Origin of the sequence: Micromonospora sp. NPDC049523 (assembly GCF_040676775.1) — a bacterium.
Taxonomy (GTDB): domain Bacteria; phylum Actinomycetota; class Actinomycetes; order Mycobacteriales; family Micromonosporaceae; genus Micromonospora_G.
In genome coordinates, this window is record NZ_JBFAPP010000029.1 from 57,672 (window position 1) to 99,062 (window position 41,391).

At 71.4% G+C, this 41,391-nt stretch carries 36 protein-coding genes (1 of these 36 cut by a window edge); 18 read left to right on the top strand and 18 right to left on the bottom strand.

Annotated elements, in window-relative coordinates; all coding sequences use genetic code 11:
• The 5 genes from AB0J90_RS31605 to AB0J90_RS31625 all read left to right on the top strand — a co-directional run.
• Nucleotides 1-68, top strand: the final stretch of a protein-coding gene (locus AB0J90_RS31605; protein WP_363602163.1) for an aminopeptidase P family protein. The gene continues 1,432 nt to the left of window position 1, outside the view; only the last 68 of its 1,500 coding nucleotides appear in the window; its start codon lies off the left edge, out of view; its stop codon occupies nucleotides 66-68.
• A 91-nt stretch (nucleotides 69-159) separates the two neighbouring features.
• Nucleotides 160-1,887 carry a RyR domain-containing protein gene (locus tag AB0J90_RS31610; protein WP_363602165.1) on the top strand — a complete coding sequence of 576 codons (1,728 nt, stop codon included), beginning with the start codon at nucleotides 160-162 and terminating at the stop codon, nucleotides 1,885-1,887.
• 20 nt (nucleotides 1,888-1,907) lie between these two features.
• On the top strand, nucleotides 1,908-2,390 hold the full coding sequence (locus tag AB0J90_RS31615) for a hypothetical protein (RefSeq protein WP_363602167.1): 483 nt from the start codon (nucleotides 1,908-1,910) through the stop codon (nucleotides 2,388-2,390).
• Nucleotides 2,391-2,473: 83 nt separating this feature from the next.
• A complete protein-coding gene (locus AB0J90_RS31620) occupies nucleotides 2,474-2,851 on the top strand; it encodes a PadR family transcriptional regulator (protein ID WP_363602169.1) in 378 nt (125 codons plus the stop codon).
• A gap of 3 nt (nucleotides 2,852-2,854) precedes the next feature.
• Nucleotides 2,855-3,517 (top strand): hypothetical protein, encoded by a 663-nt coding sequence (locus tag AB0J90_RS31625; RefSeq protein WP_363602171.1) that lies wholly within the window; start codon nucleotides 2,855-2,857, stop codon nucleotides 3,515-3,517.
• An 18-nt stretch (nucleotides 3,518-3,535) separates the two neighbouring features.
• On the opposite strand, the gene AB0J90_RS31630 is transcribed toward AB0J90_RS31625, so the two are convergent.
• Nucleotides 3,536-4,246 (bottom strand): hypothetical protein, encoded by a 711-nt coding sequence (locus AB0J90_RS31630; protein ID WP_363602173.1) that lies wholly within the window; start codon nucleotides 4,244-4,246, stop codon nucleotides 3,536-3,538.
• 17 nt (nucleotides 4,247-4,263) lie between these two features.
• Between AB0J90_RS31630 and AB0J90_RS31635 the strand changes: the two genes are divergently transcribed.
• Both AB0J90_RS31635 and AB0J90_RS31640 read left to right on the top strand, forming a co-directional pair.
• Nucleotides 4,264-4,434, top strand: coding sequence for a hypothetical protein (locus AB0J90_RS31635; protein ID WP_363602176.1), 171 nt, complete (start codon nucleotides 4,264-4,266; stop codon nucleotides 4,432-4,434).
• A 412-nt stretch (nucleotides 4,435-4,846) separates the two neighbouring features.
• On the top strand, nucleotides 4,847-5,626 hold the full coding sequence (locus tag AB0J90_RS31640; RefSeq protein WP_363602178.1) for a C39 family peptidase: 780 nt from the start codon (nucleotides 4,847-4,849) through the stop codon (nucleotides 5,624-5,626).
• A 115-nt stretch (nucleotides 5,627-5,741) separates the two neighbouring features.
• On the opposite strand, the gene AB0J90_RS31645 is transcribed toward AB0J90_RS31640, so the two are convergent.
• Nucleotides 5,742-9,500 (bottom strand): S8 family serine peptidase, encoded by a 3,759-nt coding sequence (locus AB0J90_RS31645; protein ID WP_363602180.1) that lies wholly within the window; start codon nucleotides 9,498-9,500, stop codon nucleotides 5,742-5,744.
• 150 nt (nucleotides 9,501-9,650) lie between these two features.
• A complete protein-coding gene (locus tag AB0J90_RS31650; RefSeq protein ID WP_363602182.1) occupies nucleotides 9,651-10,190 on the bottom strand; it encodes a hypothetical protein in 540 nt (179 codons plus the stop codon).
• 248 nt (nucleotides 10,191-10,438) lie between these two features.
• Here AB0J90_RS31650 and AB0J90_RS31655 point away from each other — a divergent pair, with 248 nt between their 5' ends.
• Nucleotides 10,439-13,243 carry an aconitate hydratase gene (locus tag AB0J90_RS31655; RefSeq protein ID WP_363602184.1) on the top strand — a complete coding sequence of 935 codons (2,805 nt, stop codon included), beginning with the start codon at nucleotides 10,439-10,441 and terminating at the stop codon, nucleotides 13,241-13,243.
• 108 nt (nucleotides 13,244-13,351) lie between these two features.
• Here AB0J90_RS31655 and AB0J90_RS31660 read toward each other — a convergent pair whose 3' ends face one another.
• The 4 genes from AB0J90_RS31660 to AB0J90_RS31675 form a co-directional block, all read right to left on the bottom strand.
• Nucleotides 13,352-14,218 (bottom strand): S1 family peptidase, encoded by an 867-nt coding sequence (locus AB0J90_RS31660; RefSeq protein ID WP_363602187.1) that lies wholly within the window; start codon nucleotides 14,216-14,218, stop codon nucleotides 13,352-13,354.
• A 90-nt stretch (nucleotides 14,219-14,308) separates the two neighbouring features.
• Complete coding sequence (locus AB0J90_RS31665; RefSeq protein ID WP_363602189.1) at nucleotides 14,309-15,526, bottom strand: cytochrome P450; 1,218 nt, start codon at nucleotides 15,524-15,526, stop codon at nucleotides 14,309-14,311.
• Between the two features lie 124 nt (nucleotides 15,527-15,650).
• Nucleotides 15,651-17,297 (bottom strand): pectate lyase, encoded by a 1,647-nt coding sequence (locus AB0J90_RS31670; protein ID WP_363602191.1) that lies wholly within the window; start codon nucleotides 17,295-17,297, stop codon nucleotides 15,651-15,653.
• A 4-nt stretch (nucleotides 17,298-17,301) separates the two neighbouring features.
• The gene (locus AB0J90_RS31675) at nucleotides 17,302-18,984 is read right to left on the bottom strand and encodes a pectate lyase (RefSeq protein WP_363602194.1); all 1,683 of its coding nucleotides are present in this window, start codon (nucleotides 18,982-18,984) and stop codon (nucleotides 17,302-17,304) included.
• A gap of 362 nt (nucleotides 18,985-19,346) precedes the next feature.
• Between AB0J90_RS31675 and AB0J90_RS31680 the strand changes: the two genes are divergently transcribed.
• Nucleotides 19,347-19,673: a hypothetical protein gene (locus tag AB0J90_RS31680; RefSeq protein ID WP_363602198.1), complete on the top strand. Its 327-nt coding sequence runs from the start codon at nucleotides 19,347-19,349 to the stop codon at nucleotides 19,671-19,673.
• A gap of 99 nt (nucleotides 19,674-19,772) precedes the next feature.
• Here AB0J90_RS31680 and AB0J90_RS31685 read toward each other — a convergent pair whose 3' ends face one another.
• Entirely contained in the window at nucleotides 19,773-22,007 is a 2,235-nt protein-coding gene (locus tag AB0J90_RS31685; protein WP_363602200.1) for a transglycosylase domain-containing protein, read from the bottom strand.
• Between the two features lie 181 nt (nucleotides 22,008-22,188).
• Here AB0J90_RS31685 and AB0J90_RS31690 point away from each other — a divergent pair, with 181 nt between their 5' ends.
• Nucleotides 22,189-22,434, top strand: a complete 246-nt coding sequence (locus AB0J90_RS31690; protein ID WP_326556984.1) for a DUF2630 family protein — start codon at nucleotides 22,189-22,191, stop codon at nucleotides 22,432-22,434.
• Between the two features lie 94 nt (nucleotides 22,435-22,528).
• Here the strand turns inward: AB0J90_RS31690 and AB0J90_RS31695 are convergent, their stop codons facing one another.
• From AB0J90_RS31695 to AB0J90_RS31705, 3 genes are all read right to left on the bottom strand, one after another.
• The gene (locus AB0J90_RS31695) at nucleotides 22,529-23,467 is read right to left on the bottom strand and encodes an RIO1 family regulatory kinase/ATPase (protein ID WP_363602202.1); all 939 of its coding nucleotides are present in this window, start codon (nucleotides 23,465-23,467) and stop codon (nucleotides 22,529-22,531) included.
• Between the two features lie 212 nt (nucleotides 23,468-23,679).
• Nucleotides 23,680-24,324, bottom strand: a complete 645-nt coding sequence (locus tag AB0J90_RS31700; protein WP_326556982.1) for an HAD-IA family hydrolase — start codon at nucleotides 24,322-24,324, stop codon at nucleotides 23,680-23,682.
• A gap of 78 nt (nucleotides 24,325-24,402) precedes the next feature.
• Nucleotides 24,403-25,263 carry a carbon-nitrogen hydrolase family protein gene (locus AB0J90_RS31705; protein ID WP_363602207.1) on the bottom strand — a complete coding sequence of 287 codons (861 nt, stop codon included), beginning with the start codon at nucleotides 25,261-25,263 and terminating at the stop codon, nucleotides 24,403-24,405.
• A gap of 82 nt (nucleotides 25,264-25,345) precedes the next feature.
• Here AB0J90_RS31705 and AB0J90_RS31710 point away from each other — a divergent pair, with 82 nt between their 5' ends.
• Genes AB0J90_RS31710 through mug form a run of 7 tightly spaced genes read left to right on the top strand, consistent with a single transcriptional unit; the run spans nucleotide 25,346 to nucleotide 30,566 of the window.
• Nucleotides 25,346-25,939, top strand: coding sequence for a helix-turn-helix domain-containing protein (locus tag AB0J90_RS31710; protein WP_363602210.1), 594 nt, complete (start codon nucleotides 25,346-25,348; stop codon nucleotides 25,937-25,939).
• Between the two features lie 40 nt (nucleotides 25,940-25,979).
• A complete protein-coding gene (locus AB0J90_RS31715) occupies nucleotides 25,980-26,861 on the top strand; it encodes a TIGR04222 domain-containing membrane protein (RefSeq protein ID WP_363602212.1) in 882 nt (293 codons plus the stop codon).
• A gap of 42 nt (nucleotides 26,862-26,903) precedes the next feature.
• A complete protein-coding gene (locus tag AB0J90_RS31720) occupies nucleotides 26,904-27,824 on the top strand; it encodes a TIGR04222 domain-containing membrane protein (RefSeq protein WP_363602214.1) in 921 nt (306 codons plus the stop codon).
• On the top strand, nucleotides 27,812-28,642 hold the full coding sequence (locus tag AB0J90_RS31725) for a DUF692 domain-containing protein (protein WP_363602216.1): 831 nt from the start codon (nucleotides 27,812-27,814) through the stop codon (nucleotides 28,640-28,642). Before AB0J90_RS31720 ends, AB0J90_RS31725 begins: the two co-directional genes overlap by 13 nt.
• A complete protein-coding gene (locus AB0J90_RS31730; RefSeq protein ID WP_363602221.1) occupies nucleotides 28,639-29,106 on the top strand; it encodes a hypothetical protein in 468 nt (155 codons plus the stop codon). Before AB0J90_RS31725 ends, AB0J90_RS31730 begins: the two co-directional genes overlap by 4 nt.
• Before the next feature lie 33 nt (nucleotides 29,107-29,139).
• Nucleotides 29,140-29,901 carry an SDR family oxidoreductase gene (locus tag AB0J90_RS31735; protein ID WP_363602223.1) on the top strand — a complete coding sequence of 254 codons (762 nt, stop codon included), beginning with the start codon at nucleotides 29,140-29,142 and terminating at the stop codon, nucleotides 29,899-29,901.
• 23 nt (nucleotides 29,902-29,924) lie between these two features.
• A complete protein-coding gene (mug, locus tag AB0J90_RS31740; RefSeq protein ID WP_363602226.1) occupies nucleotides 29,925-30,566 on the top strand; it encodes a G/U mismatch-specific DNA glycosylase in 642 nt (213 codons plus the stop codon).
• On the opposite strand, the gene AB0J90_RS31745 is transcribed toward mug, so the two are convergent.
• The 7 genes from AB0J90_RS31745 to AB0J90_RS31775 all read right to left on the bottom strand — a co-directional run bounded on the left by AB0J90_RS31745 (nucleotide 30,500) and on the right by AB0J90_RS31775 (nucleotide 37,875).
• A complete protein-coding gene (locus AB0J90_RS31745) occupies nucleotides 30,500-32,461 on the bottom strand; it encodes an ABC transporter ATP-binding protein (protein ID WP_363602249.1) in 1,962 nt (653 codons plus the stop codon). The two genes, mug and AB0J90_RS31745, sit on opposite strands and share 67 nt — an antisense overlap.
• A gap of 127 nt (nucleotides 32,462-32,588) precedes the next feature.
• The gene (locus AB0J90_RS31750; RefSeq protein ID WP_363602228.1) at nucleotides 32,589-33,353 is read right to left on the bottom strand and encodes an enoyl-CoA hydratase/isomerase family protein; all 765 of its coding nucleotides are present in this window, start codon (nucleotides 33,351-33,353) and stop codon (nucleotides 32,589-32,591) included.
• A gap of 45 nt (nucleotides 33,354-33,398) precedes the next feature.
• Nucleotides 33,399-33,626 carry a helix-turn-helix domain-containing protein gene (locus tag AB0J90_RS31755; RefSeq protein ID WP_007462679.1) on the bottom strand — a complete coding sequence of 76 codons (228 nt, stop codon included), beginning with the start codon at nucleotides 33,624-33,626 and terminating at the stop codon, nucleotides 33,399-33,401.
• Nucleotides 33,627-34,137: 511 nt separating this feature from the next.
• Complete coding sequence (locus AB0J90_RS31760; RefSeq protein WP_363602230.1) at nucleotides 34,138-35,742, bottom strand: ABC-F family ATP-binding cassette domain-containing protein; 1,605 nt, start codon at nucleotides 35,740-35,742, stop codon at nucleotides 34,138-34,140.
• A gap of 186 nt (nucleotides 35,743-35,928) precedes the next feature.
• Complete coding sequence (locus tag AB0J90_RS31765; protein WP_363602232.1) at nucleotides 35,929-36,399, bottom strand: hypothetical protein; 471 nt, start codon at nucleotides 36,397-36,399, stop codon at nucleotides 35,929-35,931.
• Between the two features lie 69 nt (nucleotides 36,400-36,468).
• Nucleotides 36,469-37,134: an acVLRF1 family peptidyl-tRNA hydrolase gene (locus AB0J90_RS31770; protein ID WP_363602234.1), complete on the bottom strand. Its 666-nt coding sequence runs from the start codon at nucleotides 37,132-37,134 to the stop codon at nucleotides 36,469-36,471.
• A gap of 102 nt (nucleotides 37,135-37,236) precedes the next feature.
• The gene (locus AB0J90_RS31775; RefSeq protein WP_363602236.1) at nucleotides 37,237-37,875 is read right to left on the bottom strand and encodes a LysE family transporter; all 639 of its coding nucleotides are present in this window, start codon (nucleotides 37,873-37,875) and stop codon (nucleotides 37,237-37,239) included.
• A 133-nt stretch (nucleotides 37,876-38,008) separates the two neighbouring features.
• Between AB0J90_RS31775 and AB0J90_RS31780 the strand changes: the two genes are divergently transcribed.
• On the top strand, nucleotides 38,009-41,320 hold the full coding sequence (locus AB0J90_RS31780; protein WP_363602238.1) for a S8 family serine peptidase: 3,312 nt from the start codon (nucleotides 38,009-38,011) through the stop codon (nucleotides 41,318-41,320).
• The last annotated feature ends 71 nt before the right edge of the window (nucleotides 41,321-41,391 follow it).

Sequence of the window (41,391 nt, forward strand, 5' to 3'; positions counted from 1 at the left end):
GACGGGCCGACGAGGTGGAGACCTGGCTGGCCGCGCAGCGCGAGGCGGGTCACCGGCTGCCCGGCTGACGGGTTCCCGCCGCTTGATGATCTTCCGTGGGGTCGAGCCGCAACGGTACGATGACGCTGCGTTCATGCCCGATCCCCCACGGGAGGCGTCGTGCCCGGCAGGAGCCTCGGCGAACCCCCGCGCGCCCCGACCATGGACGTGCTGCGGGTGCTCTTCGCCCTGATCGGGGTGGCCTCCTTCGTCTGCGGCTACCTGGGTCTGCAGGAGCACTTCCTCAACCTCAAGCCGCCCGCACCCGCGCATCCGTCCGACCTGCTCTACTACGACCTGCAACTGTTCGTACTCGGCTCACCGCCGCTGGACGACGGCGGGCCGTTCCCACCGCTGCTGAACATCGCCCGGTTCAGTGCCCCGGCCGTCACCGTCTACGCCTTCATCGAGGCCGGCCGGCTGGTCTTCCAGACCGAACTGCGGCGGCTGCGGGTCCGCCAGGCCCGCAACCACGTGATCGTCTGCGGTGACGGCCTGATCGCCAACACCCTCGCCCGGCGGCTGCGGGCCGGCGGCGACCGGGTGGTGTCGGTCCCCTCGGGTGCGGTGGCCACCGAACCCGACACCCGCCGGGTGGCCAGGGCGGCACGGGACCCCGACGTGCTGGGGGCGGCCGGGGTCGGACGGGCCCGCGCCCTGTACGCCTGCACCGACGACAGCGCGGCGAACACCGCGATCGCGCTCGCCGCCGCCCGGCACGGCCGGTACGGCCGACGCAGCCCGCTCTCCGTCTACGCCGAGGTCGCCGACCCGGAACTCTGCCTCGCCCTACAGGCCCGGCATCTCGGGTTGGCGGGCCAGCCCGGCGCCCGGGTGGACTTCTTCCACATCGACGACCTGGCCGCCCGCAAGCTGCTCAGCCAGGAGCCGCCGGTGCCGGTCGACGGTGAACCGCCACGGGTGGTGGTGGTCGGCGCGACCAACTTCGGCCGCGCCGTACTGGTGGAACTGGCCCGGCGGTGGCGGCTGCGCGACCCGCGCGACGACCGGCCGGTGCCGGTCGCGCTGGTCGACGAGGAGGCTGGGCGGGCCCGCGACGAACTCACCGAGCGCTTCCCGTTCCTGTCCCGGGCCTGCCGGATCACCGCGTACGACGGGGGGCTGACCGAACTCCTCGCCGACGGAGGGCTCCCGATGCCACCCGACCGGGTGTTCATCTGCTACGACGACGAGCAGCGGGCGCTCAAGACGGCGCTGACCGCCGAGCAGTTGTGGCACGGCGCACCAGGGTCGGTGGTGGTGCGGCTGGACCGGCTGGCCAGTCTCCGGGAGGCGTTCGGCGGTTCGGGCGAGCGGCTGCTCGACGACCTGTCCGGCACCCTGCGCCTGTACGGCGTGGTCCGGGCCGCCTGCGACCCGGAGCTGATCGGGGACGATCTCGCCCGGGTGATCCACGAGAGCTACGTCGCCGCCCGGCTCCGGCGCGGTGAGCGGCCCGAGAACGCCCCGACGCTGGTGGCGTGGGAGTCGTTGACGGAGACGCTGCGGATCGCCAACCGGGCCCAGGCGGAGGACTTCGGTAGCAAGCTGCGCGAGTTGGGGTGTGTCCTGTCCCCCCGGGTGGGGCCGGGCGAGGAGTACACCCTGACCGAGCCGGACATCACCCGGCTGGCGGTGCTGGAGCATCGGCGCTGGGTGGCGGAGCGTATCGCCGCAGGCTGGCGGTACGGTGAGCCGCGCGACGACGACCGACGGCTGCATCCGGCGCTGGTCGCCTGGGAAAAGCTCAGTACGGAGATGCGCGAACGTAATCACGACGTAATCGCGGCGATGCCCACCATCCTGGCCGACGCCGGGTTCCGGATCGTCCGGCTGCGGCAGGCGTGACGATGAACGGACGGTGTGCCATGCCGCGGATCGGGGTCACCGGTCATGTCATCCTCGCCAACGGCACCGCCGAACTGGTCGCCGCGTGTCTCGCCGAGCATCTGCGGCCGTACGCCGGGCCGGGGCTGCACGGGATCACCTGTCTGGCCAACGGCGCCGACCAACTGTTCGCGCGGGAGATCCTGGCGCTGGACGGGACCTACGAGGCGGTGATCCCGGCCGCCGACTACCGGCAGTGCGCGGTCGAGCGGGAGAACCGGGCCAGCTTCGACGAGCTGCTGGAACGGGCCGTACGGGTGGACTACATGCCGTACGACCGGTCGGACCGGCAGGCGTACATGGCCGCGAGCGTGGAGCTGCTGAACCGGTGTGAGCTGCTGTTCGCGGTCTGGGACGGGCGACCCTCGGTCCACATCGGTGACACCGCCGACGTGGTACGCGCCGCCCGGGAGCGTGGGCTGCCGGTGACGGTGCTCTGGCCCGACGGCGCCCGGCGCGGCTGACCGTCCTGCCCCTGGACAGATCCAGAGCGGCGATTCCGGCGAACTATTGGACGACACCTAATAGCGGCGCTATTATGTCTCGCATGGTAGTAGACGGGCAGGACACCGGCCAGGACAACGAGCGGCAGACCCAACTGCTCCGCGGCTCCCTGGACATGTGCCTGCTCGCCCTGCTCGCCAAGGAGCCGGCCCACGGCTACGAACTGGTTCGTCGGGTCGAGGCCGCCGGCTTCGACGCGGTGGGCTACGGCACGATCTACCCGCTGCTGACCCGGATGCGCCGCCTCGGCCTGGTCGCGGACGAGTTGCAGGCCAGCCCGAGCGGGCCACCGCGCAAGGTGTACGCGCTCACCGACGCGGGTCGGGACAGGCTGCGTACCTGGAGTCGTCAGTGGACGGACTTCGTCGGCATCGTCAACGCGACACTCACCGATTCCACTCCGTCCGGCCCGAGGAGCTGACCCGTGGACCCCATCGACACCGCACTCGAGATCGCCGACAACGAATGGCGCCTCCTCGGCATCCAGCACCGCGACCGCGCCGCGCTCGTCGCCGACCTCCGGCTCGACCTGGAAGCGGCAGCGGCGGACGGCGTTACCCCCGAGCAATTGCTCGGGGGTAACATCCGCGGTTTCGCCCGGCGGCTCGCCGACGAGTCGGGCGTCGCCCGCGTCCCGCGCGAGTACCCGCGCCTGCTGCTCACCATGCTGACCGGCGCCGTGCTGGGTGCGACGCTCGGCTACCTCGTCATGTCCTCGGTCTACTCGACCTTCGTGTCCCTGTTCGACCTGCCGCCCGGCTTCGACGTGCCGATCGTCCTCGCGGTGCTGGTCTACTACGGCGGACCGGCCGCGATCGTGGTCGGCGGCGCCCTGGTCGCCGTCCGCGTCCACCTGCGTGACGTACCCCGAATCGGACGCACGATCGCGTTGATGGGCCTGCTGTTGCCGGTGGCCGGCGTGGCGGTCACCCCGGTCACCATGGGATTCGCCCGGCTCACCGACTACAGCTTCGCGCCGCCGGTCGTGGCGACCGAGATCGCACTGGTCGCGGCTGCACTGGTCGGCGCCACCGTGCTGGCCCGCCGGCTGTCGCTGCGCGACCACACCGTGCCGGCCGTCTCCTGACGGGCAACCGCCGGATCGTCAGCGGGGCGGGATCTCGACGGTGATCTCCGTGCCGAGTCGGGAGCCGTTGGCGAGGACGAGGTCGTCGCCGCTCCAGAAACGGCCGGGGTCGTACCAGTTCGGCCGCCGGCCGGTCGGCAGCAGACCCATCTCCTCGTACGTCACGGCCACCACTTCGGCGCAGTAAGCGGTCTCCAGCTCACTTTCCCGGCGACGTGCGTCAGCCGACCCGGCCTGCTCGATCGCCTCGGGTGCCCCGTCACGCGCACCGGCACCGAACAGCCCGGTCCGGCGCACATCGGGCACCCGCCCACGCAGCCAGCGCCAGGCCATCCGGGCGGTGGAGGGGAAGGGCGTGCCGTCGAGCCGGGCGATCGTACGCAGCACCGCGTCCTCGTGTTCGCGGCCGGCGGGCGGCTCCAGTTGGCGTAGCCAGGCGCGTTGTCCGTACCGGTTCGCCCAGACACAGACGGCGTCGCGGAGGTTGTGCAGCTGGACGCCGCGCTGGTGGGTGCCCGACCACATGTCCGGTAACGACCGACCCAGTTCGGCGTGCCACATCAGCGGGGGCAGGTCGTCCAGCACCACGGCCATGCCGACGTGGTTGACCGGACTGTTCGTGGTGAGCTGGATGGCCCGGTCCGGCATGCTCCGTCCCCGGAACACCCACAGATCCCCGGTACGGGTCACGTCGACGGCCTCATCGAGGCTGATGCTCGTATCGACCACTCGACTACCCTAGGCGGATGCGCTGGTGGAAGATAGTTGGCCTGGCAAGCGTCGTGGGTGTGGCGGCCACCGGGGTGGTGATCGCCCGGGCGGAGCGTCGTCGCCGGGCGTACACGCCGGACCAGATCCGGACCCGGCTGCGTGACCGGCACGCGGAGGCGAACGCCCTGGGAGCCAAGGAACACTGAGGGGTATCCGACCGGATGTCGGATATGTCCCAGCACCTCCCCGGCTCGGGACCCGGATTTGCTTGATCAACTGGTCCGGGCGGCCAGCTCCCGGAATGCCGGGGCCCCCGGATCGGTTATACACACGTACGCCGGAGCACCCCGACCGGGTGATCTCCTGGACCGGCCCGCGGCGGCCAAGGCCCCCGGGAATGATTGACGGGCCGGACCGGTTACATCCCCCTGAACACCGGAGCACCCCGAGCGGGTCGCCTCCGTGACCGGCCCCCGGGTGACGCATCCCCGGAATGCACGACGGGCCGGATCGGTTACATCCCCGAGCACGTCCGACCAGCCCCCACCGGCCTGGGCGTGTGGCACAGCCCCGTGCTTCTCCCCCAAGTACGGGAACCCCCATTGGAAGGCAACCATCATGACTACGTTTAGTCAGTGGCTACCGGCCATCGCAAAGACCTCCGCCGTCCGTAAGGGCGCACTGACCGCCGCAAGCCTCGCGTTCGTCGGCGGCGCCATCGCCGGCCCCCTGGGTGCCACCGCGCAAGCGGCTCCGGCCGCCCAGCCGGCCCCGGCCATGACCACCGTCGCCCAGGTGACCTCGGACCGCGGTCACGACGACAACGGTCACGGCAAGGACGCCGACCGTGACAAGGACAAGGGTCACGGCAAGGACGCCGGCCGCACCATGTCGGCCAAGGAACTCAAGAACGACTACCAGGCGCAGCCGAACTTCTACTGGTGTGGTCCGGCCGCGACCCGGAACGCGCTGAGCGCCGACGGGCACCACCTGACCCAAGACGAGCTGGCCAAGAAGCTCGGTACCACCGTCGAGGGCACCCCCTCGGCCGAGGACACCACCCGGGTGCTGAACGAGGTCGTCGGCGGCGACAAGTACAAGACCACCGCGATCCCGGACAGCAAGGCCAAGCCGGAGCAGATGGACAAGCTCCAGGCTGACGTCAAGCGCGCGGTCGACGACAACCGTGCCGTGGTGGCCAACATCATCGGTACCGGGACCGACACCGACGGGGTCTCGCACTCCTACGAGGGCGGCCACTACCTGGCCGTGGTCGGGTACCGCGACGACGGTCGGGCCGTGAAGATCTCGGACTCCGCCAACCCGAACAACTCGTCCTACTGGATGAGCACCATCGACATGGCCAACTGGATCGCCACCCGCGGTTACTCGGCCTGACGCAGGTGACAACCGAATAGCAGGACAGTAGGACCGAGGGGCCAGCTCATCGAGCTGGCCCCTCGGTGTGTGCGTACCCATCGGCGCCGGCTGCCAACGCAGCCGGCGCCGTTTGTCAGCGCAGCCCGAAGGCCCGGACCACGGTCTGGCTGACTGTGTTGCCCTGACCGTCGCGCGCGGTGGTCCGTACCGAGGCGAACGCCGCCGACGCCGGGGCACGCAGGCTCGTGCGCCAGCCGTCGTCGGTCCGGTCCAGGCTCGCCGGCTGCCAGGTGACCCCGTCGTCGTACGACAGCTCCACGGTCACGCCGCGGATGCCGGCCGAACCCGCGACCGCCGACAGCCTGCTCGGTGCCACCGTCAGCTCCGCCCGCCGTCCGGCCCGCCCCGACAGGTCGGTCGCCACCCGGTAGTCGACCTGGATCAGTGGCAACGCCACCAGTTCCCCCGGCTCCCCGGCCTCGGAGGTGAAGCCCCACTCGGTCCGGGTCCGGATCGAGTACGGCGACACCACCCCGTCCTGTGCGGTCTCGCTGACCAGCCGGAGTGCGACCGGGTCGGGTCCGACCGGGACGTAGAGGGAACCGTCCGCCGACTCGGCGAGCAGCTCACCGTCCCGATAGAGCGCGGCCGTCTGGCGGAACCCCTCGACCTCGACGCTGCCCTGGTGGTGCGGGTCGGAGTCGCCCCACTCCGGTAGGGCGAAGACCACCACGTCCGCACCGGCGCGGACCGGGGCCGGGACGAACCCGGTGGCCAGCATCCGGGGCCGGGCCAGCGGCGCGAACCAGTTCACGCCGGTGCGCTCGCCGCCGGGGTAGCCGACCACCGCGGAGGTCTGGATGATCTGCGGCAGCCCGGCCAACTCCACCCACCTGTTGTGCTGGTCGGCGGTGAGCCAGTCGATCCGCGTCCCCTGGGCCGGCAACGGCACGGCCGCGCCGCCGAGCGCGGAGCCCGGCTGGTCCGGTGAGACGTCGAACCGTGCCCAGACCCCCTCGCCGGGCTCGTGGTTACGGAAGGCCACGTCGACCCGGGCCAGGTCGGCCGGGGCCGGCCGGTAGCTCAGGTTCGCCGGGATCGCCCCGTTGTAGCGCCGGACCAGGTCGTAGACGTACGTCGGCGCGCGGTGCGCCTCGACCGTCAGCGTGCTCCGGCCACTGCCGATGCGGGTGATCAGTTCCTCGCCCGCGTCCCGACCCAGCGTGGCGACCGGCAGCGGCGTACGCGGGTCGCCGACCTCGTACCAGGCGTCGAGGCGCCCGTAGCCGTTGTTCACCAGCAGCAGCAGCTTCGCCCCGGCTGCCGCGGCGGCGTCGGCCTGGTCGAGTGCGCCGATGGTGTCGTCGATCCGGACCACCGCCACCTTGCCGCGTACGTCCAGCCGGTCGTAGTCGGCGGGGGCGCCCTGACCGGCGAACACGGCGTCGAGGCGTTGCCGGCCGTCGGGGAAGGCGACCGAGCCGCTCTGGATCAGCAGGTCGTCGTAGACGTGACCGTTGGCGCTGACCGCCAGCGGTGCCTGCACCAGGCTCCACCGGGCCCGGAAGCTGAAGCTGCCCTCGGTGACCTTGGCGCCGGTGGATGCGGCCCAGACGCTGTCGTACTGGTGGCCGACGACGTAGTTGTCGGCGAGCGGCACCCGGTCGGGGTAGGAACGGAAGTAGTCCAGCCGCACCTGGGCGGTGGCGGTCGGCTGCGGCGCGGTCGCCTCGACCCGGTGCAGCCGGCGCCCGTCGAGGGTGACCGTGGTGTCGCCGGTCAGTTCGATCTGCGGGTCGGCCAGCACCGCCCGGCCCAGCGAGTACGGCCCGTGCACGCCCGGCACGTCGGCGTACATCCAGGCGCTGTAGGTGCTGGGTGGCAGGCTGACCCGGACGCTGCCGGAGGCGTCCACCTCGTGCAGGGTCGGCACCACGTTGTTCGCGATGTCCTTGAGCAGTACGACTCCGGCCAGCGGCCGGCCGTTCGGTCCCCTGGTCTCGATGGTCAGGTCGACCCGCTCACCCTCCTTGTTGATCCCGACCACGGTGTGCACCGTGGGTGCACCGGCCGACCCGGCGGCGACCAGGCTGCCGCTGGCGTAGCTGTTGTCGGCGATCTGGTCCAGGTTCGCCGCCACGACGGCCCTGGCGGTGCCGTGTGCGGGGACGGTGACCTGGGTGGCCGGCAGGGTGAACAGCCCCTCCGGGGCGGTGGGCGCGCTGACCCGCAGGTCGAGCGTGACCGGCTCGTCGCCGGTGTTGGTGTACGTCACCTCCTGGTCGGCCCGCTGTCCCGGCGCGTACGGCCAGTCCAGGTCGTCGAAGACGGTGCCGGTGGCGAAGAGCGTGCCGGTGACGGCGGCGGCCGCGTCGAGCCGACCGCTGCCGGCCCAGTACGCGTCGTACCGTTGGGTGATCTTGGTGGTGCTGACGAGCGCGTCCTTGAGTTGCCGGCCGGTCCAGTCGGTGTGCTCCGCGGCCAGCAGGGCAGCGGCGCCGGCCACATGCGGCGTGGCCATCGAGGTGCCGCTCATCGTCTGGTAGGCGCCCTCACCTTCCGGCGCGTACTGCGACCTGGCCGCCAGGATGTCCACGCCGGGCGCGGTCAGTTCCGGCTTGAGCCCGTTGTCACCGCGTCGCGGTCCTCGGCTGGAGAAGACCGCGAGCCGGTCGAGGCTGTCCACCGCACCGACGGTGAGCGCGGCGTCGGCGGCACCTGGCGCGCTCACCATCTCCATGTCCGGGCCGGAGTTGCCGGCGGCGATGGTGAACAGCGCACCCGTCTCGGCGCTGAGCCGGTTGACCGCCTGGCTGAGCGGGTCGGTGCCGTCGGTGGGGCCGCCGCCCAGGCTCATGCTGACCACCTTGGCGTGCTGGTCCCGTGCGGCCCACTCCATCCCGGCGATGATCCAGGAGTCCTGGCCGCTGCCGCTGTCGTCGAGCACCTTGCCGATGTGCAGTTCCGCGCCGGGCGCGACACCGCGTTCCCGGCCGCCGGAGGCGGCACCGGTTCCGGCGATGGTGGACGCGACGTGCGTACCGTGGCCGTGGCGGTCGGTGACCTCCGCACCAGGTACGAAGCTCGCCGACCGGGCGATGCGACCCGCCAGGTCCGGGTGCCCGAGGTCCACCCCGGTGTCGAGCACCGCTACCGGCACTCCCGCGCCGGTGTTGCCGGTCGCCCAGACCGCGGGCGCGCCGATCTGCGCGGTCGAGTCGGCCAGTGCCGCGTGTACCTTGCCGTCCAGCCAGACCTTGCCGATGCCGCCGGTGAAGCCGAGCCGCCCGGTGTCCGTACGCGCGGTCGGGCCGGAGCCGGTGCCGGTCAGGCCGGTCCAGAAGTCGGCCGCCCGGTCACGCGGCGCGACCAGTGCCGCGCCCTGGATGCTGTCCAGGCTCCGGATCCGGATCCCGCCCGCCGGCACCGCCTGGGTACGGGCCCGCGCCGCCGCGTCGGTGTAGCTGACGATCAGCGGCAACCGGTCGGTGTGCGCGTCGTCGTACCCGTCGGCGAGCAACCGGGTCACGTTGAACAGCGCCTCGTCCAGCAGTCCGGCCGCCAGGTACGGCAGCGCCGCGTCCGGATGGACGTAGGTGTCGGTGCCCATCGTGGTGATCCGCGCGCCGCTGGGCGTACCGCCGGGGCCCTGGACCGTGACGGTGTCGAGGTCACCGGCGGACCCGACCGTGACGCGGTCCCCGGTGATCAGCGTGACGGTGCGGGACGCGCCCGCGCCCGGCCCGGCGGGACGGGTCGGGGAGGCGGCGGGCGGCGTCGCGCCCCCGGCGGCGTCGGGTACGGCGGCGGCCGGATGGCCGGGCAGCAGGATCGCCAGCGCGACGGCCGCGGCCGCCACCGGCCCCGGTCTACGGAACGAGAAGACAGGCAACGGACATCCTCCGGTCGGCGAGAAAGATCACCAAGAGGATGCGGGCCTGCTCATTTCGGGCCAAGACAAGATCGATGGCGGTGTTGTGTCATGGCGACAATGCGCCATCGACCGGGTTGAACCGAGCAGGTCAGGTGAACCCCGGAGGGGTCAGAGGACCTCGCTCGCGCCGCCGTCGACCGGACCGGAGGCGGCCGCGGTGCCGTCGCTGCCGATCTCGTCGGCGACCGCACCGGGTTCGCGTACGGCGTCAGGGGCGCAGAGCACGGTCACCCGGTAGGAGAGACCGACGTTGGACCAGATGTCGCCGTGCACCCACAGGCAGAGGCCCACGCCGGTGCCGCCGTCCGGGTGCTCGTAGAACTCCACCACCGGGTCGGCGATCGCCCCGACCAGGCCCTGGGTGCCCTGGGCGGTGCCGGGGATCTGCAGCAGGCCGACGCTGAGCTGCACCTCGACGTCTTCGAGGGCGTCCAGGTCGTACCAGTGGGTGTCCGGCAGGAAGAGCCGGGAGTCGACCCGGCGGCGCTTGTACTCCGGCCCCATCAGCCCGGTGTCGGCGTCGGGCTGACCGCCGATCCAGGCGATGCCGGCGTAGTCGCTGCGCAGTCGCCGGGCGTCGGTGAAAAATCCGGTTGCCACGGTGTCGATGCGCGGCTGGGCAGCGAGGAGGACGGTTGCGTCGGTCACTCGCGGCACCCTAGCACCGACCCCTGTACCGGGTCCGACCGTCTGCCGCGCCGATGGTGTCCGGGGCCACCGCTGGGGGCGGGGCCGGCTTGCGTCAGTAGCAAGACGGACGTACGGTTTGAATAGCCGGAGGAGCCGGTTGGTAAGTGTTACCTAAGCCGCGCGCGCCGGTAACACATACGAAAGACTGCTCAGGACTATTCACGGTCGCCCTTCGGCCGGAAGGCATCGGCCGGAACGAACACAGCGTGAAGGAGTACGACGTGGCGAGCCTCGACACCTTCGGTGCGAAGAGCCAGCTACGCGTCGGAGACGCGAGCTACGAGATTTTCAAGATCAGCAAGGTGGCCGGTCAGGACCGCCTGCCGTACAGCCTGAAGATCCTGCTGGAGAACCTGCTCCGCACCGAGGACGGCGCGAACATCACCGCCGACCACATCCGTGAGCTGGGCGGATGGGACCCGGACGCGGACCCGAGCGTGGAGATCCAGTTCACCCCGTCCCGGGTGCTGATGCAGGACTTCACCGGGGTGCCCTGCGTCGTCGACCTGGCCACCATGCGCGAGGCCGTACGCGACCTCGGCGGCGACCCGACCCGGGTCAACCCGCTCGCCCCGGCCGAACTGGTCATCGACCACTCGGTCATCGCCGACCTGTTCGGCCGTGAGGACGCCTTCGCCCGCAACGTCGAGCTGGAGTACGAGCGCAACCGCGAGCGTTACCAGTTCCTGCGCTGGGGCCAGACCGCGTTCAACGAGTTCAAGGTCGTCCCGCCGGGCACCGGCATCGTGCACCAGGTGAACATCGAATACCTGGCCCGCACCATCATGGAACGCAACGGCCAGGCCTACCCGGACACCGTGGTCGGCACCGACTCGCACACCACGATGGTCAACGGCCTCGGTGTGCTCGGCTGGGGCGTCGGCGGCATCGAGGCCGAGGCCGCGATGCTCGGCCAGCCGGTCAGCATGCTGATCCCCCGGGTCGTCGGCTTCAAGCTCTCCGGCGAGGCGCCCACCGGCACCACCGCCACCGACCTGGTCCTCACCATCACCGAGATGCTGCGCAAGCACGGTGTGGTCGGCAAGTTCGTCGAGTTCTACGGCCCCGGCGTGGGCGCGGTGCCGCTGGCCAACCGGGCCACCATCGGCAACATGTCCCCCGAGTACGGCTCCACCGTCGCCATCTTCCCGATCGACGCCGAGACGATCCGCTACCTGCAGCTCACCGGCCGCAGCGAGCAGCAGGTCGCACTGGTCGAGGCGTACGCCAAGGAGCAGGGCCTCTGGCACGATCCGGACGCCGAGCCGAACTACTCCGAGCGGCTCGAACTCGACCTGTCGACCATCGAGCCGTCGCTGGCCGGACCGAAGCGCCCGCAGGACCGGGTGCCGCTGGGCAACGCCAAGACGCTGTTCCGCTCCGCGCTGATCAACTACGTCGGCGAGGACAACCCGGTCTCCCACGGCCCCGCCGACGAGGCCAGCGAGGAGTCGTTCCCGGCCAGCGACCCGCCGGCCAACGGGATCAACGACCCCGACGACGCACCGAACGACTTCGTCTCCGCGGCGACCGGCGCGAAGGGACGGGCCAGCGCCCCGATCCGAGTCACCGGCGACGACGGCACCGAGTTCGAACTCGACCACGGCGCGGTCGTGATCGCCGCGATCACCTCCTGCACCAACACCTCGAACCCGCAGGTGATGATCGGCGCGGCCCTGCTCGCCCGGAACGCGGTCGAGCGCGGACTGAACCGCAAGCCGTGGGTGAAGACCACCCTCGCCCCGGGCTCCAAGGTGGTCATGGACTACTACGAGCGCGCCGGCCTCACCCCGTACCTGGAGAAGCTCGGCTTCCACCTGGTCGGCTACGGCTGCACCACCTGCATCGGCAACTCCGGCCCGCTGCCCGAGGCGGTCTCCGCCGCGGTCAACGAGCGTGACCTGTCGGTGGTCTCCGTGCTGTCCGGCAACCGCAACTTCGAGGGCCGGATCAACCCGGACATCAAGATGAACTACCTCGCCTCGCCGCCGCTGGTGGTGGCGTACGCGCTGGCCGGCACGATGGACATCGACCTGGCCAACGAGCCGATCGGGCTCGGCTCCGACGGTCAGCCGGTCTACCTGCGCGACATCTGGCCGAACTCGACCGAGATCGAAGAGGTCATCGCGAGCGCGGTGCGCAGCGAGATGTTCACCGCCGACTACGCCGACGTCTTCGCCGGTGACGAGCGTTGGCAGGGGCTGCCCACCCCGACCGGTGACACCTTCGCCTGGGCCGGTGACTCGACCTACGTACGCAAGCCCCCGTACTTCGAGGGCATGGCCCGCGAGCCGCAGCCGGTCGTGGACATCACCAACGCCCGGGTACTGGCGAAGCTCGGCGACTCGGTCACCACCGACCACATCTCTCCGGCCGGCTCGATCAAGGCCGACTCCCCGGCCGGCAAGTACCTGGCCGAGCACGGCGTGGCCCGGCACGAGTTCAACTCGTACGGCTCCCGCCGGGGCAACCACGAGGTGATGATCCGGGGCACCTTCGCCAACATCCGGCTGCGCAACCAGCTCGTGCCGGGCGTCGAGGGCGGCTTCACGGTCAACCACCTGACCGGTGACCAGAGTTCGATCTTCGACGCGTCGGTCGCCTACCAGGAGGCGGGCGTACCGCTGGTCATCCTCTCCGGCAAGGAGTACGGCTCCGGCTCGTCGCGCGACTGGGCGGCGAAGGGCACCATGCTGCTCGGCGTACGGGCGGTCATCGCCGAGTCGTACGAGCGGATCCACCGCTCGAACCTGATCGGCATGGGCGTGCTCCCGTTGCAGTACCCGGTCGACGTGACCGCCGAGACGCTGGGGCTGACCGGCACCGAGACGTTCACCATCACCGGCGTGACCGCGCTCAACGACGGCGAGGTCCCGCGTACGGTCAAGGTCAGCACCGACACCGGGGTGGAGTTCGACGCGGTCGTGCGGATCGACACCCCGGGCGAGGCCGACTACTACCGCCACGGCGGCATCCTGCAGTACGTCCTGCGCCGCATGATCGCCAGCTAGTCGTACCGCAGGCGCGGCCGGTCGTACCGGACGCGTTCGAGGCACCGTGCAACCGGGCCCGCCCCATCGTCGTGATGGGTGCGGGCCCGGTTCCATCGGAACCGCTGGTCAGGGCAGGGTCACGCCGTACGCGGCGAGGATCTCGGCGATCGGCTGGTAGTAGGTGGTGCCGCCGCTGGTGCAGTTGCCGCTGCCGCCGGAGAGGATGCCGAGCACCGCCCCGGTGGCCGGGTCGTAGAGCGGCCCGCCGCTGTCACCCGGCTCGGCGCAGATGTTCGTACGGATCAGGCCGTGGACCGAACCCTGGGCGTAGTTGACGGTCTGGTTGAGGGCGACCACCGTCCCGCACCGGACCCCGGTGGTGGCGCCGCTTCGGCAGACTCGCTGGCCGACGTAGGCGTTGGCGATGCCGTTCGACGGCAGCAGGCCGGGGTAGGTGTAGATGGCGCTGGGGTGCGGGATGGCGCCGTTGGTGTAGCGGACCAGGCCGTAGTCGTTGCCCGGGAAGCTGCTGCCGACCCGGGTGCCGAGTACGGGCGCCTGGTTGCCCTGGGCGTACCAGGTGCCGCCGAGGATGGTGCAGTGCCCGGCGGTGACGAAGAAGTAGATGCTGCCGCTGCGTACGTTCGCGCCGAGCGAGCAGCGCCCCGCGTTGTTGACCTGGATGCCCTCACCGCCGGCGATCAGGGTGGTCAACCTGCCCGCCTCGTGGCGTACCACCGCTCCGGCGCGAGCCGCGGTCGCCCGCAGTGCGGCCACCTGCTCGGCGCCGACCGTGTCGTCGACGGTGAGGGTCATCCGGCCGGTGGCCGGGTCGAGTCCCCAGACCGTGCCGGCGGTGCGTACGTCGGCGAGGACCGCCGCCGCCCGGGCCGGGTCGACGGCCTCGGGGGCGGCGGGTCGGGCCTGGGCGGCTGTCGGTGCGGTGAGCAGGAGCACCACTGCGAGCAGGGCGAGGAACGGGGAACGGCGCATGCGGACCTCCGCTGATCGACATCGATAGATGCGATTACAGCATCCAGGGTGATCGATCGAGTTTCAATCGCCCGGCCGCTCCGGCGTTGTTCAGAAGGTGACCGGCAGGCTACGCAGGCCCCGGGTACGGAAGCTGGGGCGCCAGGCCAGTTCCGCCGGGTCGACCGCGAGCGCCAGCTTCGGGAAGCGCCGCAGTACGGCACCGACGGCGACCTGGAGTTCGAGCCGGGCGAGCGGTGCGCCGACGCAGTAGTGGATGCCGTGCCCCAGGGTCAACTGCCCGTTGTCGGACCGGGACACGTCCAGCAGTTCCGGGTTGTCGAACCGGCGCGGATCCCGGTTCGCGGCGGCCACCCCGAGCAGCACGGTCGCCCCGGCCGGGATGGTCACCCCGCCGATCTCCAGGTCGGTGACCGGGAACCGGCGCAGCGCCACCGGCGACGGCGGCTCGTAGCGCAGCAGCTCCTCGACCGCGGCGGCGGGCAACTCGGATGCCTCGCGCAGGCCGTCGAGCTGCTCCGGCTGACGCAACAGGGCGAGGATGCCGGTGCCGATCAGGTGTACGGAGTTCTCGTAGCCGGCGAAGAGCACCAGGAAGGCGAGCGAGGTGAGTTCGTCCTCGCTGAGCCGGTCGGTGCTGCCGTCCGAACCGGTGTCCCGGGCGGCGATCATCGCGGAGAGTAGGTCGTCGCCGGGCTCACGGCGCTTGTCGGCGATCAGCCGGACCATGAACTCCTGCAACTGCACCACGACCCGGCCGGCGGCCCGAGGGTCGTCCGCCGGTGGGCTGAGCATCACGTCGGTCCAGCCGCGCAGCGCGGCCCGGTCCTGCGCCGGCACCCCGAGCAGGTCGCAGATGACCGTCACCGGCAGCGGGCCGGCGTAGTCGGCGACCAGGTCGGCCCGCCCGTCGGCGGCGATCCGGTCGAGCAGTTCCTCCGCGGCCGCCTCCACCCTGGGACGCAGGTCGGTGATCCGCTGCGGGCCGAAGGCGGCTCTGGTCAGGCGGCGGATCCGGGTGTGGTTGGGCGGGTCCATGTTCAGCAGGTTCGCGTCCAGCGCCGGGGGCAGCGAGAAGCCGCGCCAGGTCCCGTCCGAGTTCGCCTTGTCCAGGGAGAGCCTCGGGTCGGCCAGCGCCGCGCGTACCTCCGCGTAGCGGGTGACCAGCCAGGCGGTCGTGCCGTCCGGCAGCGGGATCCGGTGCACCGGCCCGGCCTCCCGCAGCGCGGCGTAGGTCGGGTACGGGTCGGCGACGAAGGCCGCGGTGAACGGCGAGGACGGCGGATTCGAGGTGGCTTGTCCGGTCACGTTACGAGGCTAGTCCGCCGTACGAGGCGGCACCGCCCGTGCCCGACCGGACGGAGACGCGCACCACCGATGGCCCCGGCTCCGGCGTACGGGGGGACCTCCCGTACGCCGGAGCCGGGCGGGGTCAGCCGGTGATCCGCCCCGTACCCGCGCCCGCGGTGACCGAGGCCGGCACACCCGCCGCCGGACTCAACTGGTACGCGTAGAAGGTGCTGGGCTCGACCACCGTGCCGGACGTCTCCGGCACCCCCGAGTTGACGAAGACGTTGTTACGTTGCACCGCCCGGCCGGGCCCGCTGTCGGCGTAACCGCTGGCGGAGTAGATCGGGTACGGCACGTTCTCGAAGTAGTTCCCCTCGACCAGCACACCGGCGTTCTCGGTCGACGCGACGGCGTACAGGTCGTTGCCGAGGAAGTAGTTGTTGTAGACGTGCACCGGCTCACCGAAGCGGACCCGCGGGTGTCGCTGCCGGGAGTGGTCGAAGAAGTTGTGGTGGATGCTCACCTTCAGGTGGCCGATGTCGGTGGAACCGGCCCCGTCGGAGTGGCTGATCAGCATGCTCTTGTCGGAGTGGTCGAAGTGGTTCCAGGAGACGGTCACGTAGTCGGCTCCCCGGACGATGTCGACCGAACCGTCCACCGCGCCGGCGAACCGGTTGTGGTCGATCCAGACGTGGTGCGACTCCTGCCCGACGTTGATCGCGTCGTCCTCGGCGTTGGTGAAGTTGATGTTGCGGATGATCACGTTGTACGACCGGTACATGTCCAGCCCACCACCGGTGATCTCGGCGTTGCCGCCGACCCCGATGATCGTCTTGTTCGGACGTACGCCCTGCTTGCTGCTGATCCGGATCACACCCTGCACCCGGATCACCAGCGGGCCGATGGTGTCGATGTAGTCCAGGAAGTCGGTGGCGTTGGTGGCCGTCACCACCGGGCCGCCCGCCCCACCGGTGGTGCCGTTCAGGCCGAGCGCGTTGACGCTGGCGAAGCCGTCCGGCTGGCCCGGTACCGGGTTGCCGGTCGGCGGCGGCGTGGTCGGCGCGGGGGTGGTGGGTACGGGAGTGGACGGGATCGGACCGGGCGTGGTCGGTGTCGGCCCGGCGGTGGTAGGCGTCGGCGTGGGGCCGGAGGTCGTCTCCACCAGCACGTCGTCGAAGTGGGCGCTGGCGTAGAAGGTGGCCACCCCGACCTGCCCGGTCGGGTACTGGCCGTCGGTGGCCGTCAGCACCGGGCCGTTGTCCACCCGACCGGTCAGGGTCGAGCCGCTGACCTGGAGGCTCAGCCCGTACCAGGTGCCGGCGACCACGGTGACCGCGGCGCTGGCCAGCGTGGTCGACGTACCGTTGCTGAGTTTCTTGAGTTCGACCGTGTTGTTGCTGCGCAGGGCGAGGTAGTAGTAGCTGGTGGCGGACTGGGCCCGGGCGGTGAGCGCGACGAACCGGTTGGCGCCGTTGAAGGCGGTCGGCTTGACCCGTGCCCGCACGGTGTAGTCGGTCCAGTTGGTCGCGCCGGCCCGGGACCGCGCGTCGGCGCTGGTGCCGGACTGGCGCAGCACCGGGCTGCCGTCGGTGGCCACGCTCCAGCTTCCGCCGGAGGCGGTCCAGCCGGTCGAGTTGCCGTCGTCGAAGTTGTCGCTGAACAGGGTGGCCGCCCGCGCGGAGCCGGTGGTGGCCACGAGTGCGGTGGCCACCAGCAGGAGGGCGAGCAGGGCGCCACCCAGGGCGGTGGTGACCGGTGTCGTCCGTCTGGTGCCGTGGTGGAGGTTCATCGGCTCAGCCCAGCTTTCCCACCCCGGCACCGGCCGGGACGATGGTCGGGATGTCGGCGGCGTTGTCCAGCCGGTAGCTGTAGTACGTGCTCGGCTCGGTGACCGCGCCACGGGTCTCGATCGGGTGGTTGCAGTCCACGAGGATGTTTCCGCGTTCGACGATCCGGCCGAGGTCGCCGCTGAACTCGACCCGGCCCGGGTTGTTCACGCTGTAGAAGTAGTTCCCCTCGACCAGCACCCCGGCGTCGTACGTGGACGCGACCCCGTAGCTGTTGTCGTAGTAGTAGTTGTTGTAGACGTGGGTGAGGTCGGAGAACCGCACCCGTGGGTGCCGCTGGTCGGAGCGGTTGAAGTAGTTGTGGTGGTACGTGACGTGCAGCCGGCCGATGTCCTGCGCCCCGGCGTCCTCGTCGTGTGAGAGCAGCAGGGTCTTGTCGTGGTCGTGGAAGTTGTTCCAGGAGACCGTGACGAAGTCCGACCCGCGCTTGATGTCCACCGCGCCGTCGTCGCCGTTGGAGAACTCGTTGTGGTCGATCCAGATGTGGTGGCTGAACATCTGCACGTTGATCAGGTCGTCGGTCGCCCCGGTGATGTGCAGGTTGCGGATGATCACGTTGTGCACCGCGTCCGCCGGTGGCGAGGTGATCGTGTCGCTGACCGGCAGCCCGATGTTGAGCCCGCCGCCGGACAGGACCGCGTTGGCGCCCACCCCGACGATGGTCTTGTCCGAGGTGACGTTGTGCATGCCGTCGCTGGTGCCCGTGGGCAGGGTGATCGTGCCGACCACCTGGATGACGTACGGGCCGGGGCGGGCGATGTAGTCCAGGAACTGCGCGGTGGTGGACGCGGTGACCACCGGCCCGCCCGCGCCACCGGTGGTGCCGTTCTGGCCGAGCGCGTTGACGCTGGCGAAGCCGTCGGCCCGCCCGGTGACCGGGCCGGTCGGGACCGGGGTGGTCGGCGCCGGGGTGGTGGGCGTGGGTGTGGTGGGTGTCGGTCCGGGGGTGGTCGGTGCGGGGGTGGACGGGGTCGGACCCGGCGGCCCCGACTCGACGCCCACGTCGTCGAAGTTCGCCGCGGCGTAGCGCCCGAACAGGCCGATCTGGCCGCTGGGGAACTGGGTGTCGGTGACGGTCAGCGGGCTGCCGCCGTCGACCCGTCCGGTCAGGGTGCTGCCGTTGACGGCGAGGCTCAGCGCGTACCAGGTGCCGACGGTGACCGGCAGTGGCGCGCTGGCCAGGATGGTGTGGGTGCCGGCGGCGAGCTTGCCGAGCACCGCCGCGCCGTCGGCGCGTACGCCGAGGTAGTAGTAGCTGCCGCTGCCCTGGGCGCGGGCGGCGACCCCGGCCAGCCGGTCGCCGGTGCCGAACGCGGTGGGCTTGACCCGCGCGGTGACCGTGTAGTTGGTCCAGCTCGCGGTGCCGGCACGGACCCGCGCGTCGGCGCCGGTGCTGGCCTGGCGCAGCACACCGCTGCCGTCGGTGATGACGCTCCAGGAGCCGCCGGAGCTGCTCCAGCCGTTGTGGTTGCCGTCGTCGAAGTTGTCGCCGAACAGCGGTGCCGCCTGGGCGGTGCCGGTGCTGGCGACCAGGGCGGTGGCGAGCGCGGCGGCGATCCCGGCCGCCGCCAGGGCGGACCAGCGCGGGTTTCGCCGCCGGGTGTTCGGGGTGGTGGTGGGTGCGGTCACGGTTCCGCCTTCCGGGTGGTGGGCCGCCCGACGACGGGCGCCGACCATCGGCCCGCCCGGGGACGCGGCCGTCGGGGGCCGTCGGGCGCGCTGAGGGCAGGCCGGAGCCGGCCGCGGGGGTCGGCGGCGGGTCCGCGCCGGGCGGGTCACGACTGATGCGGTACGGGCTGCGCGAGTGGCTGTTTCCTGGGAAGATCCTTAGGAAAGCGCTTTCCTGTCGCTCACCATAGAAACATATTTCCGACGTGTCAATGAGAGATGTCGATGCGAACCGGGAAGCCGTTCATCCCAGAGTGGTTGCGCTTTCAACTAAACCAGGCAACGATCAACGCGTCATGCATCGATGTCTTGGGAGGTAAGTCATGCACGGGACACCAACGAAGATCGGTCGGGCCCTGATCGCGTCAGCGATCGTCGCCGTCGGAATCGGTGTCGCGGCCTCGCCCGCCTCGGCCCAGGAATCCGGCCTCACCTTCTACAGTGGAAGCTTCACCACCGCGGTCGCGCACTACCCGGCCCCGACCGGAAAGTGCGAAACCCTGCCCGCGACCGCCGACAGCCACGTCGGTTGGAGCGGCTTCAGCGACATCGTGTTCTACTCCACCGCGGACTGCACCGGGCAGGCGACGGGCGTGGGTACGCTCCGCAGCTACCAGCCCGGGCGGTGGAAGACCTTCCTCGCCTCCTGAAGCACGGCAAACGCAACGGGCGGAGCTACGCCTCCGCCCGTTGCGCCGTGTCCTGCCCCGTCGACCGACGCGCTGGACCGCCCGCTCCCCCTAGCTTGGTCAGCGGTTGCGGCGACCCGGAGTGCCGGGCTGGTTCGGGTCGGCCGGCGGGGTGTCGGTCCCGGTCGTGACGCCACCACCCGGGTTCGTGTTCGGGTTCGGCGGCGGGTCCTGCTTCGGCGGCTGGTTCGGGCCGTCGCTGCCGTACGCGATCTCCCGGCTCGGGGCGGTGAAGTCCGCCTTCGGCTTGCCCTGCAACGCCGCGGCCATGGTCCGCGCGACCGCGTCGACAACCTTCGACTGCACCGCCGAACCCACATGGTCGCCCGGGTCGTCGGGGTTCGCCGCGATCGCCGCCACCGCGAGCTGCGGGGTGAAGCCGACGAAGGTCTCCGTCGCGTTCTCCTCCGAGCTACCGGTCTTGCCCGCGACCGGACGGCTGCCCAGGATCTGCGAGACCTGGTTGGCGGTGCCGCCGTCACACGTGTTCAGGCTGGACTGGTCGCCGACCGGGCAGCGGGCCGCGTCGGCGGCCGCCCGCGCCACGTCCGCGGTGACCACCCGGTTGCACGACGGCCCGATCCCGTCGACCTTGGCGCCGTCCGGGCCGGTGACCGAGTTGACCGGCAACGGCTTGCAGTAGACCCCGTCCGCACCGATCGTCGCGTACGCGTTGGCCAGGTCGAGCGGGGTGGTGGAGGCGACACCCAGGGTGAACGCACCCCACCCGTCGGCACCGTCCTTGGCCAGGTCGGCGTCGGACTTGGCCCGGAACTGGATACCGAGCCGCTGTGCCATCTCCACCGCCTTCTCCGCACCGACCTGCTGTTCCAGCCAGACGAAGTAGGTGTTGACCGACCGACCGAAGCCGGTCCACATGTTGCGGTAACCGTCCATCCAGTCCGGGTTCGCATTCTCCGGACACCAGGCGCCGTTACAACTGTTCGGCCCGTCGTCCGGATACTTGCTCGGGAACTTCGCCGGGGAGACGAAACCGGTGTCGAGACTCCGGCCGGACTCCAGCGCGGCCAGCATGGTGAACATCTTGAACGTCGAACCGGCCTGGTAGCCCTCGATCGCACCGCCACCGGCGACGAGCTGGTTCACCGTGTTGGGGTAGTTCTGCTGCCCGTTGGGGTTCGGGGCGAGGCTGTAGTGCCGGTTGACCGCGAGCGCCAGCACCCGCCCGGTGCCCGGCTGGACCGCCGCCATCGGGGTCGCCCGCTTGTTGCCGTAGCCGTAGACGGTCAGCGTCTGCTGCAACGCGGCGGCCTGGACCTTCGGGTCCAGCGACGTGACGATCGTGTAGCCGCCGCGACGCAGCGCCTGCTGCCGCTCGTCGACCGTGGCGCCGAACGCCGGCTGGGCGTTCCACCACTGGCGGAAGTAGTCGCAGAAGAAACCCCAGTCGTCGTGCCCGGCCGGCATGCCACCGCAGTCGTTCGGCGCCTGGGTCGGGTGCAAGACCAACTCCTCGGCGTCGGCGGCCTTGGCGTCGGCGTCCGTGATGACGTTCATCTTCGCCATCGCGCCCAGCACGTACGACCGCCGGTCCAGCGCCGCCTGCTTGTCCCCGCTGATCGGGTTGTCCGAGTCCGGCGACTGGACCAGACCGGCGAGCAACGCCGACTCGGACAGCGTCAACGCCGAGGCGGACTTGCCGAAGTAGCGCTGGCTCGCGGCGGCGATCCCGTACGCACCGGCGCCGAAGTAGGCGATGTTCAGGTAGCGGTCCAGGATCTCCTGCTTGGAGATCTTCTTCTCCAGGGCGACCGCGTACCGCATCTCCTGGATCTTGCGACCCTTGGTCTCGGCGGTGGCCGCCGCACGCTGCTCCGCGGTCAGGTTCGGGTCGGACTTGAGCACGTTGCGGACGTACTGCATGGTCAGCGTGGAGGCGCCCTGCTCGACCTCACCGCTGTTCTGGTTCGCCACGAAGGCCCGGACCACACCCCGCAGGTCGACACCGCCGTGCTCGTAGAAGCGGGTGTCCTCGGCCGCGACGATGGCCTGCTGCATGCTCGTCGCGATCTCGGTGATCGGTACGTCGACCCGGTTCTCGTCGTAGAAGGTGGTCAGCAGCGTCTTGCCGTCGTTGGCGTAGAGGTACGAGCGCTGCGCGGTCGCCGGCACCTTCAGGTCCGTCGGCAGATCCTCGTACGAGTCGCTGGCCGCCTTCAGCACGACTCCGGCGAGCGCGCTGGCCGGCAGTGCCGACGCGGCCAGCACCGCACCAGCCAGTACGCCGTAGAACAGGAGCTTCGCTGCCTTGCCGAACCGGGTCTTCTCCGTCACCGGTCAACAGTGCCTGCGAGGTCACGAACCATCACCGACCGGGCCGGGATCGTTAGCAAAGTCACGGCTCGCGCCAAGGTTACGTCCAGCCGGGAACCGGACGCTGCGCGCGCCTGGTGGCAAAGCACACCCGGGCCGGGGAATACGGACGCCGCCGTCGGGCCTGTGACAGGCTCTCGGCATGGACGACAGCACGATCCTGAGCCGGATCAACGAACTGGTCGACGAGGAGCACAAGCTCCGCAGCCAGGAACAGGCCAACCACAAGACCACCGACGAGGAGCGCGCGCGGCTGCGTGCCCTGGAAGAGTCCCTCGACCAGTGCTGGGACCTGCTCCGTCGCCGACGGGCCGCCCGCAGCGCCGGCAGCGACCCGGAGACGGTCGGCGACCGGAGCAAGAACGAGGTGGAGAGCTACCTGCAGTAACGGGTGGGGCGGCTACCGCCGGTAACCCCTCCCCCGACGATCCGACGGCCGAGCGCCGGACCGGCCGAGCGACCGGTCCGGCGCCGTGACCGGATCACCGTATCCCCGCCTCCCCGAGCAAGCGGGTGGTCAGGCCGACCGGGTCGATCAGGTCGCCGGGCAGTCCCCGCGATCTGAACCAGTTCGACACCACCCGCACGTCGCGGGCCAGGAAGTCGCGGCCCTGCGGGTTCGCGACCACGTCGACGACCTGGGGCAGGTCGATGAGCACCAACCGGCCGTCGTGCACCAGCAGGTTGTACGGCGACAGGTCGCCGTGGGCCAGTCCCGCTCGGGCCAGCACCGTCAGCGCGTCCAGGAGCTGGTCCCAGAGGCTGCGCAGTTCGGCCGGCTCCGGCCGGGTCTGGGCCAGCCGGGGTGCGGCCTGCCCTTCCTCGGCGTCGCCGACGAACTCCAGCATCAGCTCGGTGCCGAGCAACTGGACCGGGTACGGCACCGCGATGCTGCCCACCTCCCGGCTGACCTCCCAGAGCCGGACCAGCGCGCCGAACTCGGCGGCGGCCCACTGACCGGCGATCACCTGCCGGCCGAACGCGGTCCGCCCCTCCATCGCCCGGTTCTCCCGGGAGCGGCGCATCCGGCGCCCCTCCAGATAACCGGCGTCGCGGTGGAAGAGCCGGTGCTCGGCGTCGCGGTAACGCTTGGCGGCCAGCAGGCAGGACCGGTCGGTGCCGGGTACGTGCCGCCGTACGAGGTGCACGTCGGCTTCCTTGCCGGTCTTGAGTACGCCCAGCTCGCTGTCGACCGCGGCCAGCTCGGTGACCAGCCACTCCGGGTGCGGTGCCGGGCCCTGTACCGCCTGGTCCCAGCTCGACCAGCGGTCACCGACCTCGGGTGAGTCGGTGTCGGCGTTGGTGTCGAAGCCGGCACCCGGCACGGGGTGCCGGGTGCGCTTCAGGAACTGTGGTTCGTCGTCGTCGAAGCGACGGGTACGGCGCTCCCGCGCCGATGGGACATGGTCGTGCTCACGCAAGGTAGGAATCCCTTGATCGAGGTGAAAGAAGGCGGGTACGGGCGCGCCACAACGACAGCCATTACGCGACCTCCTTCTCTCCTCGACCCGGATTCACCGGGCACCTGCGGGCGTGACGCAAACATGTTCACCGGCAACCGAGCCGGCCGTCAAACGATTTAATCCGGCTCAGCCGGCGAGTGCGTCAGCCTCAGCCGGCGAGTTGATCAGCCTCAGCCGGCGAGTACGGCGGAGACGGCGGGGATGAGGCCGTCGGCGGTACGGGTGGGCGCGAACCGCGACTCCATCCAGCTCCGCCCGCGATGCAGCCACACGCTGGGCAGGCCGACCGCCGCCGCGCCGCCGATGTCGGCCTCGGGACTGTCGCCGACCACCCAGGCGCCGCGTAGCTGCATCCGTACCCGCTGGGCGGCGAGCACGAAGATCCGGGGGTTCGGTTTGCTGACCCCGGCCTCCTCGGAGATGACCCAGTCCGCCACGTACCGGTCGAGTCCGGTCTTGCGGATGATCGCATCCTGCTGGCGGACGCTGCCGTTGCTCACCACCACCGGCACCCAGCCCGCGTCGTCGGCGATCCGCAGCGCGCAGGCGATCAGCGGATCGAGCCGGATGTGCTCCACCACCCCGTCGTGCAGCGCCTCGACCAGGTCGATCGACGAGGTACGCAGCCGGTAGCGGTCCCGGATCGCGTCCGCCACGTCCCACCGGTCGGTCAGCCCGTCGGCGTCGATGGAAAGCAGCCAGTCGATGTCCGTGTCCGGTGCGCCGATCTCGGCCAGAAAACGCTGCCCCCAGGCACGGAACGGTCCCGCCCGGTCGAGCAGGGTGTTGTCCAGGTCGAGGAGCAGCAGTGGCACTCGCGCACCCTACGGGAATCGGGGTGTCCGACAACAGACCCCGTGTGTTAACACGTCTCCCAGCAGGTGACTGGCGAATCAGCCGGTGAGCAGGGCACGTTCGCCGCCGAGTTCGGCCCGCCGGTCGGCGAGCATCCGGTGGGTGGACCGGACCCGGACCAACTCCACCGGGTCGAACACCCCGACGATCACCGCCTCGCCGTCGTCGGCGCCCCGGCCCAGTGCCCGGCCCTCCGGGTCGTACAGGGCGGCCCCGCCGTTGAACCGCCACGGGTGGTCCCCGCCGACCGAGTTGGCGAAGGCGACGTACATGGTGTTGTCCAGGGCGCGGGCGGCGTAATAGAGGTCGCGGCGGTGGGCCGAACCGGTGACGTAGCCGCTCGGGCAGAGGTAAGCGTGGGCCCGGTCACCGGCGGCGGCGCGGGCGTGCTCCGGAAAGCAGCCGTCGTAACAGACGCCGAGGCCGAGCCGCCAACCGTCGACCACCAGCGTGGCACCGCGCTCCCCGGGGACGAACAACTCCCGCTCGTCGGGGCCCCACAGGTGCTGCTTGTCGTAAGCGGCGTGGGCCGTACCGGAGCGGTCGACGACCACGGACGCGCAGGTGCGGCGGGTGTCGGCGTACCGGATGGCGGCGCCGACGACCACCACGGCCCGGCGGTCGCGGGCGGCGTCGCGCAGCGGGTAGAGCCTGGGGTCGTCGATCCGGCCGCCGTCGCCCGCGGCCAGGTCGGTCCCGGCCGGGTCGGCCCGCAAGGTCGGCGGATGGTACGCGGGGAGGAACAACTCCGGCAGTACGACCAGACCCGCGCCCTCGTCCGCGGCCCGGTGGACCAGTCGGGCGGCGGTCCCGATGTTGCCGGGCAGGTCCCCGGGGACCGGTTGCGCCTGGATCGCGGCGACCGTCAGCGGGCCGGGCGGCGCGTCGGGTGGGGTCATGAGCGGCACCCTATCCCGAACCACCGAAACCAAGCCGTACGTACGGTTTGCATCGCGCAGCGCCACCTGACACGATCGACGGGTGCCCAGAGTGAGCCAGGACCAGCTCGACGCTCGCCGCCACGAGATCCTCGCGGCGGCGCGGGCCTGTTTCGCCCGTTACGGATACGAGGGTGCCACAGTCCGCCGGCTGGAAGAAGCGACCGGCCTCTCCCGCGGCGCGATCTTCCACCACTTCCGGGACAAGGACTCCCTCTTCCTCGCCGTCGCCGAGGACGACGCGGTGGCGATGGTCTCCACCGTCGCCCGCAACGGCCTGGTCCAGGTGATGCGGGACCTGCTCACCAGCGCCAGCTCCCCGGAGACCGCCGGTTGGCTCGGCAGCCAGCTGGAGGTGTCCCGGCGGCTGCGTACCGACCCCGAGTTCGCCAAGCGGTGGGCCGAACGCTCGGCGGCGATCGCCGCAGCCACCCGGGACCGGCTGATCCGGCAGCGGGACGCCGGGGTGCTACGCGACGACGTACCGATCGACGTGCTGGCCCAGTTCCTCGAACTCGCCTACGACGGGCTGGTGCTGCACCTGGCCATGGGACGCCCCGCCGGTGACCTCGGCCCGGTCCTCGACCTGGTCGAAGAGGCGGTACGTCGACCTGCGGGCAGCGGAGGCGCACACTGAGGAGCCCTCACCTCCCCGGACGACGAGGAGAAGCTCACCGATGTGGCAAGTCCCCCTCTTCACCTGGTACTACCTCGCCGCGGCGGCGGTCATCCTCGTCGGCGCGCTGCTGCACCGGCGTCGGGCTCTCAGCCAGTCCCCCGGCCTACGGCTGACCGACATCACCCCGGCCCAGGCCGCCTACCTCGACAGCGGTGAACGGCTGACGGTCTACTCCTCGCTGGCCGCCCTGCGCCGGGTGGACGCCGTCGGTGTGACCGCGGACCGACGGCTGATCGTCACCGGCTCGCTCCCGCCCGACGCGAGTCGGCTGGACCGGGCGGTGTACGCGGCGGCCGAGAGCGGGTTGTCCCAGCAGTGGCTGCGCGCCGACCCGGAGGTGCTGGCCGCCGTCGCCGAGGTGAAACGCAGCCTGGAGCAGGCGAACCTGCTGCTCGGCCGCGACGTACGACAATCCGCCCGCCGGGGTTCGTGGCTCCTGCTGGGGCTGCTGGCCTTCGGCGTCGCCCGGCTCGGCATCGGGCTCGGCCGGGGCGTACCGGTCGACCACCTCTGGGTCGCGCTCCTCCTGGTCACGCTCGCGTACCTGCTGCTGGTCTCCCAGATCCCCCGCCGCAGCCGCGCCGCCAAGGCCATGCTCGTCCAGCTCCGGCGCAGCCACCGGCACCTGGTCACGTCGGCCAGCCCGGACCTCGCAACGCAGGACACCCACACGGTCGCGATGGCCGTCGCACTGTTCGGCATGTCGCTCATGTCCACCCTGGACCCGGAGATGGCGCAGGTGGCGCAGGACGACCACCGCTCGGCCTCTGCCGGTGGGACGCCCCACGCCCCGAGCGGCGCCATCGGCAGCGAGGGTGATGGAGCCCCCGACTACGGCTCCGGTTCCGGCGGCGGATGCGGAAGCGGGAGTGGCGGCTGATCAGCCGTGGCGGCAGTGGCGGCGCTGTTCCACAATGACGCCATGCTGATCAGCGCCGCGGCCCCGGCGGACACCTGGGGCATCTCCGGGCCCACCTTCCTCTTCCTGTACGTCGCCGCAGCCGGCCTGTTGATCCTCGCCGCCGTCGTACAACGTTCCATCGTGTTCGCCGGCCGACGCGAACTGGCGACGAGCCAACTGGCCCCGGAACAGGCCGCGTACCTCAACGGCGGCGAACGGCTCGCCGTCTACGCCTCGCTCGGCGGGCTGCGCGCCGCCGGTGCGGTCGACCTCACCGCAGGCCGCTCTCTCACCACCTCCGGCCCGATGCCGGCCGGAGTCACCCCGCTCGACCAGGCCGTCTACAACGCGGCCGGGCAACGGATCCGGCCCCGTGAGCTGGCCACCCACCAGTGGGTACGGGCCGCTCTGCACGACCTCCGCCGGCAGCTCGAAACCGCCGGGCTCGCACCGACCGCGGAACAACGCCGCGCCGCCCGCCTCTTCCCGCTGCTGCTGCTCGGCCTGCTGGCGGTCGGAGTGGTCCGGTTCGTCGCCGGGGTCACCGGAGACAAGCCGGTGATCTTCCTGCTCATCGTGCTCGTCGCGCTCGCGGTGACCACCCTGATCCTGCTGCGCTCGGTGCCGAGGCAGACCCGCGCCGCCCGCAGCGCCGTACGGACGATGAAGGGGCAGCACACGCACCTGTCCCCCAGCTCCCACCCGTCGTACGACACCTACGGTGCGACCAGTGCCGCCATGGGTGTGGCGCTGTTCGGCGGTGCCGCGTTCTACGCCCTCGACCCGAGCTTCGCCGCAGAGGCGGAGGTCCAGCGCAACCTCGCCAGCGGCAGCGGCGGCAGCGGCTACTCCGGTGGCAGCGACGGGGGTAGCAGCGGCGGTGACGGTGGTGGCGGCGGCTGTGGAGGTGGCGGCGGCTGCGGCGGAGGATGCGGCGGATGAACCTGCCCGCGTACGGCGTCGGGATCGGCTGGCGACCGGAGATCTCCGGTTTTGTCGCCGAACTGCCCGGACTGCGCTTCGTGGAGGTTGTCGCCGAGAGCATCGCGGCCGGCGGGCCACCACCGGCGGCACTGACCACCCTGCGCGAGCGCGGGACTGTGGTCGTACCGCACGGGGTGCGGCTGTCGCTCGGCGGCGCCGAACCGGTCGAGCCGGACCGGGTCACCCACCTGGCCCGGGTCGCCGAACTGCTGGACGCGCCGCTGGTCAGCGAGCACATCGCGTTCGTCCGGGCCGCCGGGGTCGAGGCCGGTCACCTGCTGCCGGTGCCGCGCACCCGCGACTCGGTCGACGCGCTGGTGGAGAACGTCAACCGGACCCAGGCGGAGCTGCCGGTGCCGCTCGCGCTGGAGCCGATCGCCGCGCTCTTCGACTGGCCGGACGACGAGCTGGGCGAGGCGGAGTTCCTCACCGAGATCCTCGACCGGACCGGGGCGTTGCTCCTGCTCGACATCGCCAACGTCTACGCCAACGCGCGCAACCGGGGCACCGATCCGGTCGACCTGCTCGACCGCCTGCCGCTGGACCGGGTGGCGTACGTGCACGTCGCCGGGGGCGCCGAGCACGACGGGATCTACCACGACACGCACACCGATCCCACCCCCGCGCCCGTACTCGAACTGGTCGGCGAGCTCTGCGCCCGGCACCGGCCACCGGCCCTGCTGCTCGAACGGGACGGGCGTTACCCACCGGCGCAGGCGCTGCGCGACGAACTCGACGCGATCGCCGCCGCCGCCGGCTACCCGGCGATCACGTGAACGAGGACCGGCGGCCCGGCCGCGACCGGCTCGCCGCCCGACAGGCGGAACTGGTCGCGGCCCTGGTGTCCGGTGCGCCGGTGCCCACCGGCTTCGACACCCGGCTGGTCGGAGCGGCTCGCGATGCGCTGCTGCGGAAGCGGGCCGGTGACGTGGGCCGGCACTGGCCGATGCTCGCCGCCGGGCTTGGCGCCGAGTGGCTGCCCACGTTCCGGTCGTTCGCCGCGACCCGGCCGACCAACGGCTCGCTGCGCGACGGTTGGGACCTGGCCCGGGAGTTGGCGGCCGGTGGTCGGCTGCCGGGGCCGGCGGCCGAGGAACTGGCCGTACGGGAGGCCACCTGGCGCTACGACGGCGACTCGAACCCGCTACCCCGACGCGGACCGGCGCTCGGCCGGGCCGGCGGCACCCTGGTGATCCGGTTCGCGGGGCGGGTACGGGTGCTGCGCGGCGGGCTCGGCTAGCAACCGCCCTCGGGCGTACGGCAGGATCGTCGCATGGATCTGGGACTCGCAGACCGGGTGTACGTGCTGACCGGCGCCTCGAACGGGCTCGGCTTCGCCACCGCCGAACAACTGGTGGCCGAGGGTGCCCGGGTGGTGATCGCCGCCCGTGACCCCGGACGGGTGGCGGCGGCGGTCGAGCGGCTGGGCGGTGCGGAACACGCGACCGGGCTGGCCACCACGCTGGGCCACCCGGACACCCCGCAACGCCTGATCGACGCCGCGAACGAGCACTTCGGTCGGCTCGACGGGGCACTCGTCTCGGTCGGCGGGCCACCCGTGGCCCCGGCCACACAGGTGACCGACGAGCAGTGGCGGGAGTCGTTCGAAACCGTCTTCCTCGGCACCATCCGGGCCATCCGTACGCTCGCCGGGGTGCTGCCCGACGGCGGCGCGATCGGCCTGGTGCTGTCCAGTTCGGTCCGGGTGCCGATCCCCAACCTGGGCGTCTCCAACGGCCTGCGCCCCGGCATGGCCGCGGTGGCGAAGGAGATGTCCGACGAGTACGGCCCGCGCGGCGTACGGTTCGTCAGCCTGCTCCCCGGACGGATCATGACCGATCGCAACCGTCAGATCTTCGCCGCCAGCGGCGACCCGGAGCGGACCCGCCTCGACGTGGAGGCGGCGATCCCGATGCGCCGGCTCGGCGACCCGGCCGAGTTCGGGCGGGTGGCGGCGTTCGTGCTCTCCCCCGCCGCGAGCTACCTGACCGGGATCACCATCCCGGTCGACGGCGGCGCGCTGCGGGGCATCTGATCGTGCCGAGCCCCGGGAGTGGAATGCCATCGCGCAGGCACGCCCGCCCGAGCCGGGAGGAACTGGCGGCGGCGTACGGGCGGACGATTCCCGACCTGATCGCCCCCGGACTGGACGTGCTGTTCTGCGGGATCAACCCGGGGCTCTACTCGGCGGCGATCGGCCGGCACTTCGGCCGCCCCGGCAACCGGTTCTGGCCGGCGCTGCACCGCAGTGGCTTCACCCCCCGACTACTCGGCCCGACCGACCAGGAGGAGTTGCTCGCCTGCGGGCTCGGCATCACCGACCTGGTGGCGCGGGCCACCGCCCGCGCCGACGAACTCGACCCGGCCGAACTCGCGCTCGGCGGGCAACGGCTGGCGGACAAGGTGCGGCGGTACCGACCGGCGTGGGTGGCGGTGGTCGGGGTGACCGCGTACCGGGTGGCGTTCGGTCGGCGCGGTGCGGCGCTCGGGCAGCAGCCCCAGGGCCTCGGCGGGGCTGGGCTCTGGGTGCTGCCGAACCCGAGCGGGCTCAACGCCCACTACACCCCGGACCGGCTGGCCGGTACCTTCGCCGAACTACGGGCGGCGGTACGGGACAGCCGGGCCGCGCCGGATCACTCCGGGTCGTACTCGCGTCGAGCCACGGTGGTGACCGGCTCGGGGCCGACCGCGTCGGTGTAGGGCTTCGGGGAGTCGGCCACCGAGAACTGGGTCCGGTACAGCTCGGCGTACAGGCCGCCGACCGCGACCAGTTCCTCGTGCCGGCCCCGCTCGACGATCTTGCCGTGGTCGAGCACCAGGATCTGGTCGGCGTCCCGGACGGTGGACAGCCGGTGCGCGATGACCAGCGCCGTACGCCCGGTCAGTGCCACCGCCAGCGCCCGCTGTACGGCCGCCTCGGACTCCGAGTCGAGGTGTGCGGTCGCCTCGTCGAGGATCACGATGGACGGCGCCTTGAGCAGCAGCCGGGCGATCGCGATGCGTTGCTTCTCGCCACCGGAGAACCGGTAACCGCGCTCACCGACCATGGTTTCGAGCCCCTCGGGCAGCGCCCGGACGAGTTCCTCGACCTGGGCACCGCGCAGCGCCGCCCAGAGTTCGTCGTCGGTCGCGTCAGGCTTGGCGTACCGGAGGTTCTCCGCGATGGTCTCGTGGAACAGGTGCGAGTCCTGGGTGACCACACCGATCTCGTCGCGCAGGGAGTCGAAGGTGGCGTCGCGGACGTCGACCCCGCCGACGCGTACCTCGCCGTCGGTCACGTCGTAGACCCGCGACACCAGCATCGAGGTGGTCGACTTGCCGGCGCCCGACGGCCCGACGAGTGCCACCATCTGTCCGGGTTCGACGGTGAAGGAAACGCCGCGCAGCACCGGTTCGGAGACGGTACGGTCGAGCGCGGCGACGTCCTCCAGCGAGGCGAGCGACACCTCGGAGGCGCTCGGGTAGCGGAACCGCACGTCGCGGAACTCCAGCCGGCCCAGGCCACGCGGAATGGTGACGGCGTCCGGCTTCTGCGCGATCGACGGCTTCAGGTCGAGCACCTCGAAGACCCGGTCGAAGGAAACCAGGGCGCTCATCACGTCGACCCGGACGTTGGACAGCGCGGTCAGCGGCCCGTACAGGCGGGTGAGCAGCAGGGCGAGGGTGACGACCGTACCGGCGCTGACCGAGCCGTTGACGGCCAGCCAGCCACCCAGGCCGTACGTGAGCGCCTGGGCCAGCGACGCGACGAGCAGCATGGCCACGAAGAACGTACGGGAGTACATGGCGGTCTGTACGCCGATGTCGCGTACCCGGTCGGCCCGTTCGGCGAACCGGCGGGCCTCCTCCTCGGGCTTGCCGAAGAGCTTGACCAGCAGTGCGCCCGCCACCCCGAACCGCTCGGTCATGGTGGCGTTCATCTTCGCGTCGAGGTTGTACGCCTCCCGCGTGATCTCGGCCAGCCGCTTGCCCACCCGGCGGGCCGGTACGACGAAGATCGGCAGTAGCAGCAGCGAGATGACGGTGATCTGCCAGGAGAGCGTGAACATCACCAGGGCGGTGAGCACAAGCTGGATGATGTTGCTGACCACGCCGGACAGCGTCGAGGTGAAGGCGCGCTGCGCGCCGGTCACGTCGTTGTTGAGCCGGCTGACCAGCGCACCGGTCTGGGTACGGGTGAAGAACTGCAGCGGCATCCGCTGGACGTGGTCGTAGACCCTGGTGCGCAGGTCCAGGATGATGCCCTCGCCGATCCGGGCCGAGTACCAGCGCTGGGCCAGCGACAGGAGCGCGTCGACGACCGCCAGCCCGGCGATGAACAGGGCCAGCCGGACAACGATGCCGCCCGCCTCGCCACCACCCTTGGTGATGGTGTTGATGACGTCACCGGCGAGTACCGGGGTGGCCACGCCGATCACGGCGGAGAGCACGACGGTGATCAGGAAGACCACGATGTCCCGCCGGTACGGCCGCGCGAAGGCGACGATCCGGCGGGTGGCTCCCCGACTGAGCTGGTGACCGCGGACCTCGTCGCGGCTGCGCATGGAACGCAGCGTGCTCCATCCGCCCATGCTGCCCATGCCGCCGCCCGCCATCGGGTTGGACACCCGTCACCTCCGTGTCGCTAATTGTCGCGGACCTTACCGATCCGATTCCGCCGACGCTTAAGCTAACCCGAGAGGTAAGTAATCTCTTCCCGCTTGGTCCTTACCATTTGCTTATTTATTCGCCGTGGCCCGCGAGATCGCCTAAACGTCGCACCTGCGCCTCGCGTTCGGCCCGTTGTTGCTCGCTCGCGGACCGCCCGGACGCACCGGCGAGCAGTGCCTTGATCTCGACGACCGCGTTGCGGTCCCCCGCCAGTACGGCCGCGGTGAGGTCGGCCACCGCGCCGTCCAGCTCGGCCGAGGGCACCACCACCGTGGCCAGTCCCATCCGTTGGGCCTCGATCGCGTCCAGCCGGCGACCGGTGACACAGATCTCCAGCGCCCGCGCATAACCGACCAGGTCCACCAGGCGTTTCGTGCCGGCCAGATCCGGCACCAGGCCGAGCGTCACCTCGGCCATCGCGAGGTTGGCGTTGTCGGCCAGCACCCGCAGGTCGCAGGCGAGCGCGAGTTGGAAGCCCGCGCCGATCGCGTGGCCCTGCACCGCGGCGATCGAGATGAGATCGGGGCGGTGCAGCCAGGTGAACGCAGCCTGGAACCCGGCGATGTGATCGGCCGCCGCCGCGGGAGGCAGCGCGGACAGCGCGGCGAACGAGTCCGGGCCGGTGGCACCGGCGACGGATCGGTCCAGGCCGGCGGAGAACGCCCTGCCCTCGCCGCGTACCACCACGACCCGCACGTCTCCGGGCAGGTCGCGGTCGAATGCGCGCATCGCCCGCCACATGGCAGGGGTCTGCGCGTTGAGCACGTCGGGCCGGCACAACGTCACCGTCGCCACCGGCCCGTCGCATTCCAGCCGCACCCCGCCGTCAGCGGTCACCGTGGGTCCCCACTGCGCGGGGCGCGGACCAGGCTGAGAAGCGACTCACGCCTTCTTGCGACGGCGAGCGCCGCCGCGCTGGCGCAACTGAACGCCGGACTCGGTGAGCACCCGGTGGATGAACCCATAGGAACGGCCGGTCGAGGCCGCCAGGGCACGAATGCTCTCTCCGGACGTGTACCGCTTGACCAGGTCCTTGGCGAGCGTCTGGCGCTCGGCTCCGACGATCCGGCGACCCTTCTCAGTGCTGGTGGCTGTGCCGGTGGCTGCCATGTTGATTCCTCACGTCCCAGACTGTGCGGTTCGATACGGTCCCACCTATTAGACCGCCTCGAACGATCATGCGCCAGATATCAACTCTTCGCCAACCGACACGCACAGCAGTGTCAATTTCCCGATTCAGCGATTGCGCCGAACGGGAAAGGCCACGTACCCGCCGGGGCGGCGTTCTCGGCGTCTGTCCGCACCGATGCACTCCGTGACCGAGAGTCTCGCCACCGACGCCCGAGCGGTCGCGATCGCGGGCACCGGCATCGACGACGACCTTCGCCCCGGCCCGCGCCGTTCGGGACCGGGTTCCCGGGCGACTGTTCGCGACCGTACTCTTCGTGACCGACCGTTTGTGAACGCTCGCGGCCACGGCCGAAACCGGGCCGCCTCGGGCACCGCGGCCGGGACCACGCCGCCGACAGCCCGCCCCGGTCCGTACGCCGACAGCGCACGGTCGACCGACACACCCGTATGGCGGTGCTCGTCGCGTCCGGCCCGGTGGATGCCCGCCGGGTCAGGCCAGTTCGACCAGTTCCAGCAGGTCGTCGCTCCAGGCGTCCTCGTCGCCGTCGGGCAGCAGGATCGCCCGGTCCGGCTTGAGCGCCAGCACCGCGCCCGGGTCGTGGGTGACCAGGACGATCGCGCCGGGGTAGCGGGCGATCGCGTCCAGCACCTGTTCCCGACTGACCGGGTCGAGGTTGTTGGTGGGCTCGTCGAGCAGCAGCACGTTCGCGCCGGAACAGACCAGCGTGGCCAGCGCCAGCCGGGTCTTCTCCCCACCGGAGAGCACCCCGGCCGGCTTGTCCACGTCGTCGCCGGAGAAGAGGAAGGCGCCGAGGATCTTGCGCAGGTCGGTGTCCGACTGCTCGAACGCGGCGCTGCGCATGTGCTCCAGCACGCTGCGCTCGACGTCGAGGGTCTCGTGCTCCTGGGCGTAGTAGCCGAGCCGCAGTCCGTGTCCGGGCCGGATCTCCCCGGTGTCCGGTTTCAGCAGGCCGCCGAGCATCCGCAGCAGGGTCGTCTTGCCGGCGCCGTTGAGGCCGAGGATGGCCACCCGGGAGCCGCGGTCGACCGCCACGTTGACGTCGGTGAAGATCTCCAGCGAGCCGTACGACTTGGACAGGCCGGCGGCGGTCAACGGGGTCTTGCCGCACGGGGCGGGGCTGGGGAAGCGGACCTTCGCCACCTTGTCCGCGACCCGTGAGTCCTCGAGACCGGAGAGCAGCTTCTCCGCCCGGCGGGCCATGTTCTGCGCCGCGACGGTCTTGGTGGCCTTGGCCCGCATCTTGTCGGCCTGCGCCATCAGCGCGCCGGCCTTCTTCTCCGCGTTGGCCCGCTCCCGGCGGCGCCGCCGCTCGTCGGTCTCGCGCTGCTCCTGGTACGTCTTCCAGCCGACGTTGTACAGGTCGACCACCGAGCGGGTGGCGTCGAGGAACCACACCTTGTTGACCACGGCCTCCAGCAACGAGGCATCGTGACTGATAACGATCAGCCCGCCCTTGTGTCCGGCGAGGAAGCCGCGCAGCCAGGTGATCGAGTCGGCGTCGAGGTGGTTGGTCGGCTCGTCGAGCAGCAGGATGCCGCCGCCGTTCTCGGCCGCGTCCCGGAACAGGATCCGGGCCAGCTCGATACGCCGCCGCTGACCGCCGGAGAGCGTGCCGATGGTCTGGGCGAGCACCCGGTCGGGCAGCCCGAGGTTGGCACAGATCCTGGCCGCCTCGGCCTCGGCCGCGTACCCGCCGAGCGAGGCGAACTGGTCCTCCAGGGCGCCGTAGCGGCGTACCAGACGGTCGTCGGGGTTCTCGGCGAGCTGGGCCTCGACCTCGGCCATCTGAGCCATCAGCACGTCCAGCCCGCGAGCGGAGAGCACCCGGTCGCGAGCGGTGACCTCCAGGTCGCCGGTACGCGGATCCTGCGGCAGGTAACCCACGGCGCCTCGGCGGTCGATCTCGCCGGAGTAGGGCTGGCCCTCACCGGCGAGCACCTTGAGCGTGGTGGTCTTGCCCGCACCGTTGCGACCGACCAGGCCGATCCGGTCACCCGGCTGCACCCGCAGCGTGGTGTCGGAGAGCAGGATCCGAGCGCCGGCGCGCAGTTCCAGGCCGGTAACAGTGATCATGATAGTGGACTCACTCTCGGGGTCGAAGGCTGACTCAGGCACACGGATGCACCGGCGGGGACGATGTCCCCCCGGTGCGGGGCGGATCAGCCTTCGCAGAGCAGCACGGCTCCAAGTGTACCGGGCGACCGGCCCGAACCCCGGTGGGATTACCACGCATGATCAGCGCGACGGACCGGTGCCAGGTCAGGCCGGTAGCGGGTCGCCGCAGATCCGCCAGCTCCCCCGGTCCTCGACCACCCGGTAGACGTGCGCCTCACTGGCCCCGCTCGGGTCGACCAGGGTGACCCCGACCGAGAACGCCGGGCCGGACCGCTCCATCGTGTCGATCTGGTACGAGCGCACCGCCGGCCGACCCCCCACGTCCGCGGCGAACTGCTCCCGGTCGAACCGCTGCCGGGTGTCCGTACAGAGCTGGTCGTACGCCCCGCCGTAGTTGCCCGTGATCAGGCGCTGGACGAAGGAGTCGATGGCGATCCGGGCGGCGGCCTCCGGTTCCTGGTCCGGCCGGAACCAGAAGCACCCGCCGATGCCCACGGCGGTCAGGCAGAGCAGCAACGCCAGCCCGCCGACGAGCAGCAGCGGCCGGCGGAGTTCCCGGTCCAGCCGCGGCCACGCGGGTGCGGAACGACGACGGGTTCGGGCGCGCGAAGCCATGGCGGGAGGGTAGCCAGTGCCCCGCACCAACGCCATCCGGGGACCGGCCGTACGGACGACGGCGGGCCGTCACGGCAGAGGCGGTGCGGGGTCGGGGTCGCGGACCAGCACGCGTACCGCCCGTGCCGCGGCGATCGCGTCGACCAGCACCGCGTGCCGCGGCTCCGGGACGTCGAGCAGCCGGTCCGCGCGCAGGGCGGCGAGCGGAGCGAGCCGTTTGTCGGCCAGGATGCTGTCGATCGCCCGGCGGTCGCCACCCGCCACCACCGCGTCGAGGCTGCCGGCCACCGGCACCAGCAACCGCAGGGCCAGCTCGGCGGCGTCCCCCATCGCCGCCTTGGCCTGGTTGTCGCGGCGCCGGGCGAAGCGCTGCTGGGACCAACCCCCGGCGGCGGTACGCCCCTGTACGTAGCGGGTGTCCACCTTGGAGGTGACCAGGGCGGGACCATCGGCCACTCCGACCGCCACCGCACCCTTGCGTGCCAGCAACAGGCCCAGTCGGCGGGCGGCGCTCACCCGGTCCAGGAAGCCGGGCAGATCCACCGAGGCGGGCGTGCCGGGTGGGTGGTGCAGTTCGGCGGTGGCGCCGTCCGGGGCGGTGAGCAGCAGACCGTACGGCGTGGGAGCGGCCTCGGGTGAACCGTGCCGCGCGGTGAAACCGTCGATCCAACGGGCCACGCGGGCCGGTTCGACGTCGACCCAACGGCCACCGCCGGCGGCGGGTCGGCTGCTCATTCCCCGACCGTACGCCAGGTCGTCGCGGACGATGCGCTCGGCGGCGCGGGCAGGTGCCGCCGGCAAGTCGGTCGGTGCACGACAGCCGGGACGGACAAGGGCTCAGTCCGCGAGCAGCAGCCGCAGGGCGAGCAGCACGATCAGCGCGCTCGACACGAGTGCGGTGCCGAGCCGTCCCCTGGGGCTGGCCAGCAGCCGGCCGAGCAGTGATCCGCTGCCGGCGACCACCAGCTGCCAGCTCGCCGAGGCGGCCAGCACGGCCGCCACGAAGATGCCGGCGTCGGTGGGGGTGAACGGAGCGGATGCCTGCCGGCCGAGAATGAGCGCGCCGAAGTAGAGGATCGTGGTCGGGTTGAGCAGGGTGAGTGCGAGCACCGCGCCGAACGCCCGCCCCGGCGTGTTCAGGCCCTGGCCGTCGCGGGCGGGGGCCGCCCGTCCGCGATGCTGGCGGATCGCCTGGACCACGGTCCGGGTGGCCAGCAGCAGCAGGATCGCCACGGCGAGCAGCCGCAGCGGTCCGGCGGCCGGCTTGATCACCGCGGCCAACGCGGTGCCGCCGACCACGGCGACGCCGGCATACAGGCCGTCGGCCACGGCCACCCCGAGTCCGGCACCGGCGCCGACCCGGAACGAGGTACGGGCGGTCAGCGCGACGACCAGTACGGAGATGGCGCCGAAGGGGATGGCCACTCCGTAGCCGGCGAGCAGACCGGCGACCAGGGCGTCGACTGGGGCGTTCACCAGCGCATTGTGCCGTCCGAACCCGGCCCGCGGCGATCGGATTTAACACGGCTGTCGTGATCTTGCGAAGGTTTGCGTGCATATGATCATCGACAGCCGCACGAAAGCGGCTGATCGTACACAAGGGAGCAGAATGCACAGGAGTTTGCGCTGGCTACCCGCGGTGACCCTGGCCGCCACCATGGTCGGCTTCGTACCGGGCAGCCCGGGTGTGGCCAGCGAAAGCGCCGCCCCTACGGGGAAGACGTACACCGTCACCCTGTTGACCGGGGACGTGGTCACCGTCGAGACGACCAGCAGCGGATGCCCCAGGGTGCGGGTCGATCCGGTCGACCCGAACGGGGTGGTCCAGCAGAGCTGCGGACCCGACGGCCACGTACGGGTCATCCCGGCGAGCATCGCGGCGCAGGTCGGCCCCGTCTTCGATCCGACGCTCTTCGACGTCACCGCGCTGGTCGACGACGGCTACGACGACGCCAGCACCCCCGAGCTGCCGGTGATCGTGCAGCCCAGGTCGAACGCGCGGATGGCGACCCTCGGCGACGTACGCCAACTGCCGAGCATCGGCGCGGTGGCCGGTCACATACCCAAGAAGTCTCCCGCCGCCGCGAAACAAGCCACGGACGGCCTGCTCGGTGGGGCGGCGAAGGTCTGGCTCGACCGTAAGGTGCGCGCCACCACCACGTCCGGCAGCAAGCTCGACCGCAACCTGCTCCAGGTCTCCGCCCCCGAGGCCTGGGACGCCGGGTACACCGGCAAGGGCGCCCGGGTCGCCGTACTCGACACCGGTGCCGACTTCAGCCACCCCGACCTGGCCGGTCAGATCGTCGACCGGGCCGACTTCACCGTCTCCGGCGGCGACGCCGTCGACCACCACGGCCACGGTACGCACGTGGCCACCACCATCGCCGGCACCGGGGCGGCGTCGCACGGCCAGCGCCGCGGCGTCGCGCCCGGCGCCCGACTCGTCGTCGGCAAGGTCCTCGACGACACCGGGTACGGCGAGGACTCGCAGATCATCGCCGGGATGGAATGGGCCGCCGCCCGCGCCGACGTGATCAACATGAGCCTCGGTGGCACCGACCCGAGTGACGGAACCGATCCGCTCTCGCTCGCCGTCGACGCCCTGTCCAAGCAGACCGGCGCGCTGTTCGTCATCGCCGCCGGCAACAGCGGCGGCGCGATCTCCTCGCCCGCCGCCGCGAGCACCGCGCTGACCGTCGGCGCGGTCGACGACGCCGACGAGTTGGCGGACTTCTCCAGCCGGGGGCCGATGGTCAACAGCCACGCGGCCAAGCCGGAACTGGTGGCGCCGGGCGTCGGCATCGTCGCCGGCCGGGCCGCCGGCACCCAGATGGGTGCACCGGTCGACCAGTACTACACCGGCGCGGACGGCACCTCGATGGCGACACCGCACGCCGCCGGTGCCGCGGCGCTGCTCGCCCAGCGCTACCCGGACTGGACCGCGGACCGGCTCAAGGCCGCACTCGTCGGCGCCGCCGACGCCCTGCCCGGCGCGGACCCGTACGCCGTCGGTGCCGGTCGGCTCGACGCGTTCCGGGCCCTCTCCGGCCCGGTCGGCAACCAGCCGGTGGTCGCGCTCGGCACGTTCCCGTACCCGCAGAAGGGGTCCAGCACGGCGTCGCTGAGCTGGACCGGTGACCCACGCTCGGCAACGGTCGACCTCGATTTCGACGTCACCGTCACCGACCACGCGGGAAGCCCGGCGCCGCGGCACACCGCGTCGCTCTCCGAAACCCGGGTACGCCTCAAGCCGGGCGCGTCCGCCGGCACCACGCTGCGGATCGACCGTTCGGCGCTGGCCGGGAAGCCCGGCCTGTACGCCGCGATGGTGACCGCACGCGTCCGGGGCAGGGTCGTGTCGCGTACGCCGGTGACCTTCTACGTGGAGGCGCCGAGCTACGACCTGACCATCAACACGGTCGCGACGAAGGACCTGCCGCCGAGCGCGGACAACTGGGTCGGTGTCTCGGTGACCAACCTGGACGACCCGACCTTCTACGGCGGCGGCGATTTCACCGTCGCCGGTAGGACCATCACGCTGCGGGTCCCCGCCGGCCGGTACGCGATCACCGGCGCGTACACCGTCTACGACCCGGAGAGCGACAACCAGCAGGGCGCCATCGTCGGTGTGCCGGACATCGCCGTCACCGCCGACCGCACCATGACGATGGACCCGGCGCGGGCGAAGCAGGTGACCGCGACGATCGACCGGGTCGCCACGAAGACCAGCGCGGTCCAGTTCACCAACGTCCACACCTCCCGCAACGGGCTGATCTGGTTCCAGAGCGTCACCGGTTTCGGCACCGCGGCGAGGGTGTCGGTGGAGCCGATGGAGCGGCCCGGGATCGGGACCCTGCGGGCGTACGCGGGCTTCGCCCTGGACAGCACCGCCACCACCGGCACCCCGGAGCACTACGACCTGGTCCGCGCGTACGACCGGGGTGTGCCGGCCGATCCGACCTACCGGGTGAGTACGGCGGAGCGCGCCCGGCTCGCCCGGATCGACCAGCGGTTCAACCAGGTCGACTCGCCGGAGATGTTCACCTCGCTGCGGCGTTCCGGCTTCACCCCGGACGGGTTCATGCCGCTGCTGCAGAACCGCAGTTTCGACCTGCCGGTGAACCGGACCGACTACGTCACGCCCGGCTACACCTGGAAGGACGAGGGGGCCTACGGCGGTTTGAACGCCTCGCAGGGCGATCGTGTCTACCGGGCGGGCAGCCGGCAGTCGACGATCTGGGCCCGGCAGCCGCTGCACTCGGACTGGTACGACGACCCGTCCGGCGCTGAGTTCAGCTGCGCCACCGCACCGTCGCGGACCAGCGGCAACCTGCACGTGGACCTGGTCCTGCTCACCGACGCGCACCAGCGGGCCGACTGCCTGGCGGGCGGCACGATCGGGGTCACCCGCAAGCTGGCCCTGTACCGCGACGGGAAGCTGGTCGAGGAACGGGCGGCGTCGCTGGCCGACTTCACCGTGCCCAGTTCGGCCGCCGACTACCGGTTGACCTTCGACGTGGACACGAGCCTGATCCTGCCGGTCTCGACCCGGGTCAGCACGGCGTGGACGTTCCGGTCGGCCGGTCCGAGCGGCACCCGCAGCGTCGCGCTGCCGCTGCTATCGGTCGACTACGCGCTGCCGTTGGACGCGGCGAACCACCCGACGGGCGGGGCGGCCAGCTTCCAGGTCCGGCAGGCGAACGGCGTACCGGCTCAGCGGGTGGAGTCGTTCCAGCTCTGGACGTCGACCGACGACGGGGCAAGCTGGCGCCCGGCCCGGGTCAGCCGGGACGGCGACGGCTACCGCGCCGAGTTGCCGACGGTCAGCCCGGGACAGGCCGTGTCGCTGCGGGTGAAGGCCGGGGCGAGCGGCGGGAGCGGCATCGAACAGACGATCGTCCGGGCGTACCACGCCGGCTGACGATCACCGGGTGGCGCGTCCCTCGGGACGCGCCACCGTGGACAAACGGCGACCCGACCGCCGGAGCCGGC

What these genes read in the sequence shown, in the direction of transcription:
- AB0J90_RS31690 (WP_326556984.1), top strand. Translation starts at nt 22,189, where the DNA reads ATGGACGACAGCACGATCCTGAGCCGGATCAACGAACTGGTCGACGAG.
- AB0J90_RS31680 (WP_363602198.1), top strand. Translation starts at nt 19,347, where the DNA reads ATGCACGGGACACCAACGAAGATCGGTCGGGCCCTGATCGCGTCAGCG.
- AB0J90_RS31635 (WP_363602176.1), top strand. Translation starts at nt 4,264, where the DNA reads ATGCGCTGGTGGAAGATAGTTGGCCTGGCAAGCGTCGTGGGTGTGGCG.
- AB0J90_RS31720 (WP_363602214.1), top strand. Translation starts at nt 26,904, where the DNA reads ATGCTGATCAGCGCCGCGGCCCCGGCGGACACCTGGGGCATCTCCGGG.
- AB0J90_RS31670 (WP_363602191.1), bottom strand. Translation starts at nt 17,297, where the DNA reads ATGAACCTCCACCACGGCACCAGACGGACGACACCGGTCACCACCGCC.
- AB0J90_RS31755 (WP_007462679.1), bottom strand. Translation starts at nt 33,626, where the DNA reads ATGGCAGCCACCGGCACAGCCACCAGCACTGAGAAGGGTCGCCGGATC.
- mug (WP_363602226.1), top strand. Translation starts at nt 29,925, where the DNA reads ATGCCATCGCGCAGGCACGCCCGCCCGAGCCGGGAGGAACTGGCGGCG.
- AB0J90_RS31715 (WP_363602212.1), top strand. Translation starts at nt 25,980, where the DNA reads ATGTGGCAAGTCCCCCTCTTCACCTGGTACTACCTCGCCGCGGCGGCG.
- AB0J90_RS31660 (WP_363602187.1), bottom strand. Translation starts at nt 14,218, where the DNA reads ATGCGCCGTTCCCCGTTCCTCGCCCTGCTCGCAGTGGTGCTCCTGCTC.
- AB0J90_RS31725 (WP_363602216.1), top strand. Translation starts at nt 27,812, where the DNA reads ATGCGGCGGATGAACCTGCCCGCGTACGGCGTCGGGATCGGCTGGCGA.
- AB0J90_RS31745 (WP_363602249.1), bottom strand. Translation starts at nt 32,461, where the DNA reads ATGGCGGGCGGCGGCATGGGCAGCATGGGCGGATGGAGCACGCTGCGT.
- AB0J90_RS31765 (WP_363602232.1), bottom strand. Translation starts at nt 36,399, where the DNA reads ATGGCTTCGCGCGCCCGAACCCGTCGTCGTTCCGCACCCGCGTGGCCG.
- AB0J90_RS31620 (WP_363602169.1), top strand. Translation starts at nt 2,474, where the DNA reads ATGGTAGTAGACGGGCAGGACACCGGCCAGGACAACGAGCGGCAGACC.
- AB0J90_RS31735 (WP_363602223.1), top strand. Translation starts at nt 29,140, where the DNA reads ATGGATCTGGGACTCGCAGACCGGGTGTACGTGCTGACCGGCGCCTCG.
- AB0J90_RS31640 (WP_363602178.1), top strand. Translation starts at nt 4,847, where the DNA reads ATGACTACGTTTAGTCAGTGGCTACCGGCCATCGCAAAGACCTCCGCC.
- AB0J90_RS31705 (WP_363602207.1), bottom strand. Translation starts at nt 25,263, where the DNA reads ATGACCCCACCCGACGCGCCGCCCGGCCCGCTGACGGTCGCCGCGATC.
- AB0J90_RS31760 (WP_363602230.1), bottom strand. Translation starts at nt 35,742, where the DNA reads ATGATCACTGTTACCGGCCTGGAACTGCGCGCCGGCGCTCGGATCCTG.
- AB0J90_RS31770 (WP_363602234.1), bottom strand. Translation starts at nt 37,134, where the DNA reads ATGAGCAGCCGACCCGCCGCCGGCGGTGGCCGTTGGGTCGACGTCGAA.
- AB0J90_RS31780 (WP_363602238.1), top strand. Translation starts at nt 38,009, where the DNA reads ATGCACAGGAGTTTGCGCTGGCTACCCGCGGTGACCCTGGCCGCCACC.
- AB0J90_RS31615 (WP_363602167.1), top strand. Translation starts at nt 1,908, where the DNA reads ATGCCGCGGATCGGGGTCACCGGTCATGTCATCCTCGCCAACGGCACC.